Origin of the sequence: Kitasatospora sp. NPDC056273, from assembly GCF_042268845.1 — a bacterium.
Taxonomy (GTDB): Bacteria; Actinomycetota; Actinomycetes; order Streptomycetales; family Streptomycetaceae; genus Kitasatospora.
Genome location: NZ_JBHJSJ010000020.1, coordinates 57672 through 113684, shown reverse-complemented (window position 1 = coordinate 113684; position 56013 = coordinate 57672). Strand labels below are relative to the sequence as shown.

The 56013-nt window shown below is 74.3% G+C and carries 51 protein-coding genes and 2 pseudogenes (2 of these 53 running past the window's edge); 35 read left to right on the top strand and 18 right to left on the bottom strand.

The window, feature by feature from the left end; all coding sequences use genetic code 11:
• The 13 genes and pseudogenes from ACFCY1_RS19960 to ACFCY1_RS19900 all read left to right on the top strand — a co-directional run.
• Positions 1-758, top strand: partial view of a DUF6271 family protein gene (locus ACFCY1_RS19960; RefSeq protein WP_375875413.1) — the 3' portion only. It extends 562 nt beyond the left edge of the window; 758 of the gene's 1320 nt are visible here — the last part of the coding sequence; the start codon falls outside the window, past its left edge; its stop codon occupies positions 756-758.
• Positions 758-1255, top strand: coding sequence for a GNAT family N-acetyltransferase (locus tag ACFCY1_RS19955; RefSeq protein WP_049652045.1), 498 nt, complete (start codon positions 758-760; stop codon positions 1253-1255). The genes ACFCY1_RS19960 and ACFCY1_RS19955 overlap by 1 nt, the downstream gene beginning before the upstream one ends.
• Positions 1256-1398: 143 nt before the next feature.
• A complete protein-coding gene (adhP, locus tag ACFCY1_RS19950) occupies positions 1399-2412 on the top strand; it encodes an alcohol dehydrogenase AdhP (RefSeq protein WP_074004513.1) in 1014 nt (337 codons plus the stop codon).
• 172 nt (positions 2413-2584) lie between these two features.
• Positions 2585-3613 carry a hypothetical protein gene (locus tag ACFCY1_RS19945; RefSeq protein ID WP_375875412.1) on the top strand — a complete coding sequence of 343 codons (1029 nt, stop codon included), beginning with the start codon at positions 2585-2587 and terminating at the stop codon, positions 3611-3613.
• Between the two features lie 228 nt (positions 3614-3841).
• A pseudogene (locus tag ACFCY1_RS19940) lies at positions 3842-5449 on the top strand (AMP-binding protein); the annotation flags it as partial.
• 36 nt (positions 5450-5485) lie between these two features.
• Entirely contained in the window at positions 5486-5869 is a 384-nt protein-coding gene (locus ACFCY1_RS19935) for a thioesterase family protein (protein WP_234348306.1), read from the top strand.
• The gene (locus tag ACFCY1_RS19930; RefSeq protein ID WP_375875411.1) at positions 5866-8256 is read left to right on the top strand and encodes an FAD-dependent monooxygenase; all 2391 of its coding nucleotides are present in this window, start codon (positions 5866-5868) and stop codon (positions 8254-8256) included. The genes ACFCY1_RS19935 and ACFCY1_RS19930 overlap by 4 nt, the downstream gene beginning before the upstream one ends.
• Positions 8257-8324: 68 nt before the next feature.
• Positions 8325-9296, top strand: a complete 972-nt coding sequence (locus tag ACFCY1_RS19925) for a carbon-nitrogen hydrolase family protein (RefSeq protein WP_375875410.1) — start codon at positions 8325-8327, stop codon at positions 9294-9296.
• A complete protein-coding gene (locus ACFCY1_RS19920) occupies positions 9293-10492 on the top strand; it encodes a cupin domain-containing protein (RefSeq protein WP_375875409.1) in 1200 nt (399 codons plus the stop codon). Before ACFCY1_RS19925 ends, ACFCY1_RS19920 begins: the two co-directional genes overlap by 4 nt.
• A 17-nt stretch (positions 10493-10509) precedes the next feature.
• Entirely contained in the window at positions 10510-11424 is a 915-nt protein-coding gene (locus ACFCY1_RS19915) for a fumarylacetoacetate hydrolase family protein (RefSeq protein ID WP_375875408.1), read from the top strand.
• Positions 11425-11455: 31 nt separating this feature from the next.
• Positions 11456-12208, top strand: coding sequence for an Asp/Glu racemase (locus ACFCY1_RS19910; RefSeq protein ID WP_049650649.1), 753 nt, complete (start codon positions 11456-11458; stop codon positions 12206-12208).
• Positions 12209-12364: 156 nt separating this feature from the next.
• Positions 12365-13225: a PaaX family transcriptional regulator C-terminal domain-containing protein gene (locus ACFCY1_RS19905; protein WP_375875407.1), complete on the top strand. Its 861-nt coding sequence runs from the start codon at positions 12365-12367 to the stop codon at positions 13223-13225.
• Positions 13222-14841 carry an amidohydrolase gene (locus ACFCY1_RS19900; protein ID WP_375875406.1) on the top strand — a complete coding sequence of 540 codons (1620 nt, stop codon included), beginning with the start codon at positions 13222-13224 and terminating at the stop codon, positions 14839-14841. Before ACFCY1_RS19905 ends, ACFCY1_RS19900 begins: the two co-directional genes overlap by 4 nt.
• A gap of 7 nt (positions 14842-14848) precedes the next feature.
• Here the strand turns inward: ACFCY1_RS19900 and ACFCY1_RS19895 are convergent, their stop codons facing one another.
• Positions 14849-15367: a universal stress protein gene (locus ACFCY1_RS19895; RefSeq protein ID WP_074004506.1), complete on the bottom strand. Its 519-nt coding sequence runs from the start codon at positions 15365-15367 to the stop codon at positions 14849-14851.
• Between the two features lie 175 nt (positions 15368-15542).
• Between ACFCY1_RS19895 and ACFCY1_RS19890 the strand changes: the two genes are divergently transcribed.
• From ACFCY1_RS19890 to ACFCY1_RS19880, 3 genes are all read left to right on the top strand, one after another.
• The gene (locus tag ACFCY1_RS19890; RefSeq protein WP_049650653.1) at positions 15543-16184 is read left to right on the top strand and encodes an alpha-ketoglutarate-dependent dioxygenase AlkB; all 642 of its coding nucleotides are present in this window, start codon (positions 15543-15545) and stop codon (positions 16182-16184) included.
• Positions 16185-16305: 121 nt separating this feature from the next.
• A complete protein-coding gene (locus ACFCY1_RS19885) occupies positions 16306-17091 on the top strand; it encodes a VOC family protein (RefSeq protein WP_375875405.1) in 786 nt (261 codons plus the stop codon).
• Positions 17092-17253: 162 nt separating this feature from the next.
• A complete protein-coding gene (locus tag ACFCY1_RS19880; RefSeq protein ID WP_049650655.1) occupies positions 17254-17865 on the top strand; it encodes a hypothetical protein in 612 nt (203 codons plus the stop codon).
• A gap of 98 nt (positions 17866-17963) precedes the next feature.
• Here ACFCY1_RS19880 and ACFCY1_RS19875 read toward each other — a convergent pair whose 3' ends face one another.
• The 3 genes from ACFCY1_RS19875 to ACFCY1_RS19865 form a co-directional block, all read right to left on the bottom strand.
• On the bottom strand, positions 17964-18788 hold the full coding sequence (locus ACFCY1_RS19875) for a carbohydrate ABC transporter permease (protein WP_049650666.1): 825 nt from the start codon (positions 18786-18788) through the stop codon (positions 17964-17966).
• Positions 18789-18925: 137 nt separating this feature from the next.
• The gene (locus tag ACFCY1_RS19870; RefSeq protein WP_049650656.1) at positions 18926-19903 is read right to left on the bottom strand and encodes a carbohydrate ABC transporter permease; all 978 of its coding nucleotides are present in this window, start codon (positions 19901-19903) and stop codon (positions 18926-18928) included.
• Between the two features lie 212 nt (positions 19904-20115).
• A complete protein-coding gene (locus tag ACFCY1_RS19865) occupies positions 20116-21426 on the bottom strand; it encodes an extracellular solute-binding protein (protein WP_117492337.1) in 1311 nt (436 codons plus the stop codon).
• A 324-nt stretch (positions 21427-21750) separates the two neighbouring features.
• On the opposite strand from ACFCY1_RS19865, the gene ACFCY1_RS19860 reads away from it, so the two are divergent.
• A complete protein-coding gene (locus ACFCY1_RS19860) occupies positions 21751-22557 on the top strand; it encodes an IclR family transcriptional regulator (RefSeq protein ID WP_049650658.1) in 807 nt (268 codons plus the stop codon).
• Between the two features lie 252 nt (positions 22558-22809).
• Positions 22810-23556, top strand: a complete 747-nt coding sequence (locus ACFCY1_RS19855) for an alpha/beta hydrolase family protein (protein WP_375875404.1) — start codon at positions 22810-22812, stop codon at positions 23554-23556.
• Between the two features lie 18 nt (positions 23557-23574).
• Here ACFCY1_RS19855 and ACFCY1_RS19850 read toward each other — a convergent pair whose 3' ends face one another.
• Positions 23575-24099 carry a universal stress protein gene (locus tag ACFCY1_RS19850; RefSeq protein ID WP_049650660.1) on the bottom strand — a complete coding sequence of 175 codons (525 nt, stop codon included), beginning with the start codon at positions 24097-24099 and terminating at the stop codon, positions 23575-23577.
• Between the two features lie 223 nt (positions 24100-24322).
• Positions 24323-25000: a TetR/AcrR family transcriptional regulator gene (locus ACFCY1_RS19845; RefSeq protein ID WP_375875403.1), complete on the bottom strand. Its 678-nt coding sequence runs from the start codon at positions 24998-25000 to the stop codon at positions 24323-24325.
• Between the two features lie 143 nt (positions 25001-25143).
• Between ACFCY1_RS19845 and ACFCY1_RS19840 the strand changes: the two genes are divergently transcribed.
• On the top strand, positions 25144-25962 hold the full coding sequence (locus ACFCY1_RS19840; RefSeq protein ID WP_049650662.1) for an MOSC domain-containing protein: 819 nt from the start codon (positions 25144-25146) through the stop codon (positions 25960-25962).
• 122 nt (positions 25963-26084) lie between these two features.
• Here the strand turns inward: ACFCY1_RS19840 and ACFCY1_RS19835 are convergent, their stop codons facing one another.
• On the bottom strand, positions 26085-26477 hold the full coding sequence (locus tag ACFCY1_RS19835) for a ribonuclease (protein WP_375875402.1): 393 nt from the start codon (positions 26475-26477) through the stop codon (positions 26085-26087).
• Between the two features lie 327 nt (positions 26478-26804).
• On the opposite strand from ACFCY1_RS19835, the gene ACFCY1_RS19830 reads away from it, so the two are divergent.
• Positions 26805-28322: a carboxyl transferase domain-containing protein gene (locus tag ACFCY1_RS19830; protein ID WP_375875401.1), complete on the top strand. Its 1518-nt coding sequence runs from the start codon at positions 26805-26807 to the stop codon at positions 28320-28322.
• A 531-nt stretch (positions 28323-28853) separates the two neighbouring features.
• Positions 28854-29228, top strand: coding sequence for a transglycosylase SLT domain-containing protein (locus ACFCY1_RS19825; protein ID WP_241853055.1), 375 nt, complete (start codon positions 28854-28856; stop codon positions 29226-29228).
• 240 nt (positions 29229-29468) lie between these two features.
• Here the strand turns inward: ACFCY1_RS19825 and ACFCY1_RS19820 are convergent, their stop codons facing one another.
• Positions 29469-29927 carry an HD domain-containing protein gene (locus ACFCY1_RS19820; protein WP_049659345.1) on the bottom strand — a complete coding sequence of 153 codons (459 nt, stop codon included), beginning with the start codon at positions 29925-29927 and terminating at the stop codon, positions 29469-29471.
• Positions 29928-30198: 271 nt separating this feature from the next.
• Between ACFCY1_RS19820 and ACFCY1_RS19815 the strand changes: the two genes are divergently transcribed.
• The gene (locus tag ACFCY1_RS19815) at positions 30199-31125 is read left to right on the top strand and encodes an AEC family transporter (RefSeq protein ID WP_049659344.1); all 927 of its coding nucleotides are present in this window, start codon (positions 30199-30201) and stop codon (positions 31123-31125) included.
• Between the two features lie 20 nt (positions 31126-31145).
• Here ACFCY1_RS19815 and ACFCY1_RS19810 read toward each other — a convergent pair whose 3' ends face one another.
• The gene (locus ACFCY1_RS19810) at positions 31146-31580 is read right to left on the bottom strand and encodes a MarR family transcriptional regulator (RefSeq protein ID WP_375875429.1); all 435 of its coding nucleotides are present in this window, start codon (positions 31578-31580) and stop codon (positions 31146-31148) included.
• A gap of 186 nt (positions 31581-31766) precedes the next feature.
• Here ACFCY1_RS19810 and ACFCY1_RS19805 point away from each other — a divergent pair, with 186 nt between their 5' ends.
• Together ACFCY1_RS19805 and ACFCY1_RS19800 are read left to right on the top strand one after the other, a co-directional pair.
• Positions 31767-32636, top strand: a complete 870-nt coding sequence (locus tag ACFCY1_RS19805; RefSeq protein WP_375875400.1) for an alpha/beta fold hydrolase — start codon at positions 31767-31769, stop codon at positions 32634-32636.
• A gap of 494 nt (positions 32637-33130) precedes the next feature.
• Positions 33131-33522 (top strand): annotated as a pseudogene (locus ACFCY1_RS19800) (transposase); the annotation flags it as partial.
• Between the two features lie 524 nt (positions 33523-34046).
• Here the strand turns inward: ACFCY1_RS19800 and ACFCY1_RS19795 are convergent.
• Complete coding sequence (locus ACFCY1_RS19795; RefSeq protein ID WP_074004657.1) at positions 34047-34766, bottom strand: DinB family protein; 720 nt, start codon at positions 34764-34766, stop codon at positions 34047-34049.
• 222 nt (positions 34767-34988) lie between these two features.
• Between ACFCY1_RS19795 and ACFCY1_RS19790 the strand changes: the two genes are divergently transcribed.
• Entirely contained in the window at positions 34989-35969 is a 981-nt protein-coding gene (locus ACFCY1_RS19790) for a transposase (protein WP_375875399.1), read from the top strand.
• A 657-nt stretch (positions 35970-36626) separates the two neighbouring features.
• Positions 36627-37400: a hypothetical protein gene (locus tag ACFCY1_RS19785; protein WP_375875398.1), complete on the top strand. Its 774-nt coding sequence runs from the start codon at positions 36627-36629 to the stop codon at positions 37398-37400.
• A 167-nt stretch (positions 37401-37567) separates the two neighbouring features.
• Here the strand turns inward: ACFCY1_RS19785 and ACFCY1_RS19780 are convergent, their stop codons facing one another.
• Positions 37568-37831 (bottom strand): dsRBD fold-containing protein, encoded by a 264-nt coding sequence (locus ACFCY1_RS19780; RefSeq protein ID WP_049655929.1) that lies wholly within the window; start codon positions 37829-37831, stop codon positions 37568-37570.
• A 268-nt stretch (positions 37832-38099) separates the two neighbouring features.
• Between ACFCY1_RS19780 and ACFCY1_RS19775 the strand changes: the two genes are divergently transcribed.
• Positions 38100-39086 (top strand): DMT family transporter, encoded by a 987-nt coding sequence (locus tag ACFCY1_RS19775; RefSeq protein ID WP_375875397.1) that lies wholly within the window; start codon positions 38100-38102, stop codon positions 39084-39086.
• 6 nt (positions 39087-39092) lie between these two features.
• Positions 39093-39764, top strand: a complete 672-nt coding sequence (locus ACFCY1_RS19770; RefSeq protein ID WP_375875396.1) for a DUF6629 family protein — start codon at positions 39093-39095, stop codon at positions 39762-39764.
• Positions 39765-39782: 18 nt separating this feature from the next.
• Here the strand turns inward: ACFCY1_RS19770 and ACFCY1_RS19765 are convergent, their stop codons facing one another.
• Both ACFCY1_RS19765 and ACFCY1_RS19760 read right to left on the bottom strand, forming a co-directional pair.
• A complete protein-coding gene (locus ACFCY1_RS19765; RefSeq protein WP_375875395.1) occupies positions 39783-41240 on the bottom strand; it encodes an MFS transporter in 1458 nt (485 codons plus the stop codon).
• Entirely contained in the window at positions 41237-41860 is a 624-nt protein-coding gene (locus ACFCY1_RS19760; RefSeq protein WP_074004491.1) for a transcriptional regulator, read from the bottom strand. The genes ACFCY1_RS19765 and ACFCY1_RS19760 overlap by 4 nt, the downstream gene beginning before the upstream one ends.
• A gap of 292 nt (positions 41861-42152) precedes the next feature.
• Between ACFCY1_RS19760 and ACFCY1_RS19755 the strand changes: the two genes are divergently transcribed.
• On the top strand, positions 42153-42866 hold the full coding sequence (locus tag ACFCY1_RS19755; protein ID WP_117492352.1) for a sensor histidine kinase KdpD: 714 nt from the start codon (positions 42153-42155) through the stop codon (positions 42864-42866).
• Between the two features lie 58 nt (positions 42867-42924).
• A complete protein-coding gene (gene polX, locus ACFCY1_RS19750) occupies positions 42925-44655 on the top strand; it encodes a DNA polymerase/3'-5' exonuclease PolX (protein ID WP_375875394.1) in 1731 nt (576 codons plus the stop codon).
• Between the two features lie 52 nt (positions 44656-44707).
• Here polX and ACFCY1_RS19745 read toward each other — a convergent pair whose 3' ends face one another.
• Together ACFCY1_RS19745 and ACFCY1_RS19740 are read right to left on the bottom strand one after the other, a co-directional pair.
• Positions 44708-45586 (bottom strand): carbohydrate kinase family protein, encoded by an 879-nt coding sequence (locus ACFCY1_RS19745; protein ID WP_375875393.1) that lies wholly within the window; start codon positions 45584-45586, stop codon positions 44708-44710.
• 3 nt (positions 45587-45589) lie between these two features.
• Positions 45590-46591: a pseudouridine-5'-phosphate glycosidase gene (locus tag ACFCY1_RS19740; protein WP_063780274.1), complete on the bottom strand. Its 1002-nt coding sequence runs from the start codon at positions 46589-46591 to the stop codon at positions 45590-45592.
• Positions 46592-46729: 138 nt separating this feature from the next.
• Between ACFCY1_RS19740 and ACFCY1_RS19735 the strand changes: the two genes are divergently transcribed.
• Both ACFCY1_RS19735 and ACFCY1_RS19730 read left to right on the top strand, forming a co-directional pair.
• Complete coding sequence (locus tag ACFCY1_RS19735; protein WP_375875392.1) at positions 46730-47632, top strand: LysR family transcriptional regulator; 903 nt, start codon at positions 46730-46732, stop codon at positions 47630-47632.
• Between the two features lie 217 nt (positions 47633-47849).
• Positions 47850-49514 (top strand): peptide-N4-asparagine amidase, encoded by a 1665-nt coding sequence (locus tag ACFCY1_RS19730; RefSeq protein WP_375875391.1) that lies wholly within the window; start codon positions 47850-47852, stop codon positions 49512-49514.
• Between the two features lie 342 nt (positions 49515-49856).
• Here the strand turns inward: ACFCY1_RS19730 and ACFCY1_RS19725 are convergent, their stop codons facing one another.
• Positions 49857-50549 carry a response regulator transcription factor gene (locus ACFCY1_RS19725; RefSeq protein ID WP_304414272.1) on the bottom strand — a complete coding sequence of 231 codons (693 nt, stop codon included), beginning with the start codon at positions 50547-50549 and terminating at the stop codon, positions 49857-49859.
• Positions 50550-50637: 88 nt separating this feature from the next.
• Between ACFCY1_RS19725 and ACFCY1_RS19720 the strand changes: the two genes are divergently transcribed.
• Positions 50638-52221, top strand: coding sequence for a purple acid phosphatase family protein (locus tag ACFCY1_RS19720; protein WP_375875390.1), 1584 nt, complete (start codon positions 50638-50640; stop codon positions 52219-52221).
• A gap of 63 nt (positions 52222-52284) precedes the next feature.
• On the opposite strand, the gene ACFCY1_RS19715 is transcribed toward ACFCY1_RS19720, so the two are convergent.
• The gene (locus tag ACFCY1_RS19715; protein ID WP_375875389.1) at positions 52285-53586 is read right to left on the bottom strand and encodes a sensor histidine kinase; all 1302 of its coding nucleotides are present in this window, start codon (positions 53584-53586) and stop codon (positions 52285-52287) included.
• A 160-nt stretch (positions 53587-53746) separates the two neighbouring features.
• Between ACFCY1_RS19715 and ACFCY1_RS19710 the strand changes: the two genes are divergently transcribed.
• On the top strand, positions 53747-54361 hold the full coding sequence (locus ACFCY1_RS19710) for a hypothetical protein (RefSeq protein ID WP_375875388.1): 615 nt from the start codon (positions 53747-53749) through the stop codon (positions 54359-54361).
• A gap of 161 nt (positions 54362-54522) precedes the next feature.
• On the top strand, positions 54523-55281 hold the full coding sequence (locus ACFCY1_RS19705; RefSeq protein WP_375875387.1) for a (2Fe-2S)-binding protein: 759 nt from the start codon (positions 54523-54525) through the stop codon (positions 55279-55281).
• A gap of 52 nt (positions 55282-55333) precedes the next feature.
• Here the strand turns inward: ACFCY1_RS19705 and ACFCY1_RS19700 are convergent, their stop codons facing one another.
• On the bottom strand, positions 55334-56013 hold the 3' portion of the coding sequence (locus ACFCY1_RS19700; protein WP_375875385.1) for a cache domain-containing protein. It continues 82 nt past the right edge of the window; only the last 680 of its 762 coding nucleotides appear in the window; the start codon falls outside the window, past its right edge — the gene reads right to left on this strand; the stop codon is at positions 55334-55336.

The window sequence follows — 56013 nt, the reverse complement described above, 5'->3', positions numbered from 1 at the left end:
ACGTGGACATCAGCGAGATCCACGAGCTGGACCCGGCCGTCTACCGCGAGGTGGTGCGCCTGTGGACCCCGCCGGTGTGGTCGCAGGAGGAGCAGGACGCGATGGTGGACGTCTCCTTCAAGGGCGCCGGCTCCGAGCCGTTCACCACCGACGAGTCCGTCCTCGGCGTGCCCGACATCTGGGACGTCTACATGTGCAACATCGCCCTGGACCACCGGGCCTACGAGGTGCTGCCGCTGCTGCCCTCGATCGAGACGATCGGCAGCGACTACGCCCTGCTGCACGCCATGGTCCACTCCCGGCTGCCCGGCGTCGTCCACAACCGCCACATCGTCAACTACTACACGCCCGAGCGCCGCACCGGCTCCGGCTTCGTCAACTACCAGCTGCGGTTCGTCAAGTTCCTGCTCTCGATGCTGTACCTGTACCCGGTCTACGGCGGCATGATCGACCTCGGCCGCGGGCTGCTGGACGAGCGGCACGGGCTGAAGGTCGAGCCGCTCCTCGACCTGGTGCGCGGCAGCGTCGACTGGGACCGGGCCGGGAACGAGCACTGCCTGGACGTCCTGGACCGCTCCTACCGCAAGCTGGGCGGCAAGTACGCCGAGCTCGCGGACGTGGTGGCCGAGCGGCGGCAGCAGCTGCTGGACGAGGCCCGGGAGGACGCCGAGCGCTGGGCGGTGCTGGTGGAGGCCTGGGCGGCACTGGTGGCCGCCTCCCGCGCGGAGGGGCTCGGCGCCTCGGAGGTTCCGGCCTAGTGGGCGAGGACCTCCGGATCCGGCTCCTGGCCGACGGCGACTGGGACGCCGTGGTCGCGCTGGAGTACGACGCCTACGCGGCCGACGGCCTGTCGGAGGGCCGGGAAGCGCTGCAGTCCCGCGCCCTCGGCTCGCCGGAGACCTGCTTCGTGCTGGAGCAGGGCGGCACGGTCCGCGGCTACCTGCTGAGCCTGCCGTACCCGCCGCTGCGCTGCCCGGACCTCGCCCGGGCGGAGGACGCGGTGCACGAGTCGGGCAACCTGCACGTGCACGACCTGGTGATCGCCGAGGACCTGCGCGGCCGGGAGGTCGCGCTGGGGTTCATCCGGCACTTCCGGGAGCGGGCGGAGGAGCTGGGCTTCGAGCGGATCTCGATGGTCGCGGTGCGCGGGGCGGACATCCTGCTGCGGCTGCTCGGCTACCGCGCGCACCGGGAGGTGGCGGTCCCCGCGTCCTACGGGCGACGCGCCGTCTACATGTCGATGCCGGTGCGCTGACCTGCGGGGATACCTGGACCCATGCCCACTCTTCTGGCCTAGTCCGGACGGCGAAGATCACCCCATCGGGTGAAGCTGGTGGCGGCTGCGCCCGCGCGCGCGGCCGCCGGCAGCACCCGTCCGTACGCCCGAGGGAGAAGCGCATGAAGGCCGCCGTCGTCCACGACTTCACCGCACCGCTGGCCGTCGAGGACCGCCCCCTACCGAAGCCCGCCGCGCACCAGGTCCGGGTCCGGATCGAGGCCTCCGGCCTCTGCCACACCGACATCCACGCCGCCCACGGCGACTGGCCGGTCAAGCCCAGCCCGCCGTTCGTCCCCGGGCACGAGGGCGTCGGCATCGTCGAGGCGGCCGGCGACCAGGTCCGGCACGTCCGGGTGGGCGAACGGGTCGCCATCCCCTGGCTCGCGGACGCCTGCGGGCGCTGCGACCACTGCGTCTCCGGCTGGGAGACGCTCTGCCTCCAGCAGCACAACAGCGGCTACTCGGTGGACGGCGCCTACGCCGAGTACGCGCTCGCGCACGGCGACTACGTCGTCCCCGTCCCGGACGGCATCGACCCGCTGGACGCCGCCCCGCTGTCGTGCGCGGGCGTCACCACCTACAAGGCGCTCAAGGTCTCTGACGCCCGGCCCGGCACCCGGGTGCTGGTCTCCGGCATCGGCGGACTCGGCCACCTGGCCCTCCAGTACGCCCGGATCTTCGGCGCCGAGACCATCGCCGTCGACGTCACCGACGACAAGCTCGCCCTGGCCCGCGAGCTCGGCGCCGACCACGTCCTGGACGCCCGCACCCAGGACGTCGCGGCCGAGGTCCAGGCCCTGGGCGGCGCCCACGCCTCGATCGCCCTCGCCGTCAGCAACGCCTCCTTCCAGGCGGCCTACGGCGCCCTGCGCCGCGGCGGCACCCTCGTCCTGGTCGCCCTCCCGGCCGAGGGCAGGCTCGAACTCCCGGTCTTCGAGACGGTGCTGAACGGCACCAAGGTGATCGGCTCGATCGTCGGCACCCGCGAGGACCTCGCCGAGGTCTTCCGCCTGCACGCCCTCGGCCGCACCCGGGTGATCCGCGAGACCCGCCGGCTGGAGGACGTGAACGCCTGCTTCGACGAGGTCCTGAGCGGCAAGGTCTCCGCCCGCCTGGTCTTCGACCTGCGCTGACACCCCCGTCCACGGCGCGGGTCGGCCGACGGGCCGCGCCCGGCTACGTCCGGATCGCGTCTCAGTCGCGTCTCCGTTCGGTTCGGCATGGGTACGAACCGGGCCCCGGTCCGGGATCGTGGGGGCAACCACTCGTGCGGCAAGGGGAGTTGCCATGGGGGACGGCCGGGGCTTGGCACCGGATGCGGTGGCGGCACTGCTGGGCGACGGGCCGCACCGGGCGGTGGCGGAGGTCGTCCGGGCGCGGTTGCGGGCGGTGCCGGAGGGGGCCCGGGCGCTGACGGCGGCGGAGGCGAGCCCGGGGGACGCGCGGGCACGGGCGCTGCTGACCGCCGCCGTCGACCACCTGCTGGCCGCGGACCCGGCGTTCGCGCGGTACCTCGCCACCACCGGGCTCGGGAAACCGGCCGACCCGCCGACCGTCCAGCTGCGGAGCGAGCCCGGCACCGTACAACTGCGGGTCGGACCACCGTCCACGCCGCCGCCGGCGAACCCGGCCACCGTCCAGCTGCGGCTCGACCCGGGGGCCGCCCGCGCCCGGACGCTCGCCGCCCGGCGGAGCGGCACCGGCATCGTGGTGGCGCTCGCCCTGGTGCTGATCGCCGCACTGGTCGCGATCGGCATCCACCTGGGCTCGCGTCCGCTGCTGAAGCCGGGCGGGCCCGGACTGGCGCACGCCGCACCGCCGCTGGGCGACCCGGCGCTGGTCCGGGCGGTGCTGCCCGACGCGCGGGCGCTGCCGGGCGGCTGGCAGGTGCGACGGGAGCCGACGGCGGGGACCGCCCGGGGCGGCGGGCTGCCGTGCCTGCTCCCGGACTCCTGCGACCTTCAACTCGCCTCCGCCACCGTGACCTTCGGTTCGGCCTCGGCGCAGACCGTGGAGTTCGGCGTGGCCTCCTTCGCCTCCCCCGAGGCCGCCGCCCGCGCCTTCGACCACACGCTCGACCGGACCGCCGGCACCGACCCGGCGGCGGCCGTCCCGCGGATCGGCGACCAGAGCGCCGTCCGCGTCCAGGGCTCCTCGTCGGCGGTGGCACTGGCCAGGGTCGGCAGCGTGCTGCTCGTCGTGCGCGGGGAGGGGTCGGGCGACCAGCTCACCGGGCCCGCGTTCACCGGCCTCGCCGAGCTCGTCGCCGAGCGTGCCCGGCAGGTGCAGGAGGGCCGCACGCCCGGTGCCGCCGCGGACGGCGCGAGCAGCTGACGGTCCGGTCCCGTCGAGGCGGTCCGGGACGGCCGGTTGCCGCCCGTCCCGGACCGCGGACCCGAGCGGGGAGCCGGACGACAACGGGGACCAGGAGCCAGGGAGCACCGGAGGCGCCGGGGAGCGCCACCAGGGCCGTCGCCCGAATGCGTGTATCGCTCTCTTGACTGGCGTCACCGAAGCGCCATACTGGCCTCACTCCCCGCTCGCACAACGAGGTGCCCGCCCATGGAGCTCTCACCCTCGGCGCACGTGGACACGTTCTGTCGAGACCACCTCCCGCCCTTCGAGCAGTGGCCCGAACTCCTTTTCGAACTCCCGGAGTTGGCCTACCCCGACCGCCTGAACTGCGCCGCCGCCCTACTCGACGACACCATCGAACGCCTCGGCCCGGACCGCCGCTGCCTGCTCACCCCCACCGGGAGCTGGACCTACGGCGAACTGCGCGGCCACGCAGACCGGATCGCCCGCCTGCTGACCGAGGACCTCGGCCTCGTCCCCGGCAACCGGGTCCTGCTGCGCGGCCCCAACACCCCCTGGCTGGCAGCCTGTTGGCTCGGCGTCCTGAAGGCCGGCGGGGTGGCCGTCACCACCATGCCACTGCTGCGCGCCGCCGAGCTGACCGAGCTCACCGGCATCGCCCGGCCCGCCCTCGCCCTGTGCGACCACCGCTTCCTGGACGAGCTGGACCGGGCCCGGACCCCCGAGCTGCGGGTTCTCCCCTACGGCGGCCCCGGCCCCGAGGACCTCACCGCCCGCTGCGCCGCCAAGCCCGCCGGCTTCCCCGCCGTCCCGACCGCCGCCGACGACGTCGCGCTGATCGCCTTCACCTCCGGCACCACCGGCCGCCCCAAGGCCACCCTGCACTTCCACCGCGACGTGCTCGCCATCGCCGACACCTTCTCCCGCCACCTGCTCCACCCCACCCCCGAGGACCTCTTCACCGGCACCCCGCCACTCGGCTTCACCTTCGGCCTCGGCGGCCTGCTGGTCTTCCCGCTGCGCGCGGGCGCCGCCGGCCTGCTGCTGGAGCAGGCCACCCCCGAGCAGCTCGCCGAACACGTCCGCCGGCACCGGGTGAGCGTCCTGTTCACCGCGCCGACCGCCTACCGGGCGATCCTGGCCGCCGGGCTGGCCGACCGGCTGGCCGGGGTGCGGCACTGCGTCTCGGCGGGCGAGCCGCTGCCCGCCGCCGTCTGGCAGGCCTTCCACACGGCCACCGGACAGCGGCTGATCGACGGCATCGGCGCCACCGAGCTGCTGCACGTGTTCGTCTCGGCCACCGGCCGGGACATCCGCCCCGGCTCCACCGGCCGGCCCGTCCCCGGCTTCCGGGCCGCGGTCCTGGACGGGCAGGGCCGCCCGGTGCCGGACGGCGAGCCCGGGATGCTCGCCGTCAAGGGCCCGACCGGCTGCCGCTACCTGGACGACGAGCGCCAGCTGGACTACGTCCGCGGCGGCTGGAACCTCACCGGTGACACCTACGTCCGGGACGGCGACGGCTACTTCTGGTTCCGGGCCCGCAACGACGACATGATCGTCTCCTCCGGCTACAACATCGCCGGGCCCGAGGTGGAACAGGCGCTCGCCGCCCACCCCGACGTGGCCGACTGCGCGGTGGTCGGCGCGCCGGACGAGCGGCGCGGCGCGGTGGTCAAGGCGTACGTGGTGCTGCGCGCGGGCGTACCGGCCGGGCCGGAGACGGCCCGCGCGCTCCAGGAGCACGTCAAGCGCGCCATCGCGCCCTACAAGTACCCGCGGGCGGTCGAGTTCGTGCCCGAGCTGCCGCGCACCGCGACCGGCAAGCTGCACCGCGCCGAGCTGCGCCGACGGGCCGCGCTGACCCCGGCCAGCGTCACCGTCGAGCGCCGGGTGGAGTGGTCCGACACCGACGCCGCCGGGCACTACCACTTCTCCGCCGTGCAGCGCTGGGCCGAGGCGGCGGAGGCGGCCCTGCTGCGCCGGCTCGGGCTCGCCGAGCTGTTCGGGCGGATACCCCGGGTGCACTTCGAGGCCGACTACCGCGAACGGCTCTGGTTCGGCGACCTGGTCCGCACCGAACTGCGGGTCGTCCGGGTCGGCGGCTCCTCCCTGCACTACGCCTTCGAGGTGCACGGCCCGCACGGGCTGGCCGCGAGCGGGCGGATGTCAGTGGTGCACGCCGCGCCGCAGGACGGGGGCTCCCAGCCGTGGCCCGCGCAGGTCCGCCGCACGCTGGCCGAGGCGGGGCCGCAGCGGCCCGAGGTGCTCGCATGAGCACGGCACCGGACCGCGCGGGCCGACCGGACGCGGCTCCGCGGGCGGTGCGCCGGATCGCGGTGATCGGCGCCGGCCCCGGCGGGCTCTACTTCGCCGCCCTGGCCAAGCAGCTGGCACCCGACCGGGACATCACCGTCTTCGAACGGGACGGCCGGGACGACGAGTTCGGCTTCGGCGTGGTCTTCTCCGACGAGACCCTGGACGGCATCGCCCGGGCCGACCCGCTCGTCTTCGCCGCGATCAGCGCCGAGTTCGCCCGCTGGAGCGACATCGACATCCGCTACGCGGGCGAGGTCCGCACCAGCGGCGGCCACGGCTTCGCCGCCCTGGACCGCAACCGGCTGCGCGCCGTCCTCCGACAGCGCTGCGCCGAGCTGGCGGTGGACGTCCGCTACCGCACCCCGGCCCCGCCCGTCGACCGACTGTCCGCCGAGTACGACCTGGTGGTGGCCGCCGACGGAATCCGCTCCGGCACCCGGGCCGCCCACCCCGAGAGCTTCCGCCCTGACCTGGACGAACGCCACTGCCGCTACATGTGGCTCGCCACCGACAAGGTCTTCGAGGCCTTCACCTTCATCGTCGAGCGGTACGACTTCGGCGTCCTCCAGGTGCACGCCTACCCGTACAGCGCCACCCGCTCGACCTTCATCGTCGAGGCGGCCGCGGACGCCTGGCACCGCGCCGGCTTCGATGCCTTCGCCGCACGGGAGTCGGCGCGCGGCGAGAGCGACCTGGCGAGCGTGCGGCGCTGTGCCGAGCTGCTCGCCGGGCACCTGGACGGCCACCGGCTGATCCCCAACGCCTCCCGCTGGATCCGCTTCACCACGGTCCGGAACGCGAGCTGGCGCCACCGCAACGTGGTCCTGCTCGGCGACGCCGCGCACTCCGCGCACTTCTCGATCGGCTCCGGCACCAAGCTCGCCCTGGAGGACGCCCTCGCCCTGGCCGCCGCGCTGAGCGAACAGCCCACCCTGGACGCGGCGTTGGCCTGGTACGAGGCCGAGCGGCGCCCGGTGGTGGAGTCCACCCAGCGCGCCGCGCAGGCCAGCCTGGAATGGTTCGAGACCATCGGGCGGCGCACCGGGCAGGGGATCGACCGGTTCGCCTTCAACCTGCTCACCCGCAGCCGGCGGGTCACCTACGGCAACCTGCGGGCCCGCGACCCCGCCTTCGTGGACGCCGTGGACACCGCCTTCGGCGGCTCGCCCGGGGTGCCGCCGATGTTCCGGCCGCTGAAACTGGGCGCGCTGGAACTGCGCAACCGCGTCGTGGTGCCCCCGCTCGCCACCTTCACCTCCCCCGACGCGCTGCCCAGCGGCTTCGACCGCGCCCAACTGACCGGCCACGCGCTCGGCGGCGCGGGGCTGGTGATCGCCGGGATGACCGCGGTCAGCCCCGAGGGCCGGGCCACCGACCGCTGCCCGGGCCTGTGGGCCGACCACCAGGAGGCCGCCTGGCGCCGACTCGTCGACGCGGTACGGGCGGTGAGCGACACCCCGCTCGGCATCCAGCTGACCCACGCCGGCCGCCGGGGCGCGACCGCCGCCCCCGGACCGGACGGCGTCGGGCGCCCGCTCGCCGAGGGCTGGCCGCTGATCGCCCCCTCGGCCCTCCCCTGGGACACCGGCAGCCCGGTGCCGCACGAGGCGAACGACATCCAACTGACCGCCGTCACCGCGGACTTCGCGGCCGCCGCCGAGCGGGCCGCCCGGGCCGGCTTCGACGTGCTGGAGCTCCAGTTCGGCCACGGCCACCTGCTCTCCTCCTTCCTCTCCCCGCTCACCAACCGCCGCACCGACCGCTACGGCGGTCCGCTCGCCCACCGGCTGCGGCTGCCACTGGAGGTGCTGACGGCGGTGCGCGCCGTCTGGCCGGCCGGGCGGCCGCTGCTGGTGCGGATCTCGGCGAGCGACTGGGCGCCCGGCGGCACCACCGAGGAGGAGGCCGTGGCGATCGGCCGCGCGCTCGCCGGGGCCGGGGCGGACGCGCTGGACGTCTCCACCGGCGAGGTGGTGTCGCACCAGCGGCCGCCGTACGGGCGCGGCTACCAGACGCCGTTCGCCGAACTGGTCCGCGCCGCCACCGGCCTGCCGACCATCGCGGTCGGCGCCATCTCCGGGTTCGACGACGCGGACTCCGTCCTGCTGGCCGGGCGGGCCGACCTGGTCGCGGTCGGCCGCGCCCACCTGTACGACCCGCTCTGGACGCTGCACGCCGCCGCCGAGCGGAACCACGCCGGACCGGGCGCCCGCTGGCCCGAACCCTGGCGGGCCGGCAGCCGCAAGCCGCCCGGGCCGAACGCCGACCGGGTCGCCCCGCGCCTGCACCTGCTGCGCGAGCCTCCCCCGCCCGTCCACCGCCGCTGGTCACCGGACCCTCCGTGAGCGGCCCCCGAGCCCCTCGAGAAGCCGTCGCGTTCCCCACCGCAGCCCCCGAGGAGGGACGAGGAACCATGCCCGACCTGCCCCGCTTCACCGCCGCCGCCGTCCAGGCCGCCCCGGTCTACCTGGACCCGGCCGCCACCGTCGACAAGGCCGTCGCGCTGATCCACGAGGCGGCCGGGCACGGCGCCGAACTGGTGGTCTTCCCCGAGGTCTTCGTGCCCGGCTACCCGTACTGGAACTGGACGATGAACCCGGTGCAGGGCTCGCCCTGGTACGACCGGCTGTACCGGGCCGCCGTGGACGTCCCCGGCCCGTACGTCGACACCCTGCGGGCCGCGGCCCGGCAGGCTGGCGTGGTGCTGGTGATCGGGGTCAACGAACGCGGCCGGCCCGGCCTCGGACCGCTGTACAACACCCTGCTGATCATCGGCGCGGACGGCGAACTGCTCGGCGTGCACCGCAAACTGGTGCCGACCTGGGCCGAGAAACTGACCTGGGGGCAGGGCGACGGCAGCACCCTCACGGTGCACCCCACCGCCGTCGGCCCGCTCGGCGCGCTGGCCTGCGGCGAGAACACCAACCCGCTGGCCCGCTTCACGCTGCTGGCCCAGGGCGAACTCGTCCACGCCGCCTGCTACATCGCGCTGCCGGTGGGCCCCGAGGACTACGACATGGCGGACTCCATCGCCCTGCGCACCGCCGCGCACTGCTTCGAGGGCAAGGTGTTCTCGGTCGTCGCCTGCTCCACCGTCTCCCCCGAGATCGTGGACCTGATCGCCGGCGACGACCCGCGGCTCCGCAAGCAACTCGCCCGCCCGCACAGCGCCCTGTCCGGGATCTTCGGCCCGGACGGCCGCGCCGTCACCGAACCGCTGGTGGACGAGGAGGGCATCGTCTACGCCGAGATCGACCTCGGCCGCTGCGTCCAGCCCCGGCAGATGCACGACATCGTCGGCCACTACAACCGCTTCGACGTCTTCCGGCTGCACGTGGACAACCGCCCGCTGCGGCCGCTGGTGTTCCCCGAGGAGGAGGCATGACCAGCCCCGAACGCACCCCCGGTCACGACGGTCACGACGGTCGCGGAAGCCATGCCGGTCACGACGGTCACGACGGTCACGACGGTCACGACGGTCACGACGACGACCGGATCGGCCGGGCCAGGGTCACCGACAGCCCGGAACTGCTCGCCTACTACGAGGAGTTGGCCAAGTACCAGGCCGGCGCCCTGTGGACGGTCGCCAACGAGATCGAGCCCTGGTACCCGCAGCCGAGGTCCGTCCCCGTGCTCTGGCGCTACGCCGACCTCCGCCCACTGGTGCACAAGGCCCTGCCCCTGGTGAAGGCCGACGACGCCGGGCGCCGGGTGGTGATGCTGGTGAACCCCGGCCGCCGCGAACTGAGCGCCGCCGTAGGCCTGTTGTACACCGGGCTGCAGATCATGGGCCCCGGCGAGGCGATGACCGCGCACCGCCACCAGGCCTCCGCACTGCGCTTCGTCCACGAGGGCACCGGCGCCTGGACCGTCGTGGACGGGCAGAAGCTCAAGGTCGGCCCGCGCGACTTCGCGATCACCCCGAACAACACCTGGCACGAGCACGGCAACGAGGCCGACGACGCCCCGGTGATCTGGCAGGACGGCCTGGACATCCCGCTGGTCAACACCCTCGACGCCAACTTCTACGAGGTCCACCCGGAGCTGTACCAGCGGCCCGGGCCGGTCACCGACTCCTCGCTGCTCAGCTACGGCGGCAACCTGCTGCCGTACGGCGTCGAGAAGTGGACCCGCCCCTACTCGCCGCTGTTCGGCTGGCCCTGGGAGCCCAGCTACCACGCGCTCTGCCGACTCGCCCGCGCCACCGAGGGATCGCCCTTCGACGGCGTGGTCATGGAGTACACCAACCCCGTCACCGGCGGCCCGGTGATGCCGACCATGTCCGCCCACCTGCAACTGCTGCGACCGGGCCAGGCCACCCGCGCCCACCGGCACACCGGCTCGGTGGTGTACACCGCGGCCAAGGGGCGGGGCGCCTCGGTGATCGCCGGCCACCGCTTCGAGTGGCAGCGGGGGGACGTCTTCGTCGTCCCGTCCTGGGCCTGGCACGAGCACGCGAACCTCGACCAGGGCGAGGACGCCTGCCTGTTCTCCTTCAACGACTTCCCGGTGATGCACTCGCTCGGCCTCCACCGCGAAGAGGCCCACCCGGACGGGCAGCAGCCCACCACCACCGCCTGACCAGGAGCCCCACCGCCATGCACCTGTTGACCTTCCGAATCGCCGACCCCGCTGCCACCGCCGAAGCCGCAGCCGCCCCGCGCCTCGGCGCCCGGCTCGACGGCGACCGGGTCGCCGACCTGACCTCCCTGGCCTCCGCCGCCGGTGCTCAACTCCCGCCCGACCTCCTCGGGTTGATCCGCGCCGGGGAACCGGCCCTGGCCGTCGTCCGCGAGCTGCTCGCCGGCTCCCCGGCCACCAGGCCGCTCGCCGAGGTCTCGCTGTGCGCGCCGCTGCGCCCCGGCAAGATCGTCGGCGTCGGCCTCAACTACGTGGAGCACGTGGCCGAGTCGCACCGCACCCTGGACACCGACCGCGAACTCCCCGACCGCCCGGTGCTGTTCGGCAAGCCCTCGACCGCCGTCACCGGCCCGGGCGGGCCCATCCCGCACAACGCCGACCTCACCAAGCAGCTCGACTGGGAGTGCGAACTCGCCGTGGTGATCGGCGCGCCCGCCTTCCGGGTGGCCGAGGCGGACGCGCTGCGGCACGTGTTCGGCTACAGCATCGTCAACGACATCAGCGCCCGCGACCAGCGCCGCTCCGGCCAGTGGTTCTTCTCCAAGGGCCAGGACGGCTACGCCCCCTTCGGCCCGGTCGTGGTGACCGCCGACGAGATCCCCGACCCGCAGCGGCTCGACCTCTCGCTGAAGGTCAACGGCGAGCCGCGGCAGGACTCCAACACCCGCCACATGCTGTTCGGCGTCGCCCGGCTGATCGCCGACATCTCCTCCGGCGTCACCCTGGAACCGGGCGACGTGATCGCCACTGGCTCCCCCTCGGGCGTCGGCGCCGGGATGGTGCCCCCGCAGTTCCTCCAGCCCGGCGACCTCGTCGAGGCCACCATCGAGCGGATCGGCACGCTCGCCAACCCCGTGGTCGACGCCCGCTGACCAGCCCCGACCGGAAAGGACCGTCCGCCCGATGACCACCTACCGGATCGGCCAGATCGTCCCGAGTTCCAACGTCACCATGGAGACCGAGGTCCCCGCCCTGCTGCGGGCCCGCGAGGCGGTCGCCCCCGAGCGGTTCACCTTCCACTCCAGCCGGATGCGGATGACCAGGGTCACCCCCGAGCAACTGCGCGCCATGGACGCCGAGTCCGACCGCTGCGCCGCCGAGCTCTCGGACGCCCGGGTGGACGTGCTCGGCTACGCCTGCCTGGTCGCGGTGATGGCCACCGGCCACGGCTACCACCGCGAGGCCGAGCGGCGGCTGCACCTGCGCACCATCCAGAACGGCGCCCCCGCGCCCGTGGTCACCAGCGCCGGCGCCCTGGTCGCCGGGCTGCACGAACTCGGGGCCGCCAAGGTCGCGATGGTCACCCCGTACCTGCGGCCGCTGGCCCGGACGGTGGTCGAGTACCTCGCCGCGGAGGGCATCGAGGTGCTCGACCACGCCGCCCTGGAGATCGCCGACAACCTCGACGTGGCCGCCCACGACCCGGCCCGGCTGCCCGCGATCGCCCGCGGTCTCGCCCACGCCGGGGCGGACGCCGTGGTGCTCTCGGCCTGCGTGCAGCTGCCCTCCCTGTCCGCCGTCGAGGAGGCCGAGCAGCAGCTCGGCAAGCCCGTGGTCTCGGCCGCCGTCTGCACCACCCACCAGCTGCTGCGGGCCCTCGGCCTGCCCGCCTTCGCCCCCGGGGCCGGGACCCTGCTCTCCGGCGCCTACGCGTAGCGGGCGGTAGCGGTACGCGCAGTAGGCGTTACCCCTAGCAGGTGTTCCGTGCGCTTCCCGCCGGATCGGCGCATCCGGCAAAGATCGGCAAGACCCTTCCGATGTCCCGCACCCTCGTTATGATCGCCACCAGTCGCCGGGGAGGAGGGCCCGCGCATGTCCGAGAACGCACCCCGGCCGAGCTCCCTGATCAACACCGTCTACGGCGAGTTCGTCCGCCGCCTCGGCGGCTGGATATCCATCGCCGACCTGATCGCCCTGCTGGCCGAGCTGGACGTCGACGGCCCGGCCGTCCGCTCGGCGACGTCCCGGCTGAAGAAGGCCGGCACCCTGCTCCAGGAGCGCCGCGGCGGAACCGGCTACCGGCTCGCCCCGGCGGTGGAGCCGGTCTTCGAGGAGGGCGACCGGCGGATCTTCCACAGCCTGGAGCCCGCCGCGCTCGCCGACGGCTGGGTGGTGGCGGTCTTCTCGGTGCCCGAGTCCGCCCGCGCCCACCGCCACCAGCTGCGCTCCCGGCTGAGCTGGCTCGGCTTCGGCAACGCCGCCCCCGGGGTCTGGCTGGCGCCCGCCCGGCTGCTGCCGGACGCCCGCCGGCTGCTGGACCGGCTCGGGCTGAGCGCCTACGTCCATCTGTTCCTCTCCGCCGAGTACGCCGGCTTCGCCGATCTCCGGACGGCGGTGGCGAGTTGGTGGGACCTCCCGGCGATCGAGGCGCAGTACGCGGCCTTCGCCGACGCCTGGCACCCGGCCGCCGAGGAGCGGCGCGACCGGTCGCCGGTCGACCCGGCCGAGGCGTTCCGCGCCTACGTGCCGATGCTCACCCAGTGGCGCCGCCTGCCGTACCTGGACCCGGGGCTGCCCGCGCAGCTGCTGCCCGCCGACTGGAACGCGGTGCCGGCCCGCGCGGTGTTCACCGAGTTGCACGGACTGCTCGCCGAGCCCAGTCTTCGGTACGTCGAGAAGGTCACCGGGCTGTCCCGCCCCCGGGTGTGTCCGGCGATCCAGGAGCCGCAATGACCGACCCCGCCCCCGCCGACCTGCTGATCCGGGCCGCCGCCGTGCACACCCTGGTGCCCGGCGAGCCGCCCCGCCGGGCGGTCGCCGCCACCGGCGGCCGGATCACCGCCCTGTCCCCCGCGCCCGACGGCCTGGACGCCCTGGTCGGCCCGGCCACCGAGGTGGTGGACGCCCCGGGCTCGACGGTGCTGCCCGCCTTCGACGACACCCACACCCATCTGGTCATGGCCGGGCACAGCGTCCACGGCGTGCCCGTCCACCGGGCCCACGATCTGGCCGGGTTCCTCGCCCTGATCCGCGAGCGCGCCGCCCGCACCCCCGCCGGGGAGTGGATCCAGACCACGGTCAACTGGCAGGAGGTGCTGCTGGCCGAGCAACGGATGCCCACCACCGGGGAGTTGGACGCGGCCACCGCGGACCACCCGGTGCTGGTGCGCCGCGGCGCGTACAACATGGTGCTCAACTCGGCCGCGCTGCGGCTGGCCGGGATCACCGAGGCCACCGAGGCACCGCCCGGCGGTGTGATCGAGCGCGACCGGCACGGACGGCTCACCGGCCGGCTGGTCGACCGGGCGGTCGAGCTGGTCGAGCGGGTGCTGCCGCGCCCCACCCTCGCGGAGCGGATCGAGGGCCTGCGCGCCGCCTCCGCCGACTTCGCCGCCACCGGCATCGGCACCGTCCGCGACTGCCTGGTCCCGGTCGAGGACCTGGAGGTGCTGGACGCCGCGCGGGCCGGGGGCGCCCTGGCCGTCCGGGTCCGGGCGCTGGTCTCCGGCTTCGCCGCCCGCACGCCGGAGCAGGTGGACGCACTGCTGGAGCGGATGGACGCCTGGCGCTCCGCCGGCCGGGACGACGGCCGACTGAGCCTGTGGGGCGTCAAGTTCGGCATCGACGGCGGTTTCGAGGCGGGCGCCGTGGAGGAGCCCTACCGGGGGCAGCCGTGCTACCACGGCCGGCTGCTCTGGGAGCCGGCCGAGCTGCTCGCGGCGGTGGACCGGGTGGTCGGGCGGGGCTGGCGGGTCGGCGTGCACGCCTGGGGCGACCGCGGGCTGCGGGTGCTGCTGGACGTCTTCGAGCAGGTGGCCGCGCGCCGCCCCGGCCTGCCGCCCGGCACCCTGGTGGTCGAGCACGGCGGCCTGGCCCGCCCCAGCCAGCGGGCCCGGGCGATCGCCCTCGGCATCCCGGTGACGGTCCAGCACCCGCTGCTGCACGACGGCGCGCTCACCCAGCAGCGGGCCTGGGGCGAGGAGCGCACCGCCGCGCTCTTCCCGCTGCGCGAGTGGCTGGACGAGGGCGCGCTGATCACCGGGGGCTCGGACTTCCCGGTCGGCCCGTACGGCGCGATGGTGTCGGTCTGGGGCATGACCACCCGGGGCACCACGGCCGGGGTGGTCGGCCCGGAGCACGCGATCGGCCGGGCCGAGGCGGTCGCCCTGCACACCGTGAACGCGGCCCGGCTGACCGGCGAGAGCGCGGTGCGCGGCAGCCTGCGGCCGGGGGCGTTCGCCGACCTCACGGTGTGGCCGGTCGATCCGCTGGACTGCCCGGTGGACGCGCTGCGCGACCTTCGCCCCACCCGTACGGTGGTCGACGGCCGCACCACGCACCGGAGTTGACGGACCGTCAGGCCGCCGCGAGCTCCCGCAGGTCGATGCCGCGGTGCAGCGCGCGCAGGTCCTCGTGCAGCGTGGACGGCGGAACGGCGAGCACCCCGCACCGGGCCCGGGCCAGGCACTGCCGGGTGACCGAGCGGCGCGTCAGCCCGCGCAGCCTGACCCGCAGGCCGCCCTGCTCGCCGGTGCTGACCACCAGCAGGTCGCCCGGACGGTCGGCGAGCCCGGTCAGCACCGTGGCGGCATCGCCGCGCACGACCAGCGGCCGCACCGGCACGCCGATCGGCAGACCGCCGAAGGCCTGCTCCAGCGCGCTCGCCATCCGCGCCTCGGCGAGTTCCTGCCAGGCACGCAGCAGCGGCGGGCACGGCCGGGCCCGGTAGTTGCGCTCGCCGCCGACCGGCGTCCAGGCGAGCACCGGCACCAGCACCGCCTGCCGGACCCGGGCCTCCTCGGCCGCCCGGTGCAGGGCGGTCAGGCTGTGCAGGGAGCCGCTGACTCCGACGATGACGCGGGCGCCGTCCGACATGATCCTTCGCTTTCCGATGTCAAAACTCTTCAATGTCTGCGATTAGGTTGCCACACTCCCAATTTGGCCTGCAAATCGAAGGCATTAACTGAATATCACCGTGCATCGCTCGGTATACCCATGCCCTGGGCGCAATATTCGAGCACCTGTTCGAACAAGGGCGTACGCTGACCCCATGCACGGCACCGTCCACCTCCAGCCCTCGCTGTTCGACGACACCGACCGCGGCGGCGTCCGCCTCGGCCCGCTCGACGGCCTGCGACGGCAGCCGCTCGGCGACGGCGCCTGGCTCGACCTGCTCCCGGGCTGGCTGCACGGGGCCGACGAGCTGTTCGAACAGCTGGCCGCCACCGTGCCCTGGCGCGCCGAACGCCGCGAGATGTACGAGCGGACGGTCGACGTCCCGCGCCTGCTGGCCTCCTACCCGGCGCACGCCGAACCGCCGCACCCGGTGCTCGGCCTGGCCCGGGCCGCCCTGAGCGACCACTACGCCCGGGAGCTGGGCGAGCCGTTCCGCACCCTCGGACTCTGCTACTACCGGGACGGCCGGGACAGCGTGGCCTGGCACGGCGACCGGATCGGGCGCGGCGCCCGCGAGGACACCATGGTGGCGATCCTCTCCGTCGGCGAGCCGCGCACCCTGGCGCTGCGGCCCCGGTCCGGCGGCACGACCGTCGTCCGCCACCCGCTCGGCCACGGGGACCTGGTGGTGATGGGCGGCTCCTGCCAGCGCACCTGGGAACACGCGATCCCCAAGACGGCCCGCCCGGTGGGCCCGCGGATCAGCGTCCAGTTCCGGCCGCACGGGGTGTCCTAGGCATCGTCGTCGGGGACGCCCGCTTGCCACCCGTTCGCCGGGCGCGGAGGCTGGCGGGTGGGGCCGTTGCTCCGGGCACCGGACGCCGGGCGCCGGACACCGGGCCCGCCAGGAGGACCGCATGCCGAAGCCGGGCAACTACCGCGCCGGGGTCCCGTGCTGGGTCGTGCTCACCACGCCGGACACCGCACGGGCGCAGGCCTTCTACGGCGCGCTGTTCGACTGGGAGTTCGTCCCGACCAGCACCGCCGAGGCGGTGGCCACCCGGTACGGCGCCCAGGTCGCGGCCGTCGAACGGGCCCGGCCGACCGACCCGCCCGCCTGGACCACCTTCCTCGCCTGCCCCGACCCGCTGCGCACCGCCGCCGCCGTCCGGGCCGCCGGCGGCCGCCTCGCCCGCGAACCGTACGAGGTGCCCGAGCAGGGCCGCGCCGCGCTCGCCGTCGACCCGCTCGGCGCCCGCTTCGGGCTCTGGCGGGCCGGCACCATCGACGGCGCCGGCCTGGTCGACGAGCCCGGCGCGTTCGCCTGGAACGAGCACCTCTCCCCCGACCCCGACGCCGCGCGGGCCTTCTACCGCCGGGTCGTCGGCTACAGCTACGACCGGCCGCGGGCGGGCCACACCCTCGCCCGGGTGGCCGGTCGGCCCGCGTGCAGCATCGGCCCCTCCGACCCCTCCAGCCCCTCCGGCCCGGGCGCCGGTCCGGAGGGAGGCGCACGCTGGCTGGTCCACTTCGCGACCGAGGACACCGACCGCGCGGCCGACCGGCTGCGCGCCCTCGGCGGCACCGTCGTCTCCGGTCCGGTGCCGGGGCCGTTCGGCCGCACCGCGCTGGTCCGGGACGACGCCGGCGCGGAGTTCGTGCTGGTCGCCGTCCCCGCCCGCGACTCCGCGGCCGCGGCCTGAGCCCGGGCCGCCGACGCTCCCGCCCTTCACCCGGGGAGCCGGCGAGGCCGCTGCCGCCCCGTCAACTTGCCTGTACGGCAAGAAGATTCAGTACGACCCCACCGCCCGATGGCGGCCGGACCCGCCGACCCGGCTGTCCGTTGCGCCCGCTACCGTGCTGATATGAGTTCCTTCCTGCGCGCGTACCTGGTCGACCCCGCGGAGCTCCGTGCCCGCGTCGGCAGCGGCGACGACGGAGCGGTCGACGAGGCCCTCGCGTACTTCGGCCCGTCCCTGGACAGGTCCGACGAGCACTTCGCCGACGAGATCGCGCAGGGCGCTCCGACCGCCCTGGAGGCGCTGCGCGCCGTGGTGCACGGCGGGCCCTTCTCCGGGAACGAGGACCACGCCTTCCAGTACGGCTACGCGTACCGGCGGCTGTGCTGGCTGGTCGGACAGCCCCTGGAGGTCGACTCCTTCGGCCCGTTCCGGGGCAACTGGCTGGAGGTGGTCGACGACGGTCTGAAGGCGTACGGGATCACCGCCGTCTCGGTCGCGGACTTCCAGTACGGCGGCGGCCTTCCCACCGGACTGCCCTTCTGCGCGGTGCCGTCCTGCGGCACCTGGTCGGCCGGGGACTGCGGGCAGGCGCTGGACCGGTTCGACCGGGCCGGGCGCGAGGGCCGCGCCCCGGTGCCGGAGCGCGAGGTGGCCGAGGCCGTCGCGGAGGTCGTCGGCTGGCTGCGGATCGCACGGAGCCGGAAGGGCACCGACATCGTCGGCTTCGTCTCCTGAACCGGTGTCGGCGCCCACGCCCGGAGCGCCCACCCTCACGTACGACAGGGAGTCCCGCACGACGACGGGACTCCCGGCCGCTCCGCACGCGCGGGCGATCAGTCCTTCACCGCACCGGCCAACCCGGAGACCAGCTTGCGCTGCACCGCGATGAAGAAGATCAGCACCGGCACGGTCATCAGCGTGGACGCCGCCATGATGCCGCCCCAGTCGTTCTCGTCCGGCTTGAAGAAGACCAGCAGCGCCGAGGGCAGCGTCTGGTTCTGGGTGGCGCTGATGATGAAGGTCTTGGCGAAGACGAAGTCGTTCCACGCCGCGATGAAGGAGAACACGCTGGTCGCGGCGAGGCCCGGGGCCACCAGCGGCAGCAGGATCCGCCACAGGATGCGGGTCCGGCCCGCCCCGTCGATCTGCGCCGCCTCCTCGATCGAGACCGGGACGGCCGCGACGAAGCCGCGCATCATCCAGATCCCGAACGGCAGCGAGAACGCCAGCTGCACCAGGACCAGCGAGGCCAGGGTGTTCAGCCCGATGCCTGGGGCGAACCGTCCGGCGTCGCGGAACATGAAGAACAGCGGGATGGTCAGCGCCTCGACCGGGATCATCTGGGCGATCAGGAACATCACCATGATGGTGGTGCGGAACTTGAACCGGAACCTGGTCACGGCCACCGCCGCCAGGAAGACCACGATCGCCGACAGCACCACCACCGACAGCGCGACCACCAGGCTGTTCCCGAAGTAGCGGGCGAAGCCGTCCACGCTGAGCACCTGACGGAAGCTCTCCAGCGTGGGGTGGGCGGTCCACGGCCTGGGGTCGAGCGACTGGATCTCGCCCTTGGGCTTGAAGGCCGAGAGCACCATCCAGAAGATCGGGAAGGCGGTGACCACGGCCAGCACGATCGCGCCGCTGTTGGCGGCCAGCCGCCACCGGCCGCGGGTGTTCCGACCCCGGGTGTTCCGGGGGCCGCCGGTGTTCCGGGGGCCGCTCCCGTCCTGGGGGCCGCCGGTGTTCCGGGCCGGCTTCACGGCCGGGGAGTTCGCCGGGGAGTTCGCCGGGCTCACAGTTCGTTCCCCGTCCGTCGCAGGGTGCGGATGTACAGGACCGTCGGGATCACCAGGATCAGCAGCATGATCACGCCGATCGCCGCGCCCAGCCCGTACTGCGAGGAGGCGAACGCCTTCTGGTACGCGTACACGTTGAGCACGAGGTTCTGGCCGGCGATGCCGCCGCCCTCGGTCATCACATAGATCTGGGTGAAGACCTTGAAGTCCCAGATCACCGACTGGATCACCACGATGGTCAGGATCGGGCGCAGCATCGGTGCGGTGATCCGGCGGAAGGTGGTCCAGGTGTTGGCGCCGTCCAGGGCGGCCGCCTCCATGATCTCCTCCGGGATGGCCCGGATGCCCGCGTAGAGGGTGACCATCACGAACGGGTAGGAGTGCCACACCACCACGGCGCCGACGATCAGGAACGCCGTCCACTTGTCGTAGAACCAGTTGAACTCGTGGAAGCCGGAGAGTCCGAGCCCCTCCAGGGTGTGGTTGACCAGGCCGAGGTTGGTGTCGAACAGGAAGCTCCACACCGTCGAACCGGTCATCGCCGGCGCCGCCCAGGCGGCCATCGCCGCGGTGGTCAGCACCAGCCGGGGCCACCGGCCGACCTTGGTGAGCAGCACCGCGAGGGTGGCGCCGACGGCCAGGGTGGCGACCACGCAGAACGCCGCGAAGCCGATGGTCTGGAACAGCACCGTCCAGAACTGCTCGTCCTCGAGGATCTTCGAGTAGTTGCCGAAGCCGACGAAGGAGGTCGGGGCGCCGCCCGAGGCCTGGGCCTGCCCGAAGTCCAGTACGGACAGCAGGCCGAGCTGGTAGATCGGGTAGGCGACCAGCGGGATCAGGATGACCGCGGCCGGCAGGAGCAGCAGCAGCGGGGGCCGCCGGCGCCGGCCGCCCGGGGGTGCGGCCGGCGCCCTTCCCCCACGGCGCCTCTGCGGGGAAGGCGGCGCCGGGGCGGTCGAGGTGGATACGGACACGTGCGGGACCTGCTCTCTGAGACGAACCGGGAGGGGGGCCGTCCGTACGCGGCCGGGGGCCGGCGGTGCGGCGCCGGTGGCTCGGTGCCGGCGGCGGTGACTCGGTACCGGCAGCGGCGCCGGTGACTCGCCGCCGGCGGCGGTGACGGTGGCGGTGACTCACATGCCGGCGGCGGCGGTCGTGGCGCGCCCCCGCCGCCGGCGGTCGGCCGTCAGTGCGCGGCGAAGGCCGAGGAGACCTGCGCGGCCGCGTCGCCCGAGGCCTTGGCCACGTCCGCCTTGCCGGTGACGACCTGCTGGAGCATCGTCGGGATCACCGCCTGGGCGTCGATCTGCGCCCACGCCTGGTCGAGCGGGACGAACCTGGTGCCGGCCGCGATGGTGTCGGTGAAGGGCTTCAGGAACGCGTCCTTCGCCGCGACCTTGCCGCTGACGGACTTGAGCGTCGGCAGGTTGCCCATCGCGTCGTACATCTGCTCCTGGTACGCGGGGCTCGCCAGCAGTTCGGCGAACTCGACGGCCAGCGTGCGGTGCTTGGCCGCCTTCATCACGCCAAGGTTGTTGCCGCCAGCGAAGGCCGGGGCGATCGAGCCGGGCTTCTCGCCGGGCAGCGGCACCACGCCGTACTTGCCCTTGACCGCGCCCGCGTCCACCTTGCCGCGGTTGGAGTTGAGCAGCACCGCCATCGCCGACTTGCCGGCCGCGAACAGGTCGACGGTCTTGCCGCCGGTCAGGTCCGCGCACTGCTGGGCGGGGCAGCCGTCCGCGCCGAAGAGGTCGGTGTAGCGCTTGATCCCGGCCTGCGAGGCGGGCGAGTTGATCGCCGCCTTGAACGCGGCGCCGTCCTTGGTGGCGATGTCGCCGCCCGCGTCCCAGACGAAGGGCAGCGCGGCGAAGGTGTACTTGCCGCCGACGGCGATGCCGAAGGTGTCCGGGTGGGCGGCGTGGATCTTCTGGTTGGCGGCGACCAGTTCGGCGTACGAGGTCGGCGGGGTGAGGCCGGCCTCGGTGAACAGGTCGGTGCGGTAGTACAGCGCGCGCACGCCGACCCACCAGGGCAGGCCGTAGGTCTTGCCGTCCACCACGGCGGTCTTGGCGATCGCCGGGTCGAGGTCGCCCTTGTCCTGCCACGTGTCCAGCTCGGTGGTGATGTCGGCGAGGCCGCCGGCGGCGACGTAGCCGGGCAGGTCGGTGTTGCCGAACTCGACCAGGTCGGGGGCGCTGTTCGGGTCGTTGAACGCGCCCTTCATCTTGGCCGCGCGGGCCGAGGCGTCGGTGTCGATGTAGCTGACGTTGACGGTGACGCCCTGGTGGGAGGCCTGGAAGTCGGTCACGGCCTTGGCGATCACGGCCTCCTTGGCCGCGTTGCCCGCCTCGTTGTACAGCCAGACCTGCAGCGTGCCGGTCCGGTCGTCGGCGGCCTTGTCGCTCGCCGGCGAGGCGGTGCCGGGGGCACAGGCGGTGGCGGCCAGGCAGCCGGCGGCGAGCACGACGGCTGCGGCGGTCCGTCCGATGAGTCGCATGGTGGAGACCTCCCCTCCCGACAGCTGCCGCCGAGACGTCCGCCGCGGGGACGGGCACGTCGAAGCAGGCCCTGACCGGGGCCGATGGTGGGTGAAGTGGTGGGGGTACGGCAGGGCGCAGCGCTCGGGTGGGGCGACGTCGCCTGCTCGATGGCAGGGACGTTAGGCGGGGGCGATCGGCGCCAACAAGGGGGAGTTGGGGAAAGTTTTGCACTGCACAACGTTGTATCGAAGATGAGGCGATCCCGTCACGACCGGGTACGTTCTGACAACCGCCGCCGACCTGCGGGGGAACACCGGCAGAACGACACAGGGAACGGACCCATGACGGAGACGGCGCCCAAGAAACCCGCGACCGAACGCAACCAGTCCTCCTCGCTGCGCCGCGCGCTCGCCGTCCTCGGCTACGTCCGCGACCACGGCGACGGGCGCGGCGTGCCGCTCGCCCAGCTCGCCGACGGGCTCGGCCTGAACAAGAGCACCGTGCTGCGGCTGGCCGGCCCTCTGCTGGACGAGCACCTCCTCGACCGGGACCGCGAGACCGGCTGGTTCCGGCTCGGCCACGGCTCCCTGCGGCTCGGCCAGGCCTACCTGACCACCCTCGACCTGCGCAGCGTCGCCGCCGAACACCTGCGCCGGCTCCAGCGCGAGGCGGGCGAGACCGTCCACCTGACCGTCTGGCAGGCCCCCGGGATCGTCTACCTGGACAAGGTCGAGGACGAGACCAACGTCCGGATGGCCTCCCGGGTCGGCAGCCGGGCCCCCGCCTACTGCACCGCCACCGGAAAGGCGATCCTCGCCTGGCTGCCCGAGGAGGCCGTCGCCGAGGTGGTCGCGGCCGGACTGCGCCCGGTGACCGCGTGGACCATCGCCGACGAGCCCCGGCTCCGCGCCGACCTCGCCCGCATCCGCGCCCGCGGCTACTCGATCGACGACCGCGAGAACGAGCCCGAGGTCCGCTGCGTCGCCGCCCCGATCTTCGACCACACCGGCGAGGTGACCGCCGCCCTGTCCGTCTCCGGCCTCACCTCACGGATGACCGCCGCCCGGGTCCGCGCCCTCGGCCCGGTGGTCGCCCAGGTCGGCCTGCGGATCTCCCGCGAGCTGGGCTCCGACCGCCAGCCGTCCTGAGAACGCCCCGTCCCGAACGGTCGTCCGGCGGTCGCCCTGTTCCCGGAAACGCGGACAGGGCCCGGAGCCGAACGAACGGCACCGGACCCTGTCCGACTCTGGAGCGCCAGGCCCGGGTCGCACGGACTCTTCCTACTGAAAGTAGGACGTGCTCTGGTAGCACCACTGACGCCTGACGAGGAATCCCTCCCTCGCGACGAGAAGTACAGTACCAGCTCCGTGATCATCCACCGAACCGGAGGGGAACCCCGCATGACGAGCGCTCGACCCGAGGCCAGTCCGCCTGCCGCCCCGACTGCCGCTCCGTACGCGGAAGGGCGGCTGATGGACGTCCACCTCCCCGCCGCCGACACCGCCGGACCGGCTCCCATCGTGCTGCTCTGGCACGGCAACGGCCCGAACGAGCGCGACGTGCTGCGGCCGCTGGCCCGGGAGGCCGCCGGGCTGGGGCTGCTGGTGCTCGTCCCGGACTGGAGCTCCGAGCAGCCGGACCGCGGCGGCGCCGAACTGCTCGCCTCGCTGGCCCAGGCCCGCCGGATCGCCGCCGAGCACGGCGGGGACCCGGCCCGCTTCGTGCTGGCCGGCTGGTCGATGGGCGGCCGCGAGGCGATAGCCGTGGCCACCCACCCGGACACCCCCGCCGAGCTACGGCCCGTCGCCGCCGTCGGCATCGCCTCGCACTACTCGACCACGGCCGTCACCACCGGCGAGGCCCCGCTCGACCACCTGGCCGCCGGCCCGTCCCCCGTCCCGCTCTGGCTGGTCCACGGCACGGCGGACGGGATCGTGGACATCGAGCACACCCGGCAGTTGAGCGCTGCTCTGACAAAGCAGCGCTCGGCGGTACGGACCCTCGAACTGCCCACCGACCACGCCGGCGTGGTGATGACCGCCTACCGCCCCGAGGCCGGCCGCTGCCTTCCGGCCACCGACGCCGACACCCTGGCCGCCGGCCGGCGGACCGCCGCCGTCCTCGCCGAGGCGGCCGGGCCGGCCTGACGTCAGGCCGGCCTGACCTCAGGTCCCCGCCGCCGGCTCCCGCAGCCCGCCACCGCGCTCCAGAGCCTCCAGCTCGCGCTGCAGCGGCGGACGCGGGACGGCCAGGACCGGGCAGGCGGCGTGCCGGACGCAGTAGGCGGTGACCGAGGGGTGCACCAGTCGGGCGAGGCGGCCGCGCTCCCGTCCGGCGCCGAGGACGAGCAGGTCACCGGGCCGGTCCGCGCACCGCACCAGCGTGTGGCCGGTGTCGCCGCGGACGGCCTGGCAGCGCAGCCGGACACCCGCGTGGCGTCCGGCGAAGGCCTCGTCGAGGGCCTGCCGCAGCCGGGCCACGGCGGCGTCGCGGCCGGCCTCGATCACCGGCGGGCACGGGGTGCGGCGGTAGCCGAGTTCGTCGCCGGGCGGGGTCCAGCAGAGCACCGCGAGCACCTCGACGTCCGAGCGACGGGCCTCGGCCACCGCGCGGTGCAGCGCGGCGAGGCTGCCCAACGAGCCACTGATGCCGACCACGATCCGGCCCCCGTCCGCACCACTGTCCGTCATGGCCCGCCCTGCCTCTCCGTCCGCCCGCGCGCCCGGGTGCCCTCGCACCGGGTCGGACCGGACCGCGCCGATTCCACCCCAGCAAAGCGGCCCGCGCCCGTACGGCCACGGGCCGTTGACGCGGCTCTGACGCGGGGCCCGTCCTTCCGTACGCGTCCCTGATGCGGCACGGGCGGAAGCAGGCTCGGGCTTGCGGCGGGCTCGGGCTCAGGAGGGCCCGGGCTCAGGACGGCTCCGGCTGCTCCGCCTCCCAGAGGTCCGCGAACATCCGGTCCAGGTGCTCCTCCCCGATCGGCGGGACCGGCAGCGGGTGGGTGGCCTGGGCGCGGAAGCCGTCGAGCAGCAGGGCAAGGTAGCGGCGCCAGAGGTCGGGGCGCAGCTCGGTGGCGGCAGGCAGGGCGCGGCAGAGCGGGCCGAGCAGGAAGAGCAGGTCCATGGTGACGACGTCGCGGCGCATGGTGCCCTGCTCCTGGGCGCGGGCGATCAGGGCGCCGACGGTGGTGGCGTGCCCGCGGCTGATCTCGATCATCCCGGGGATGGTCGGGATGGCCTGGGTGACCAGGTCGTTGATGCCCCGGTCGGCGGCGACCAGTTCGAAGATCCGCCCGAAGTACCGTTCGAGGCCGGTCCAGGCGTCCGCGTCGGCGAGCGCCTCCTCGCCCGCGGCGGCCAGGCCGCCCCCGGCGTCCGCGAACACCTCGCCGATCAGTGCCTCGCGGGTCGGGAAGTGCCGGTAGAGGGTGGCGTTGCCGACGCCCGCCTCCTTGGCGATCTGGTCCAGCGGCACGTCCAGGCCGTGCCGGGAGAACATGTCGCGGGCGGCGGCGAGCAGGAAGTCGCGGTTGCGCTGCGCGTCACGCCGGAGCCGCCCCGGGGGGTTCGCGCTGCTCGGTGGTGCCATGCCCCCGACCCTAGCAAGCGGCGGGCGGATCCACCCCGTCCCGCCTCCACCCCCGTCGACCCGCTCAACTACCCTGTGGGGTTCGCGAGATGGACGGTACGCGGGCGTAGCACGGCACGCCGGCGCGAAGGGGGAGCAGGACGATGGCCACGGTGACGGAACTGCGGTACTACCCGGTGAAGGGCTGCGCGGGGGTGGCGGCCGCGCAGGCGGAGCTCACCCGGGCCGGGCTGGCCCACGACCGGGCGTTCATGGTGGTGGACGAGGAGGGCGTGTTCCGCTCCCAGCGCCGGGACCCGGTGCTGGCCACCGTCCGCCCGACGGTGGCGGAGGACGGCCGTTCGCTGACCCTGGCCGCCCCGGGGACGGAGCCGGTGTCGGTTCCGGTGGACACCGGGGGCCCGCGCCGCGAGGTGCGGCTGTTCGGTGCGCCGTTCTTCGGCATCGACCAGGGCGAGGAGGCCGCCGACTGGCTCTCCGGGGTGCTGGGCGCGCGCAGCCGACTGGTCCGGGTGCCGCCGGAGCACGACCGGGTGACCGACGGGCTGGTCCCGGGCACCTCGGGCTACGCGGACAGCTGCGCCGTGCACCTGGTGTCGCACTCCTCGCTGGAGTACTTCAACGAGCTCTCCGGCACTCCGCCACTGCCGATGGACCGGTTCCGCCCGAACGTGGTGGTGGACGGCTGGTCCGAACCGCACACCGAGGACCTGGCCCGCCGGATCGAGGTGGGCGGGGCCGAACTGGGCTACGCCAAGCTCGCGATCCGCTGCGCGGTGACGATGGTGGACCAGTCCCACGGCACCAAGGCGGGCCCGGAGCCGCTGCGCACGCTGGCCCGGTACCGCCGGGCGGCGGCGGGCGGGGTGGCGTTCGGCAGCAAGTTCGCGGTGCTGCGGCCCGGCACGCTGCGGGTGGGGGACGAGCTGGCGGTGGGCGCCTGGGGGCCGTCCGAGCTCTGAGCTGGGGGCAGCGGCTACCGCTGCGGATACGGCCGCACGGCGGTGACCTCGGCGGGGAAGCCAGCCGAGGCCACCGTCGTGTCGGAGCGTCCGGGGACGGCCCCGGGGTGATCAGCGGACGGTCAGCAGGTCTGGTCGATCAGCGAGAACGTGGCATAGTGGTCGCCGGTGTAGTAGTCCTCCTGGTTGGCCTGCCCGGTCACGATCCGGCGGGCGCCGCGGGTCGGGGAGCCCGGGGTGATGACGGTGTACTCGTGGTAGTAGCCGTAGGACTCGCTGGGCAGGACGCCCTCCCGGTTCTGGAAGACCACCCCGTCCTGGGAGTAGGGGAACGGTCCGCCGGAGGCGATCAGGTTGAGGGTGTCGGTGGCCTGCGACGGGAGGGCGGAGAGGCAGACCGAGCCGCTCACGTCGGCGTGCGCCTCGGTGGCGACGGCGACCGGGGCGAGGGTCATCAGGGCGACGGCGGTGACGGCGGCGGCGCGGGTCTTCCACGCGCGTAGAGTGCGAGTCATGTCCACCAGTCTGACGAGACACCGTCAGCTCCGGAAGCCCTCAGAAAAACTATTAACCAGCGAGTAACTACCCTTTACCTACGAGGACTTGAGCCGTACGCCGAGCCCCGCGCCCCTCCCCCGGAGCCGTCCGCGAAACGCCCACGAACCGCCCGTCCGGCGCAAGGGTCGACCGCCATCGAACTCATGTCGGAGCTGTCCCGACCGGACCGTGCCGCATAGAGTGCCGCCTAGCCGGACGGATCACGGCGGGGCCGGGACGACCGCCGGAACGACCGCCGGAGCAATCACCGGAACGATCGCCGGAACGACTCTGACGGGGTGGGCATGGGTACGGGCTCGGGCACGGCACTGACGGCCCACCAGCTGATCGGCCTGCTGGTCGATCCGGGCGGCTTCCGCGGCTGGGACGAGCCACCGGTCGTCGACCGGCCCGACCCCGACTACCGCGCCTCCCTCGACCGCGCCCGCGAGCGCACCGGCCTGGACGAGGCCGTCCTCACCGGCGTCGGCTCGATCGACGGCCGGCCGGTCGCCCTCATCGCCTCCGAGTTCGGCTTCCTCGGCGGCTCGATCGGCGTCGCCACCGCCGAGCGGATCACCCGCGCCGTCGAGCGCGCCACCGCCGAGCGGCTGCCGCTGCTCGCCCTGCCCGTCTCCGGCGGGACGCGGATGCAGGAGGGCTCGGCGGCCTTCCTCTGCATGCTGCGGATCACCGCCGCCGTCCAGGCGCACCGCGCCGCCGGCCTCCCCTACCTCACCTATCTGCGCAACCCCACCATGGGCGGGGTCTTCGCCTCCTGGGGAACGCTCGGACAGCTGGTCCTCGCCGAGCCCGGCGCCCGGCTCGGCTTCCTCGGCCCGCGCGTGTACGAGGAGCTGCGCGGCGTGGAACTGCCGCCGGACGTCCAGCGGGCCGAGACCCTCGCCGGCCAGGGACTGGTGGACGCCGTCGTACCGCCGCAGGAGCTGCGCGAGCTGCTCCGCCGCACCCTCGCCGTCCTCGCCGCCGCACCGCCGTCCCCTCCTACAGACCCCACCGCCTCTCCGACCCCCGTGCCCGTCCCCACTCATGGGCGCCCCGACGCCTGGGACTCCGTCCTCCGCACCCGGCGCCCCGACCGCCCGGGCACCCGCGAGCTGCTGCGGCACACCGCCGAGGAGCTGGTGCTGCTGGACGCCCCCGGCGGGCGCGGCGGCGCACTGGTCCGGGCGCTGGCCCTGCTCGGCGGCCGGCCCGTCCTGGTCGTCGGCCAGCAGCGGCAGACCCCCGAGCACGAACGCCCCTTCACCGCCGCCGACCTGCGGGCCGTACGGCGCACCGCGCGCCTGGCCGAGCAGCTCGGACTTCCGCTCGTCACCGTGGTGGACACGGCCGGCGCCGAGCTGTCCGCCCAGGCCGAGCTGGACGGCATCGCGGTGGAGATCGCCCACTGCCTGACCACCCTGCTCGCGCTGCGCACCCCCGTCCTGGCCGTGCTGCTCGGCCAGGGCTCGGGCGGCGGGGCGCTCGCGCTGCTCCCGGCGGACCGGGTGATCGCCGCCGAGCACGCCTGGCTGGCGCCGCTGCCGCCGGAGGGCGCCTCGGCGATCGTCCACCGGGACGGCGCGCACGCCGCCGAGCTGGCCCGCGCCCAGGGGATCGGGGCGCACCGGCTGGCCGAGGTCGGGCTGGTCGACGAGGTGGTCCCGGAGCTGCCCGACGCCGCCGAGGAGCCGGCGGCCTTCTGCGCCCGGCTCGGGCACGCGGTCGGCGCGGCGCTCGGCGCTCTGTCGGCGACCACCGAAGCGGACCGGCTCGCGGCCCGGGCCGTCCGGCACCGACGGCTGGGCGACCTCCGCTAGGACCCGCCTCCCACCTCCCGCCGCTTGGCGCGGCGATGTCGCGCCGATCCCGCCGCTCGGGTGTGGCGCCGGTCTCAACGCGGGGTTGATCGTCTGTACCCACCGTGCTTCGACCGGGCCGGCGAGTGACGCCCGCCGAGCCCCGCACGGTGAGTGCGCTCACACGTGATCAACACCCACGACGGGCGGTAGTAGACACCCCCGGAACGCCCGCGCCACCCCGGCACCCCCCGCGTTCGCGCAGCTCACCCCCGCTCCGCACGCTCCGCGCGACCGCCCCTTCGAATCCACGGCGGCCCCTTCCGTACGACCGTGGGTCGTACCGAGGGGGTCTTGGCGGGGGCCGATGCCGTCTGCCAACAATGGCTCAGTCGTCAGCCGCACCGGCACCTGTCCCGCCGGTGAACGGCTTGCTGCCGGGTCACGACCCCGCGACCGTTACGGCCCCTGTCCGGCCGAGGTCCGCGGCGGGGAGTGACCCGGCCCAACCCGATTGAGGTCCTGCTCTTTATGCCCGCTTTCAAGCTCCGTATGCGCACTTCCGCCGCGATCCTCGCCGGCGCCGCCGGTCTGACCGCCCTGGGCGCGGGTGTCCTGCCCGCCACCGCGAACGCCGCCACCGCCTCCCCGCAGGCCATCGCCGCCCAGATCGTCCCGGCCAACCAGCTGGCTTCCTTCAGCCAGATCATCGCCCACGAGTCGAGCTGGAACGTGTCCGCGACCAACGCGAGCTCCGGCGCGTACGGCCTGGCCCAGGCGCTGCCGGGCTCCAAGATGGCCTCGGCGGGCTCGGACTGGAAGACCAACCCGGCCACCCAGATCAAGTGGGCGCTGGACTACATGAACACCCGCTACGGCAGCCCGAACGCCGCCTGGAACTTCTGGCAGGCCAACCACTGGTACTAAGCCGACCCCATCGGCCCACCAGCCTCCGACCGTCACCTGACCACTCCCCCTCACCCCGGGGGTCGGACAGGGACCACCGGGGTGCCCGAGAGGGCCCGGACCCGCGCGATCCGCGTGGTCCGGGCCCTCTTGTGGTTCTCCGACGCCCGTGGGCGGCGGGCTCTCGGGCCCCGGCTCCTTGGGCCCCGGTTCCTTGGCCCCCGGCTCGGGGACTACAGCTCGTGGACTACAGCTCGCGGACTACAGCTCGCCGGTGAGTCCGAGCAGCTCGCGCATCCGCGCGTACTTGGCGGCCAGTCGCTCGGCGGTCGCCGGGTCCAGCACGGCGAGGCGGGCCGGATCGGAGTTGTGCGCCAGGTCCGCGCGCTTGACCAGCAGCGCGCCCGGCGTGGCCAGGATGCGAGCCGTGTACTCCTCGACCGGCTCGTCCCGGCGCCGGGTGAGCGCGTCCACGATCGCCTTGGTCTCCTCCGGCAGCGCGGCCCCGGCCAGCCACTCCCGGCTCAGCCGGTCGTCCTCGACGGTGTCGTGCAGCCAGCCCGCCGCGACCTGCGCCGCGCTGCCGCCGCGCGCCGCCGTCCCGTGGGCGACCGCCGCGATGTGCTCGCCGTACGGGTGGCCGTTCTTGTCCACCTGCCCCCGGTGGGCCCGGCGCGCGATCGCCTCCACCTCGGACAGGCTCAGGTACTGGTCCTCCATCGGCTCATCGTAGGCCCGGGCGGTCGGCGTCGCTCCTGGCGGTCGGCCGCGTTCCTTGGCAGTCGACCTCGTGCCTGGCCCGCCGATCCCGCCGACGGCCCGCCCCGGCTGGCGTGCCCGCGACAGACCCGTTGATCACCTCGCCGACGGCCACTGGTTTACTGCCCCGGGGGTTCATGGGCTTCGGGGGGGTCACCGCGCTCGGGAGTCGGCGCCCCCGACGGGAGACCCCCGTCGCACCGGCAGATCCGCCCGAGCGATCCGAGGAACCATGCCAGCCCTGCACCCCCTGCTGTCCGCCTTCGCGCCGATCTGGGCGCTCACCGGCGTCGGCTACGTCGTCGGCCGCACTGGGCTGCTCGGGCCGCAGGCCGAGACGGTGCTCAACCGGTTCGTCTTCCACGTGGCGATGCCGGCCGCGCTGTTCCTGATGATCGCCCGCACCCCGCTGGACCGCTTCGCCAACGCCTCGATGCTCGCCTTCACGGCGGGCACGGTGGTCACGATCGGCCTCGGTCTGCTCGTCGGGCGGCTGCTGTTCCACCGCAAGCCCGGCGAACTGGCCGTCGGCGCGATGGCCTCCGGCTACGTCAACTCGGCCAACCTCGGCATCCCGGTGACCATGCAGGTCCTCGGCGACGCCTCCTTCGTGGCGCCCGTGGTGCTGTTCCAAATCCTGGTGGTCACCCCCGCCGTCCTGGCCGTCCTGGACGGCGGCGCGGCCGGGCGGCGGGCGCTGCTCACCCTGCCCGTCCGCAATCCGATCCTGCTGGCCACCGCCCTGGGCGCCCTCGCCTCGGCGACCGGCGTGCACCTGCCCGCCGAGCTGAATCGTTCCTGCGAACTGCTCGGCGGCGCCGGCGTCCCGACCGCGCTGATCACCCTCGGCATATCGCTGCACAACCGCCCGCCGGCGGAGGGCCGTCCGCGCCGCACCGAGGTCGGGCTGACCGTCGCGCTCAAGACCCTGGTCCAGCCGCTGGTGGCCCTCGCCGTGGCCGGCCCGCTGCTCCACCTGCCCGCGCACCAACTGCTCACCGTGGTGCTGTTCTCCGCGCTGCCCACCGCCCAGAACGTGTACACCTACGCCCGCGAGTACCGGCAGGGCATTGCCCTCGCGCGGGACGCGGTGCTCTGGTCGACGCTGGTGTCGATGGCGACGCTGTCGGTGATCAGCTGGACTCTCGGCCCCGCGTAGCCCCGGCCCTCCCTGGACGCTCAGTTCTCCCGGGCGGCCGCCACCACCCCGGTCATCGCCGTCAGGAAGCGTCGGGCCGTGTCCAGCTCCGCTGGCTCGAACTGCCGCATCGCCGCGACCAGATCGCCGATCAACCCGCCGAAGAAGCCCTCCCCCAGCTCCATCGCCCGCTCCTCCACCAGCAGCCGCACCCGGCGCCGGTCCCGCGGGTCCCGCTCGCGCCGGATCAGCCCGAGCCGCTCCAGCCGGTCCACCAGGCCGGTGGTGCCCGCCGAGTTCAGCCCCAGCGCCTCGCCGAGCCGGCCCGGGGTGACCACCTCCCCGACCCTGGCCGCGTCCAGCAGGTGGATCAGCGCCCGCAGATCGGTCGGATGCAGACCGTTGCGGGCCGCGAACTCGGCGCCGAACAGGTCGAGTTCGACCGTCAGGCCACGCAGCAGGTGCACCAGCCGCATCGGGTCGGCAACCTCGGACACCCTGTCGTCCTTCCTCGGGGAGGGCATGTGCGACTATTCTCTCGCTCAGCGAGATACTTGTTCAGCACGATACGTGTTCAGCGTAATACTCGTTCACCACGACACTTGCCCGGCGAGTGGTCCAGCCGACTCGGCCGCCATCACACCACACCCGCGGAGGCCCTCATGTCCGCCCGCACCGCCCCTTTCCTCGCCGCCTACGACGCCCTGCTCGCCCGCTGGCCCGTCCCGGTCGAAGCGCTCACCGTCCGCACCGCCCACGGCACCACCCGGATCAACGCCTGCGGCCCCGCCGACGGCCGCCCGCTCGTCCTGCTCCACGGCGGCGGCGCCACCTCCACCCTGTGGTTCGCCAACGCCGGCGCCCTGGCCGAAGCAGGACACCGCGTCCTCGCCGTCGACCTCATCGGCGACCCGGGCCGCAGCGTCCACGACGGCGCCGCCCTCGACGGCGTCCCCGGCCTGCTCGGCTGGCTGGACGCCGTCCTCGACGGACTCGGCGTCCAACAGGCCGACCTCTGCGGCCACTCCTACGGCGGCTGGATCGCCCTGGAGTACGCCCTGCACGCCCCCACCCGGGTCGGCCGGCTCGCCCTGCTCGACCCCACCCAGTGCTTCGCCGGCTTCCGCCCCGGCTACCTGCTGCGCGCCCTCCCTCTCTTCCTCCCCCACCGCACCCCGGCCCGCGCCCGCGCCTACCTCGACTGGGAAACCGGCACCACCCCCGGCCCCGACCCCGCCTGGCGCGAGCTCTACGCCCTCGGCTACGCCGACTTCCCCGCCTCCCCCGTCGTCACCGGCCCCCGCCCCACCCCCGAACGCCTCCGCACCCTCACCACCCCCGTCCTCACCCTCCTCGCCGCCCACAGCCGCACCCACGACCCCCACGCCGTCGCCCGAACCGCCCGCCACACCCTCCCCCGAGCCGAAGTCGCCATCATCCCGGCCACCTCCCACCACAACCTCCCCATGGCCGCCCCCCACGACCTCAACCCCCGCCTCACCACCTTCCTCACCCCCACCCACCACCCCTGACCACGTACCCCCGCAGCATGAGAAGTCGGCCCATCCGACTTCTCACGTCCCCCCACTCAGTCACACCAGGAGGCACGGCCCGGATCCGCCACCGCATGCCGCCTATCAGTCTCCGCCGCGTCCACGCCTGCGGTCGGCCCGGCTTGATGCCCTGTGGCAGCAACGGTTCAAACCACGTCAACTGACTGTTCGTCAGATCTCCATGTCCCACGGAGCGTGATCGTTTCACCGCCGAGATCCACTTTCGCGACAAGCCCTCGCGCACCCGCCAGCCAGGCAGCAGGCGCTTCACAGGCGGCCGGTCGGGACAGGGAGGCGATCAGTCCGGGCGGAGCTCTTGCAGGCCTTGCGCTTGCCCCGGCCGTCGTCCCACCGGGACTGTTCGCCGGGTTTGCAGCAGATCAGGGTGACGATCGAGACCCGTCGACGGGAGCGGACATCACTCCATCTCCCGCTCCACTTAAGCAAACTGCCACTCACTCAGCCCGGGAAGCGAGCGACTGCGGCCGGGCAGTAAGCACCACCTGATCACCGACGCCAACGGTATCCCGCTCTCCGCCCCCTGACCGGCGGGAACCGCAATGACGTCACCCAGCTCATTCCACTGCTTCAGGCACTGCCGTCCGTTCGCGGCAAGCGCGGCCGGCTCCGGCGCCGGCCCGACGCCGTGCTCGGCGACCGCGACTACGACCACGACAAGTACCGCCGCCTGGCCTGGAACCTCGGCGTGAAGCCGCTCATCGCCCGCCGAGGCACCGAGCACGGCTCCGGACTCGGCACTCAACACTGGGTTGTGGAAAGCGCCTTCGCCCACCTGCACTGGTTCCGACACCTGCGCATCCGCTGGGAGATCCGCGATGACATCCACGAGGCCTTCCTGAGCCTGGGTTCCATCGGGCGCCGCATTCGCCTGCACCCATGCCGGGTTCAACCGCTGGTTGAGGCCGAGCTCGCATGCCTGCTCCTCCAGCCTGACCAGCGAGGTCGTATCGAGGACCTTCAACTCCCGAGGCACCGGCTCATCCGAGTTCATCGCCCCCATGCTGCCCGATGGCACCCCAGCGACTGGAACCGACCATCGAAGATCATTTCGTTAGGAGTTCTTACTCCTGGATGGTGGACCGACGCCGCGCACGTATCGCACGACGAGGGCGTACCCGCGGATCGACGGCTCTCAGCCTCTGCAGCGAGGCGGGTTCAACCTGAGCTTGTTCCTTATGGTGCGGCTCGGTTTCGCTAGCGGGGCGGGTGTGAGCGGACCGGTCCGGTCCGGTCGCGTTCGATCAGCGTGGCGGGGCGTTTGACGGTCTTGCCCACGTCGCAGCGGGGGGCTTGGTCCGGTTCGGGACGCCGGGCGGCCGGCCTGGGCCCGGGCGGGTCGGCTTGGGTGCACGTTGTCTGTAGTCGGCCCTACTCGGCGTCCTGTGCCTCGATCAGGTCGAGGTCGCGAACGCAGAAGGTGTGGTGCTCGAAGGTCTCCTTGAGCACCGTGCCGAGGCACTGCCGCACCAAGCGGCCCCGGGCGTACGGCGGCCAGACATCGTCGTCGGGAACCGGCGCTCGCGCTGCGAGCTGCACGGCGGTGACCTCATCGAGCCAGGCCTCAAGCTCGGCGGCCTGCGCGTCACGCACGCTCACGATCTCGTCGAGGGCCGGATCGAGCGAGAGGTCAAGCCCGTGCGCTCCACGGTAGGGCTCGACGGTCGGCCCAATGCCCATCGGCGTGAACAGCTCCGTCGAGCCCAGGCAGCAGCGGCGGAACCACGAGTCGTGGACGAAGACCAGGTGGCGCATCGTCTGCACCGCCGACCACTCGTCGTTCACGCTGCGGCGCTCGATGCCGGGCGTACGGCGGATTCGCTCGATCGTGGCGGCCCAGCCGGCATGGAGCTGACGCGATGCCTCGCGCAGATCGTCAGGGTCCTCGGAGCGGATCAGCACCCGCACCGGATGACGCCGGTCGAGCTCTGCCTCGACGTACTCGGTGACCTCGACACCGTTCACTACGAGGTTGGTGACGTGCCCGTCGATCACGGCATCCTGCATGACGACGCCGATCAGGCGCGCCCCGGTCAGATCGCACTCGCGGAACTCCGCACTGTGCAGATCCTCGTCGATATATCGCGTCATGCTCCGCATAGTAGGTCCGAGCACCGACAAGCCGGCCTCCCCGGTTTGATTTAGCTTGTTCCTTGGCATCGGGCCCTGATTGCGCTCGTCGATGGCTCACTCGTTCGGGTGATCGGCGGACATGGGGACGGCCCGGTCGTGATCCTGACTCTGCGAGGAGATCGAGGAATCGACGACGGGGCCGTGCCGATGAGTGTGCTCCGACTTGCCACCCGGCGAGACATGTTCGTGGAACTGTCACTCTTCCGGGAGGACTACTACGCCAGCCTGTCCGCGCGGGCGGACGCGTTCTTTGAGCCGACCGACACGCTGCTGTGCTCGGATGCGCCCACCCGTACGCCGGTGGAGCTGTCACTGACCGCCGAGCACCACCGCGGCTACGGCTCCCTGTACGGCGCGCTCGACCACGGCCGTCTGGACACCGAGCTGCTGCGGGACCTGCTGGCCGAGCTGCCACTGCCCCGCTTCGCGGGCCGGATCGTGCTCACCGTGGACGTCTCGCCGTGGCTGCGCTCCGACGCCGCCTGCTCGCCCGAGCGGCTGTTCTGCCTGGTCCACGGCCGCGCTGGCCAGGCGTCCAACCACGTGGTGCCGGGCTGGCCCTACTCGTTCGTCACCGCGCTCACCCCGGACCGGACCTCGTGGACGCAGGTCCTGGACGTGGTCCGCCTCGGCCCGAGCGACGATGCTGCGCTGGTGACCGCCGCCCAGCTGCGGCAGGTGGTCCGGCGCCTGGTCGCCGCGGGTCAGTGGCGCGACGGCGACCCGGACATCGTGATCGTGATGGACACGGGCTACGACCCGATGCGCCTCGCGTACGTGCTGCGGGACCTGCCCGTCGAGGTCGTCGGCCGCCTGCGCTCGGACCGCGTCCTGCGACTGGCGAAGCCCGCCTACGTCTACGACCCGAAGGGCGGGGCCCCCGAAGCGCGGGCCCCGCTTCCCACTCGCCGACCCCGCCGCCTGGCCCGAACCCACGCTGACCACCAGGAACGACACCCCGCGCTACGGCAAGGCCGAGACGACGGCGTGGGACCGGGTCCACCCCTACCTCACCCACCGCTCCGCCTGGATCGGCGACGACGGCGAACTCCCGCTGGTCGAGGGCACCCTGATCCGGCTGAAGGTCGACCACTTGCCCGGCGACCGCGACGCGCCACCGGTCTGGCTGTGGTCCTCCAAGACGGGCGCCACCGCCGATGACGTCGACTTCATCTGGTCGAGCTACCTGCGCAGATTCGACCCGGAGCACACCTGCCGCCTGTTCAAGCAGACCCTCGGCTGGGCCCGACCCAGGCTCCGCTCCCCGGAGGCCGCGGACCGCTGGACCTGGCTCGTGATCGTCGCCCACACCCAGCTCCGCCTCGCCGCCCCACTCGCCGCCGACCAGCGCCGCCCTTGGGAGAAGACCAGCCGCCCCGGCGTCGCGCTGACGCCGACCCGCGTCCGCCGGGGGTTCCGGAACATCCGACCCCCACCTGCCCAGTCCGGCCCGTGCGCCCAAACCCAGCACGCCCGGCCCCGGCCGGCCACCCGGCATCCCGAACCGGACGAAGGCCACCCCCTGCGACGTAGGCAGAACCGTCAAGCTCCCCGCCACGCTGATCGAACGCGACCGAACCGGACCACAGCGATCAGCGCCCCGGTGAGCACGCCCCCACCCCGTTGGTCAAGGATCAACCTGAGTAACGGCGCAGGAAGTCGGCCAGGCGGCAGGATGTGGGACCCCGTTCCGGAAGGGGGCCGGGAGTAGGGACCGGATACAGCTGGCCGGCGTCGTTGGTGGGGGGGTTAGGCCACGAGGTGCAGGGGTGGGTGTCGGAGGTGTGGGGGTGCGGGGGGCGTGCGTAGCGTTGCCGGATGACCGAAGGGACGCGGGGCGGCGGCGCGGCGCAGGTGAGTGCGGCTCATGTGATGGCGCCGGCGGTGGTGTTCGCCATTCCGGTGCTGAAGCTGGCGTGGACGCTCGGGGGTGGGGACGCGGCCCGGGACGCGCTGCTGGCGATGGGGCCGGCGAACTGGGTGGACGTCGTCATCGGGATGTTCTTCGCCGAGCCGGTGCTGGCGGTCGTGCTGGCGGCGGTGCTCTCCTACATCGGCTACGCCTACCGGGCCGCTCACGGCGGGGCCGCCCGGCGCCAGGGGCGGGCCCTGGCGGAGACGGCGGCGCGGGCGGCGATCCTGCCGGGGGCGCTCGGGGTGGTGGTCGGGGCGTTCAACGGGCTGTGGTGGGGTGTGGCCGCGGGCGTCCTGGGCTACCTGTTGCGGCTCGGCGTGGTGGCCGAGTACCGGACGGGCGCGCGCTCGGCCGACACCGGCCGGCGCACCGGCCGGACCGCCGTGGCCTTCGGGCCCCGGGCCGTCGAGGCGGTACGGGTCGCGGCGCTGCTGCTCTCCCTGGTGGTGCTTCCGGTGCTCTCGGTCGTCGCCGCCCTCGACGGCCGGTCCTGGACGAGCGTGTTGATGTGCGACGTCGACACCGGCGCCGGCCCGCAGCGCGCCCGGCTGGTCGAGCTGGACCGTCAGGCTCCGGGTGTCGTCGGCTGGGACGTTCCCGCCCACGAGGTGGTCAGCGGCACCAACTGCGCCACCGACCCGGACGACGTCCTCCGAGACCCGTGGTGGCGCCGGTAGGGCCGACGACCGGACAGGCCGGTCCGGTGATGGCCCTCCTCCCTCCGAGGCCATGGCGTACCTTCGCTGGAACGCGCCTCCGTGGACGCCGTCCACGTCGAGCGCACGCCTACAGGACTGCCCGAGGCCGCTGCGGTCCGGGACGGGAGGGTGGCGCCGGTGGGGGCTCAGTAGATCAGGTAGCCCGGGCGGTGCCCTTCGTCGTCGATCTCCCCGGTCGCCTGGGCCCGCAGCTTGCGGGACAGTTCCTCCAGGGCGCGGGAGGCCGCGACCTCCTCGCCGATCCTGGCGAGCGGACGGTCGTCCGCGCTCTTCACGGACTCGCCGTGCGCGCTCAGGCCGGGCGCCCTGGCGCCGGTCAGCCTGGCGTCACACGCCGTGTGCACGCCGTCTTCCTCGAACCTCAGCTCCACGTCCCACTGGTTGTGCATGCCACACCTCCTGGCGGCGGCCCCCGTCGCGCCTGTCCGGACCGGCACGGACGGTGGCCCGTGGCGGCCGCTCACACCAGCGTGCGCCTGCCCTGCCGATGGCGGCAAGCGCTGCCGGAGGGCCTGGTGGCCCGCCCCGCCGCGGGCGTGTCGTGCGATCGGCCCGGGCACCGGCCCGGCGGTAGGCTGACGGGAGCGGCCGCGACGCCCGACCCACCTCTCGGACTCGTCGGCGCGGCGCGGGCAGCGACAACCTGGTGGTCCCTCCGTGGCGGTCTTCCTCCTCGCTCTCAGCGCGGCCTGCTGTCTGGGGCTCGGCTTCGTCCTCCAGCAGCACGCGGCTCAGCAAGCCCCGCGCTCCGATCTGCTGCGCTGGCGGCTGCTGCTGGACCTGATGCGGATGCCGCAGTGGCTGCTCGGCACCGGGTTCATGGTCAGCGGGCTGATCCTCTCGGCGTTCGCGCTCAACCAGGGCGAGGTGTCGCTGGTCGAGCCGCTGCTGGCCACCAATCTGATCTTCGCGATGGCGCTGGCCCGGGTGCTGACCCGTCAGACCCTGGGCCGTTCCGGCTGGGCCGGGGTGGCGCTGCTGGCCCTCGGGGTGACGGCCTTCATCGTGGCCGGGCGGCCGACCGGCGGGGGGCCGCCCGCCGGGGAGCTGCGGCACTGGCTGGTGGTGGGCACCGTGGTCGGGCTGGTGGTGCTGCTGGTCTCGCTGGCCCGTCGGCTGCCGCTGTTCGAGGAGGCGACCCTGCTGGCGCTCGCCGCCGGGCTGCTCTACGGCCTCCAGGACGCGCTGACCCGGACCACCACCCAGCGCCTCGACCACGAGGGCCTGGCCGCGGTGCTGCGCAGCTGGCAGCCGTACGCGGTGGTGGTGGCGGGGGTGGTCGGGCTGCTGCTGGTGCAGAGCGCCTTCGAGGCCGCGCCGCTGCGGATGTCCCTGCCGGCGCTGACCGCCGCCCAGCCGCTGGCCGGGATCGCCTGCGCGGTGGGTTTCCTCGGTGACCGGTTGCGGGTGACCCCGGGGGCGTTGGCGTGGCAGTCGGTCGGGCTGTTGGCGATCGTGATCGGGGTGATCGTGATCGGCCGCCATCCGGCGATGCCCGGGACCGCACGCGACACCCTGGAGAGCATCGGGGCGCCACCGGAGGACGAACCCGGGGACGAAGCCGGGGACGAACCGGAGGACAAGGCCGGGGACGGAGCGGAGCAGGGGCCCGAGGGGGACGACCGCCCCGGGAGCACCGGCTAGGCCGCGATGTGCTGGAGCGCGCAGGCGGACGCCGTGGCCGGTGGGCTGGTCGCGGTCACGGGCGTGGCGTGTGTGGTCCGTGCCCGTCGGGCCGGCCGTCCCGAGCGTTTGCCGCTCGCCGCGCTCCCCCTGGTGCTGGGTGTGCACCAGCTGATCGAGGCGCTGGTCTGGCTCGGTACGGACGGCGGGCTGCCGGACGGCCTCGCCGGAGCGGCCCGCACCGCCTGGGCGGTGGTCGCCCTGCCGCTGCTGCCCGTCCTGGTCCCGGCCGCCGTGTGGTGCGCCGCCGTCGGACCGCGCCGACGGGTGCTCGCCGCGCTCACCCTGCTCGGTGCGGCGGTCGCCGTCCCGCTGGCCGTGGCCGTCGGCTCCCATCCGGTGACGGCCGCCGTGCACGGCCACACCCTGGGCTACGCGGTCGGCATCCCGTACCCGGCCCTCCTGCTGGCCGGTTACCTCCTCGCCACCGTCGGCTCCCTCCTGGTGAGCGGCGACCGCCTGCTCCGCCGTCTCGGTCTCGTCACCGGTGCGGGCGCCGTCGTCTGCGCCCTGCTCTGGCACCTCGCCTTCGTCTCCACCTGGTGCGCCCTCGCCGCCCTGGCCAGCCTGTTGCTGCTCCACTGGGCGGGGCACCGCCCGGCGGATGAGCCCGGCCCGGTCACCGGTCGGGCCCGCTAGCCACGCCCGGGGGGCGGCTTACGCGCTGCGCGCCGGTTCCGGCTCGACGGCCGCGTCGGCCGCGTCGGCCGCGTCGCCCGCGTCGCCCGCGTCGCCCACACCGCTCGCGCCGGCCACGCTGTCCGCTCGGCCCGAGCGGCCACGGAGGCGGTCCATCTCCCGCCACTCGGGGCGCAGCCCGGCCAGTGTGGTGGTCGCGAAGTACAGGGCGCCGGCCGCGATCAGGCTGGGTATGAGGCCGACCGTGGCGACCGCCGCACCGGCGACCAGGCCGCCGAGCGGGATGCCGGCCCAGGCGAGGGAGTCGCCGAGGGCGTGGACGCGGCCCAGCAGGTGGCGGGGCACCCGCTCGAAGAGCACCGCGCCGAGGATCGGGTTGAGGAAGCCGGAGCCGAAGCCGCCGATCGCGAAGACCGTGATCACCAGCCACATCGGCGCGCCGAGGGCGAGCACCAGGAAGCGCGGTGCGCCGCACAGCAGGAAGCCGGTGAAGAAGACCGTCCGGCGGGGCAGCCGGGAGGCGACGGCCGCCGCTATCAGGCTGCCGACGACCGCGGTGGCACCCATGGAGGCGGCCAGCAGGCCGATGGCGGCCGGTCCGTTGCCGGACTCCCGCGCCCAGACCGGGACGAGGACGGTGATGAACCCGGCATCGATCAGGTTGGTGATGCCGATCATCACGATCACGGTGAGCAGCAGCGGCTCCGAGCGCAGGAACGTGAAGCCCTCGCGGAACATCCGCCAGTAGCCCGCGGGCTGCTCCTCCCCGGACGCGTCAACGGCCGGATCGGCGGACGGATCGGCGGACGCGGCAACGGCCGGATCCGCGGCCGTGGCGGGCACCGCCGGGCGCCCCATGCCGCGCGGGAGCGCGACCGCGATGATCAGCGAGCCGAGCGCGAAGGTGACCGCGTTGATCGCCAGCCCGGCCAGCGGGCCCATCAGGGCGACCAGCCCGCCGCCGACCGCCGGCCCGATGGTGGAGGCCAGCCGCTCGGTGACACCCGACAGCCCGGTGGCGCGCTCCATCGGCACCCGGGCGTGGTCGGCCGCCTCCGGGACCATGACGGACTTGGCCAAGTCCCCCGGGCCGCGCATCGCCCCGATCACCGCGACCATCACCAGCAGCACCCAGAACGGGAGCAGCCCCTGCGCGTGCAGCAGCGGGACCAGCCCGGCCGCGACGGCGCTGACCGCGTCCGTCGTCCAGGACACCACGCGCGGCCCGAGCCGGTCGACTAACGGGCCCGTCAGCGCCTTGACCGCCACGTACGGCGCCATCTCGGCGAACGCGACGAGGCCCGTCATGGTGGCGCTGCCCGTGGTGGCCAGGACGAACCAGGGCAGGGCGATGGCCGAGACGCGCGTGCCCGTCACGGAGACGGCCATGGCCGTCAGCACCCCGGCCAGCGGGCGGAAGCTGCGCCCCGGCGCGTCGGTGGCGGTAGCAGCGGTGGCGGCGGTGCCGGTGGTCATGCGGTCTCCCCCTCGCTTGCGGTGGCGGTGGCGGTCGCGTCCGGCAGGAGGTGGACGACGACGGCCACCTGCTCGGTGCCCTCCGGCGCGGGCCCGCCGTGGTCGATCTGCCGGTAGCGCCGGACCACCTCGAACAGCTCGCCGGACAACCGCTCGGCCTCGGCGGGCGTGAGCTGCAGGACCCGGTCACTGAGGTCCGTCACCCGGCGCCACTCGCGCGGCATGGTCTCGAAGGCGTCCAGCGTGCGCTGGGCGGTCTGGGTGTGCGCGGCCAGGACGGACCGCAGGAAGCCGGCGGCCGTGTCGAGCTCGTCGTCCGCCATGTCGTCCACCGTCCAGACGGTGAGCGGGTGGGCCGAACGCCACCACCGCTCGCGGGCGTTGCCGCGCTCCTCGTCCTCCTCGACGAAGCCCGCGGCGGCGAGCTGGCGCAGGTGGTAGCTGGTGGCTCCGGAGTTGAGCCCCAGCTGCTCGGCGAGCCTCGTCGCCGTGGACGGGCCGTGCTTGCGCAGGAGCCCGACCAACTGCATCCGCACGGGATGCGCCATCGCCCGCATGTTCTTGGCGGTGATGGCGATGTGCGGGTCGTCGCTGTGCTTCCAGCCGCGTTCTTCGGTCATGGCAGGAGACTAGAACCCCAAAGAGTTCTTTGCAAAGGGTTTTTTGCGAAAGACCTTTTGCGAAGAAGTCCTTGCGGTTACTCGATCCGCAGTAGGCCACGCCTCCGGGCCCCGCCGGTCGGCGGGTGCCCGGCCGGCCGCTCGGCGGGGGCCCCGGAGCGGACCGCGACCCGGAGCGGGATTGTCACCCGGGCGGCCGAGGCGCACGCTGGCAGGAAGGGCCCGGAAGCCGGCCCACCCCGGTCGGCCGCGGATTCGATGACGGCCGCCGGGGAGCACGAGGGGCAGGGCGATGGCACGCGGGAGGCTCTGGGGCTACGTCGCGACGGGAGCCAAGGCGCTCGGCGCGCTCGGCGGCACCGTCGGCGCGGTCGGCACCGGGCGCCGGGGCGGGTCCGGGCGCGTGGGCGCGGCGGCGCCGGCCGGGGCCGAGGAGGGCCCCGGCCCGTACTCGCCCGGCGCGATGGCCGCGCCCAGGGCGCTCGACCGCACCGAGCTGGAGCGGCTGCGGTGGACCGGCCGGCAGGCCGGCTGCGAACCGATGGCCCGGCACGTCCAGGTGGCCGACGTGGTCCGCCGGGTGGTGCGCGGCGGCGGGCGGGCGGCGGCCGTCACGGTCCGGGTGGCCCCCGGGCTCCCGGTGGTGGCCGGGGACGCCCGCCGGCTGGAGGCCGTCCTCGCCGGGCTGGTCGACCACGCGATCCGGCGCAGCCCGCTGGGCGGCCGGGTTCTGGTCCGGGCCGACGTGGCGGGCGGCGCGTCCGCGCTGCGGGCGCCCGGACGGACGGCGGCGACCCGCGCCCGGGTGGAGGTCCGGGTCTCCGACCGGGGCGCCTACGAGCCGCCCGAGGCACGCGAGCGGCTGATCGCGGGCGTGCGGGCGGACGGCCCGGTCGGGCCCGCCCTGCACCGCCTGGTGGTGGCCGCGGGCGGCCGGCTCGCGGTGGAGCCCACCCCCGGCGGCGGGCTGACCATGGTCCTGCTGCTGACCGTCGCGTACGACTGACGGAGTACACGAGGAAGTACACCCGGCGCCCCCGCCCCACCGACCCTAGACTTGCCCCATGCCCCGGCTCAACGACCAGGTCAGGGAGCTGCTCCAGGAGTACGCCGACCTGATCAACATCACCGGCGGGGACGCCTTCCGGGCCCGCGCCTACGAGAAGGCCGCCCGCGCGGTCGGCGGCCACCCCGAGGACCTGGCCGGCCTGGACGTCAAGGGCCTGCAGCAGATCCCCGGCGTCGGCAGGTCCACCGCCGAGAAGATCGCCGGGTACCTCGCCACCGGGACCATCCCCGCCCTGGAGGCGCTGCGCGCCGAGGTCCCGTCCGGCGTACGGGAGATGACGGCCGTCCCCGGGGTCGGGCCCAAGCGCGCCCTGGCCCTCTACCGCGACCTCGGGATCGCCTCGGTGGACGAACTCGCCGCGGCCGCCCGGGCCGAGCGGCTCGCCGACCTGCCCGGCTTCGGCGAGCGCAGCGGCGAGCGGATCCTGCACGGCATCGAGCTGATGCGGCAGTCCGGCGGCCGCACCCTGCTGGACACCGCCACCGAGCTGGCCGAGCAGCTGGTCGGCGCGCTCTCCGCCGTCCCCGGCTGCACCCGCTGCGCGTACGCGGGCTCGCTGCGCCGGATGCGCGAGACGGTGGGCGACATCGACGTGCTCGCGGCCGCGGCGGACTCCGCCCCGCTGATGGCCGCGCTCACCGAACTCCCCTACGTCGCCGAGGTGATCGGCAGCGGCGGCACCAAGACCTCGGTCCGTACCACCCAGGGCGTACAGGTGGACCTGCGGGTCCTCCCGGAGGAGGACTGGGGAGCGGCGCTGGTCTACTTCACCGGCTCGAAGGCGCACAACATCCGGCTGCGCACGATGGCCGTCCGGGCCGGGCTGAAGCTCTCCGAGTACGGGCTGTTCGAGGTGGACGGCGGCGCCAAGGTGGTCTCGGAGACCGAGGAGGAGGTCTACGCGGCGCTCGGCCTGCCGTGGATCCCGCCGCCGCTGCGCGAGGACCGGGGCGAGATCGAGGCCGCGCTGGAAGGTGGACTCCCGGACCTGGTCCAGGAGTCCGACCTGCGCGGCGACCTGCACACCCACACCGACCTGACCGACGGGCTCGCCACCCTGGAGGAGATGGTCGACACCGCCGCCGCCCGCGGCTACTCCTACTTCGCCGTCACCGACCACGCCCCGGACCTGGTGATGCAGCGGATGACGGACGAGAAGATGCTCGCCCAGCGCGAGCAGCTGCGGCAACTCGCCGACCGGCACAAGAAGTTGCGCCTGCTGCACGGCACCGAGCTGAACATCGGCCCGGACGGCGGGGTGGACTGGCCACCGGAGTTCCTGGCCGGCTTCGACGTCTGCGTGGCCTCCGTGCACTCGCACTTCGCCCTGGACCGGGCCGCCCAGACCCGTCGGCTGATCCGCGCCTGCGAGAACCCGTACGTGCACGTCATCGGACACCTCACCACCCGCCGGATCGGCCGGCGCGGACCGATCGACGTCGACCTGGACGCGGTGTTCGAGGCCGCCGCGCGCACCGGCACCGCGATCGAGATCAACAGCTCCCCGCAGCGGCTCGACCTGCGCGACGAGGACGTCCTGCGGGCGAGGCGGCACGGCGTGCGGTTCGCGATCGACAGCGACGCGCACGCCACCGGCCAGCTCGGCTACCCGCGCTACGGCATCGGCACGGCGCAGCGCGGCTGGCTCACCGCCGAGGACGTGGTCAACACCTGGACCTGGCAGAAGCTGAAGCACTTCCTCCGCAAGGACGCGGTGCCCAGGTAACCCCGGGCAGGCCCGCCGCCGACGGGCCCGCCGAAGGGCACCCGCCGAACCGTCACTCCCCGCCGAAGGAGGCCCCGGGCGAGGCCAGCACCCGGGCCGCGCTGCGGTGCCCGAGGCCGGCCGCGCGCCCGAGGTCCCCGGTGTCCAGGAAGCCGGCCAGGAACCCCGCCGCGAAGGCGTCCCCGGCCCCGGTGAGGTCGCGCACCTCCGCCACCGGCGGCACCGGCACCATGACCAGCGGCTCGCCCGGGACGTCGACGGCGGTCGCCTCGGCGCCCGCCTTGGTGACCACCGTGGTGGCCGCCAGCCGGGCCCGCTCCGGCCCCGGCAGGCCGCCGACCAGCAGTCCGAGGAACGCCGACTCGGAGCGGTTGGCGAACACGAAGGTCGGCGCCAGCCCGGCCAGCAGGACCAGGAAGCGCTCCCGGCCGAAGCGCTCCAGCATGCCGGTCGAGGAGGCGTCCACCGAGGTGGTGCCGCCCGCCCGCCGGACCCGGGCGAGCGCGTCCACCGCCGTACCGCCGACCGGCTCGCCGTCGAAGGAGTAGGCCGGCACGTGCAGGTGGGTCAGTCCGGCCAGCCAGGCGTCCGGGACCCGCTCCAGCAGCGTGGCGGCGCCCCGGTCGGGCAGCATGGTCCGCTCGCCGCCCTGGTCGATCAGCACCACGACGCTGCCGGTCCGGCCGCGCCGGGAGACCCGTACGTCGACGCCGTGGCCGGTCAGTTCGGCGACGACGCCGTCCCCGACCGCGTCCTCGCCGACGCAGCCGAGGAAGCGGGCCGGGTACTGCCCGGCGGCGAAGCAGGCGACGTTGGCCGCGCTGCCGCCGCGCCGCCGAAAGACCCGGGCGCCGGAGTCGGTGCCGTGCCGCAGCGGGCCGTCGGCCCAGACCACGATGTCCTCGACGAGGTCCCCGAGCACCCCCAGCACGGCTCAGGCCCCGGTCTCGACGGCGCCCGCCGAGGCCGCAGCACCCGCCGCAGCAGCACCGGAGGCACCGGAGGCACCACCGGCCAGCGCCGTCGCGATCTCCCCGCCGAGCCGGACGTTGCCCCGGTACACCTCGACGTTGACGTCCAGGCTGCGCCCGCCGGTGTCCCGCTGGATGAAGTCGAGCAGGAACGGCGTGGCGGCGTTCCCGGTGACGCCCTGCCGCTCGGCCTCGGCCCAGGCGCGGGCCAGGATGCCGTCCAGTTCCTCCGGCGGCAGCTGCTTGGCCGGGTCGACCGGGTTGGCGATCAGGACGGCCTGCGGCAGGCCGAGCCGGTCGCGGGCCTCGATCACCCCGGCGGCCTGCTCGGGCGACTCCACGCTGAAGTTGATCTCGTGGCCGGAGTCGGTGACGTAGAAGCCGGGGTACCTGCGGGTGCGGTAGCCGATGACCGGGATGTTGTACGTCTCGAAGCGTTCCAGGGTGGCCCGGATGTCGAGGATGGACTTCACGCCCGCGCTGACCACGGTGACCGGGGTGGCGGCCAGGGCGGTCAGGTCGGCCGACTCGTCGAAGCTCTCCGAGGCGCCGAAGTGCACGCCGCCGAGGCCGCCGGTGGAGAAGACCCGGATGCCGGCGCGGTGGGCGAGGAAGGCGGTGGCGGCGACGGTGGTGCCGCCGTGCCGGCCGAGCGCGGCGACCACCGGGAGGTCGCGCAGGCTCACCTTGTCCAGGCCGTCGGCGGCGGACAGTTCGGTGATCTGTCCGGTGCTCAGCCCGACCGTGGGCACCCCGGCGTGCACCCCGATCGTGGCGGGCACGACGCCCGCCGCCCGCAGCTGCCGCTCCGCCTCCAGCGCGACGGCCAGGTTGCGCGGCCGCGGCAGGCCGTGGGTGAAGATGGTCGACTCCAGGGCGACCACCGGCCGGCCGTCGGCGAGCGCCCGGGCGACCTCCTCGGAGACCTGGACGGCGGGAGCGGCGGGGGGAAGAAGTCCGGTCATGATGCGAACTCTCTGTGAGGCTGCCGCTGCGGTGGGGCAACGTGCTGCTCAGCGTATGGACGGTTCACATCGGAATCCAGAATGAGTACTGAGGTTTCTGATAGGCCATCACCTATTGGTTCGTCTACCCTGCCACCCATGGGTTTCACCTTGCGCCAGCTCCAGGTCTTCCTGACCGTCGCCGAGACGCTGCACTTCGGGCGGGCCGCCGAGCGGCTGCACATCTCGCAGCCGACGGTCAGTCAGGAAGTCGCCCGGCTGGAGCGGACCGTCGGCGTCGAGCTGTTCGACCGCAGCCGCCGCTCGGTCGCGCTGACCGAGGCCGGCGAGGTGATGGCCGCCGAGAGCACTCTGCTGCTCTGGCAGGCCGAGACGCTGCTGACCCGGGTGCGGCTGCACGAGGAGTCCCGGCTGGGCACCGCCCGGATCGTCGCCTCGCCGAGCGTGGTGAACCGCCTGCTGCCCGCCGTGGTCAGCCGGGCCGAGCAGGAGCTGCCCGCGCTCGACACCGCCGAACTGGCCGTGGACACCGGGCAGGTCTCCGCCACCCTGGCCGCCGAGCTGGCCGACATCGGGCTCGGCCGCTTCCTGGACGAGGTGGACGGCTACCGGCTGGAGCGGATCGCCGACGAACCAGTGCTGGTCGCGCTCGGCCGGGACCACCCACTGGCCCGCCGGAGCAGCCTGCGCCTGGCCGAACTGCGCGACCTGCCCCTGCTGTTGTGGCCGCGCGAGCAGCACCCCCGCTACTACGACCACGTGCTCGGCCTCTGCGCGGAGCACGGCGTGGACCCGCCGGTGCTGGTCAGCCCGCCCCGGATCGTCGGCTCCCGGCTCTACCTGCTCGCCCGCAACCGCGCCTTCTCGCTGGTGCCCGGCTCGATGACCGGCCACCTCACCGAGGACGTGGCCACCGTACGACTGGAGGGGCGGGCCGCGCTGCCGCTGGAGATGCAGTGGCGGACGGACGACCGGCGGCCCCGGCTGGCCTCGCTGCGGGACCTGATCCGCCAGGAGGCCGCGGAGTTGGAGGACCGTTGACCCGACGCACTCCGTGACCGACCCGACCCGACCCACTCCATGACCGGCGCGACCCGACCCACTCCCCGACCGACCCGACCCGACCCGACCCACCCGCCGGCCCGGATCCGGTCGGCGCGAATCCTTGACGCTGGCATGCCACCCCCGAAAGGATTCCCGGATCATCCGACCGGCCCGCGGCACCCGCCCGCGGGCCGCCCGACCCAGGGAACCCGCCTTGGCCCTGCGCCCGTTGCTCCGCCGCACCGCCGGTCTGATCGGCGCCGCCGTCCTCACCCTGGCCGGCACCCTCACCGCCGCCGCCCCGGCCCACGCCGACTTCGGCACCGACTACCACGACCCGGTCACCGCCACCAAGCCGCTCACCCGCCCCGACACCCGCTCCTGCACCGTCGAGGTGATGCACGAGCGCGAGTTCCGCAACGGGTACGGCAACCCGCCGGACACCCCGTACAACGCCACCCTCGCCCCGCCCGCCGACTGCGCCGGCCCCTGGTCCGCGGTGGTCATGGACCTCCACGGGCAGGTCGCCGGGCGGCAGTTCGACCGGATCTTCAGCGTCCGCGTCGGCGGCGTCCAGGTGCTGCTCTCCTCCACCCCGGAGCCGTCCAAGGACGGCATCGCCTGGAACGTCGAGCGCGACGTCACCCGCTACGCCCCGCTCTTCGCGGGCGGCCCGCAGGAGTTCTCCTTCGACCTCGCCAACGTCACCGACGCCACCTACACCGGCGTCTTCACGATCAGCGCGAAGCTGACCTTCTACACCGCGGACACGCACTGGCCGGCCGCCCGCTCCGCCGACCGGCTGCTCACCACCGGCCCGTTCGGGCTCACCCAGGCCGCCCCCGCCGCCGGGCGCGACCTCGTCTTCCCGCAGAACCTCGAACGCCTCACCGCCGAGGTCTACGCCCGGGGCGGCGGCGCCTGCGAGGAGTTCGCCTACGCCTCCGCACCGGACGCCTTCGCCGCCGCCAACCCCGGCAGCGGCATCTGCGGCAAGGGCCCGTTCCGCGAACTGCGGCTCACCGTGGACGGCCGGGTGGCCGGCGCGGTCTGGCCGTACCCGGTGATCTACACCGGCGGCTGGGACCCGCTGCTCTGGCGGCCCGTGCCCGGCGTCTTCGCCTTCGACCTGCCCGCCTACCGGCTCGACCTCACCCCGTACGTCGGACTGCTGCTGGACGGCCGGCCGCACAGCGTGGGCGTCACCGTGAACACCGCCGAGGCGCAGAGCAACGACGTCTGGACCGGCCAGGTCAACCTCTTCGCCGAGACCGACCACGGCGCCGCTCGCACCACCGGACAGCTCACCGACCACCGGGTCGCCCCGGAGGCCACCGTCGCCACCGACCTCGCCGACCACGGCGGCGGCAGCGGCGACTGGACGGTCACCGCCGCCCGCGACGACCTCGCCCGGGGCTGGGTGCAGACCTCGCACGGCCGGATCACCACCGAGGTCCGCGACGAGCTCGCGTTCCGCTCCGCCCAGCGGCTGCGCGACGGCGGCAACGACGTGACGCTGCACAACGGCACCGACCTCACCCGCACCACCGCGACCTGGGGTGGCGGCCCGCACCGCACCACCACCGTGCACGAGGGCGAACCGCTGGACGTCAGCTACCGGGTGAGCCGCGACGCGGCCGGGAACACCGACCAGACCACCGCCATGGAGCTCGGCTACCACCGCGAGGCCACCGCGGCGACCGGCGGCCACGTCACCGAGCGCTCCACCGTCGACCACACCCTGCGCCCCACCGCCCGGCGGCACGACGGGGACCGCACCGTCCGGACCGGCGGCAGCACGGAGGAGTACCGCAGCACCGGGCCCGACGGGCCGTACCAGCGGACGCTGACCTTCGTGGACGGCTGGCCGCGCCCCTGACGGAGGTCTCGTCGCCCGCCAGCCCCGTCAGCCGATCCACCCCGGATTGCCCGAGTTGCGAAAATTGGTTGGATTCATACCGTTCACCCCTGGTGCACAGCCCGCAGGAGGCGCATGATGGGAGATGGACCTGCGAGGTAGCTGAAGGAGTTCGACCGCAGGAGGCAGTGGCGACGGATCGAGACGGATCAGGGTCCGACGCTGGATGACTACCTCGGTCGACGATCGAACTACCGGCCGGAGGACTCACGTCCGGAGGCCACCCCCACCTCGTAGGTTCCGCGCGTCCACGGAGCATCCCCTCGGCCCCGTGGGCGCGCACCCGTCTCCGCGGCACCGCCGCTACCGCTCCTGCGCCGCCCAGCCCATCTCCCAGGCGTGCACCGCGATCCCGACCCGGTTCGCCACCCCGAGCTTGCGCTGGATGCTGGCGACGTGGGTCTTCACCGTCCCCGGCGAGATGAACAGCTCCGCGGCGATGTCCGCGTTGGTGCGGCCCGCCGCGACGTGCCCGGCGATCTCCACCTCCCGCTCGGTCAGCGGCACCACAAGCGCGGGCCGCCGCCGCTCCGGGCGGCGCGGCGCCGTCACGTGCCGCAGCAGCCGGACGGTGACCGACGGGCTGATCAGGCTCTCCCCGTCCGCCGCCGCCCGCACCGCCTCGGCCAGCAGGGACGGGCCGGAACGCTTCAGCAGGAAGCCGGACGCCCCGTGCCGCAGGGCCGGGTACACGTACTCGTCCAGGTCGAAGGTGGTCAGCACCACGACCCGCACCGGCTCCGCCACCCCCGGCCCGGCCAGCCGCCGGGTCAGCTCCAGTCCGTCCATCCGCGGCATCCGGATGTCCACCAGCGCGACGTCCGGCCGCAGTTCGGCCGCCAGCTCCAGTGCGGCGAGCCCGTCCGCCGCCTCGCCCACCACCTCGATGTCCGGCTGGGCCGTCAGGATCCGCCGCACACCGCGCCGTACGGCCTCCTGGTCGTCCGCGATCAGGGTGCGGATCACCCGCGGGCCGTCGCCGTTCGTCCTCGTCACGCCCAGCAGTGTGACGCACGGGTGACGGACGGGAAAGTTCACGCGGCGGACCCGGCGCGGTTCACCTTCGTCCGGTGGGCTGGCCGCCATGAACGATTCCAGTGGACGTCTCCCCGTCAGCAGGCGCGGGCTCCTGGCCGGGGCGACCGGCGTCGGCCTCGGCGGTGCCGTGTCCCTCTCCGGCGTCTCGGCCGCCCCCGCCGCCGCCTCCCCGGTGCTCTGGCAGCGGCCGGACCGCTCCGGCGCGCCGCGGGTGGCCGGCCTCCACCTCCAGTTCGGCTCGGACGCCTCCCGCGAGGTGGTGGTCTCCTGGCACACCACCCGGTCCGTCGGCAACCCCCGGGTGGTGTACGGGACTTCGAACGGCGGCTTCGGCCGGACGGTCCAGGCCGCGACCCGCACCTACCGGGACGCCGCGTCCGGCACCGAGGTCCAGACGCACCACGCCCGGCTGACCGGCCTGCGCGCCGACACGGACTACGTCTACGCCGCCGTCCACGACGGCACCACCCCCGAACTCGGCACCGTCCGCACCGCCCCGCGCGGCCGGTCCGCCTTCACCTTCACCAGCTTCGGCGACCAGGGCACCCCGACCCTCGGCAAGAAGACCGCCAACGGCTACGTGAACGACAACCTCGGCAGCCCCGCCGCCGGCGACACCACCGCCGGGGTCGAGCGGATCGCCCCGCTGTTCCACCTGCTCAACGGCGACCTCTGCTACGCGAACATCGCCACCGACCGGGTCCGCACCTGGTCCGACTGGTTCGAGAACAACACCCGCTCGGCCCGCCACCGCCCCTGGATGCCCGCGGCCGGCAACCACGAGAACGAGAAGGGCAACGGCCCGATCGGCTACGGCGCCTACCAGGCGTACTTCGAGCTGCCGGACGCCCGCTCCGACGCGGAGACGCGCGGCCTGTGGTACTCGTTCACGGCCGGCTCGGTGCGGGTGATCAGCCTCAACAACGACGACGTGGCCTACCAGGACGGCGGCAGCAGCTACGTCCACGGCTACTCCGGCGGCGCCCAGCAGCGCTGGCTGGAACGGGAGTTGATCGCGGCCAACGCGGACCCGGGGATCGACTGGATCGTGGTCTGCATGCACCAGGTGGTGATCTCCACCGCTGACAAGTTCAACGGCGCCGACCTCGGCGTCCGCGAGGCCTGGGTACCGCTGTTCGACAAGTACGGCGTGGACCTGGTGGTCTGCGGCCACGAGCACCACTACGAGCGCTCGCACCCGATCCGCGGCCAGCAGCCGACCGACACCCGCACCCCGATCCCGGTCTCCACCGGCACCGAGACCATCGACACCACCAAGGGCACCGTCCACATGGTCATCGGCGGCGGCGGCACCTCGGCCCCGTCCAACCAGCTCTTCTTCAGCCCCGCCAAGGCCCGGGTGATCACCGGCGTCGGCGCCGTCGACCCGGCCACCGGCAAGCGCCCGCCGGTGTACGTGATCGAGGACGCCCCCTGGTCCGCCTTCCGGGACGCCGACAACCCGTACGGCTTCGCCTCCTTCGACGTCGACCCGGGCGGGCGCAACAGGCAGACCACGATCGGCGTCACCTACTACTCCGTCAGCGGGCCGTACGGGGACCTCGTCCCGGTCGACCGCTTCACCCTGACCCGCCCGCGCGGCACCCGGGGCGGCGGCCTGGGCCACTGAGCGCGACGCACCCGGAAGCGGGGGCAGCCTTGCGGCGCCGGCCGACGCCGCAGGGCGCGTGCCTCAGCGACCCGGCAGGGAGCAGCTGACCCGCCAGCCCGCGGGTATGCCCGGGCCGGCGGTCAGCGAGCCCCCGTGGGCGGCGGCCCGGGCGGTGAGCCCGGCCAGGCCGGTGCCGCCGGCGCCGGGGCGGCGGCGCAGCAGCGGCCTGCGGGACGGGCCGCCGTCGTCGGTGACGGTCAGCTCGACCGCGCCGTCCGTGCCGGGGGCCACCCGGACGGTGACCTCGGTGGCCTGCGGCGCGTGCCGACGGATGTTGGTGAGGGCCTCCAGGACGACGGCGTACGCGGTCGCCTCGGCCTCGGCGGAGAGCCGGCCGGCGGTCTCGGGCGCCAGCTCGGCGGTGGCATGCGGGGCACCGGTGGTGCCGCTGGCACCGGCCCGGCCGCTGGCGCCGAAGCGGGTGACCAGTTCGGGGAGGTCGGCCAGGCCCAGCCGGCGCGTGGTCGCCCCGTCGGCCCGGTCCTCCCGGTCCGGCGGATCGGACCGGCCGTCCCGAAAGCCCTCACCGCCCGGCTCGCGCAGGGCGCCGACCATCTCGTCCATCGAGTCCAGCGCCCGCAGCCCGGCCTCCTCCAGGCGCCGCAGCAGTACGGCGGTCTCCTCCGGCTCCTGGTCCGGGAGTTGACCGGCCTGGGCCTCCAGCACGATGCCGGTGATCTCGTGGGCGACGAAGTCGTGCAGCCCCCGGGCCACCTCCAGCCGCTGTTCGCGCCGGGCCCGGGCGACCGCCCGCTCCCGTCGGGCGTCCAGGACCCGCAGGTAGAGGGCCGCCCCCGCGACACCGAGCAGCGGCAGCAGCGAGAGCAGCACCCCGACCACCGACCAGGCCGCACCGCCCTGCGGCGTCCGCAGGGAGAACCGCAGCGGCAGCAGCACCGCCGCGAGCCCGAGCAGTCCGCCGACCGGGCCGACCCGGCGGTCGGACAGCCCGCGGACGGCCCGGAAGAGCAGCCCGAGCAGGGCGAGCCACTCGAACGGCAGCCAGAACGCGGGCAGCCGGTACGGCCCCGGGTAGACCAGGTCGACCAGCAGCGAGGCCCCGGCCACCGCCCCGACCGCCGCACCGAGCGTGATCCGCCCGGCGGGCCAGGGCAGCAGCGCCACCACCGCGGCGAACGCCGCCGTCAGGGCGAGCAGCGCGGCCGCCGCCCGGGCGTCCGGTTGCGCCAGCAGGACGGGCGCCAGCAGGGCGAGCGCGGAGACGGCGGCGAGCGGCCGGCGGATCCGGGCGGAGCGGGGTCGGGCGGATCTGGGTCGGGCAGAGCGGGGTCGGGCGGAGCTGGTTCGGGCTTCGGTGCGCACCCACCGAGCCTAGGGGGCAGCTCTCCCGGGGGAGGCCGGTTCCTTCCCGGGGAGGAGCGGCCCACCGTCAACTCCCCTCCGCAGCGGGAGGTCCGCGCGGCCGGGCGGAAGCATGCTGAGTGGCACCGGAACGACCGAGCCCGAAGGAGAACCCACCCCCATGAACCGCCGCCTCGCCACCGCCGCCGTCTCGCTCCTCCTGCTGACCGCGACGGCCGCCACCGCCGCACCGGCCGCCGTCGCCGCACCGACCACCACCGTCGCACCGGTCCCCGCCGCACAGGCGTCCGCAGCACAGGCGTCCGCCGCGGAACCGGCCGACCCCGCGGGCGGCTTCGGACCGGTGAGCGTGCGCGGCACCGGCAACACCGTCCTCACCACGGCCTTCCAGGGCTTCGAGGGCGACCCGGTGCAGATCTCGGTGGACGCCCGCACTTCCACCAACACCGATCCGCGCGGCACCGCGGGCCATTTCCACGTCCGTCACGTGCACACCGACGGCCGGCTGGTCGCCGACTTCGAGGGCGACATCACCTGCCTGGCCGTCGGCGGCCGGGAGGCGATCGCCACCGGGGTGATCACCAAGAGCGAGGCGCCGTGGTTCCCGGGCCTGGAGCTGACCGGCCAGAAGGTCGCGCTCTCGGTGGAGGACAACGGGCGGCGCGGGGACCGGATGGGCTGGGTCTGGGGCGTCTTCGGCCAGCCGGTCTCGGACTGCCAGGGCACGGTACCGTTCATCCGCACGACCAGTGGTGACTTCTCCGTGCGCGGCTGACACCCGGCCGACCAGGCCTTCCCGGGCCGCTCGGGTCCGACCGGGGCGACGCGCATGGTCGCCCGAGCACCCGCAGACCTGGAGGCCCCGATGCCCCTCGACCATCCGACCACCCCGCCGCGGGCGGGTGCGGGGTTCAACGACCGCACAGGGGACGGCCGTTGAACCCCGCACCCGGCCTTCGGCCGCCGGACTACGCCCGACTCGCCGCCGTCGGGCCGTACTTCGCGCTGGACACCGCACCGGCCGACCGTCCGCCCGAGGGCTTCCGGCCGCTGGCCGAGCTGTACGGCACCGGGCCGGACGCGCCGTTGGCGGCGCGGCTGCGGGTGGTGGCGCGGCGGCTCGGCACCGACGAGCCCCGGGTCGCCGCCTCGATCCTGCACCTGGGACTGGCCGCCCGCTTCTGGTCGGTGGGCCTGGGCTCGGCCGTCCTGCTGGGGACGGTCCCGACCCTGGAGCACGCCTGGGTGCGGATCCCGGACCAGGGCCCGCTCGACCTGTGGACCCCGCCGGAGCCCGTCCGGCCGCCCGCCGTTCCGACCGCCGGGAAGGCCGCCGGGACGCTCGCCGACCAGCTGCACGAGGCCGTCCTGCTGGGCCAGTTGGAGCCGCTGGCGACGGCCGTACGGGCGGCCGCCCCGCTCTCCCGCCGCCTGCTGCTCGGCAACGCCGCCTCCGCGCTGGCCGGGACGCTGCGGATCCTGGACGCCCATGCGCCGGTCGCCGCACGGGCGTTGGTGGCGGAGCTGCTGGACCGTCCGCCGCTGACCGGGTCGGGTACCCTGCGCACCGGGCCGCGCGGTACGGCGTTCCGCCGGAACAGCTGCTGCCTCTACTACCGGCTGGGTCCGGGCGCCGGTCTCTGCGGCGACTGCTGCTTCAGCACACCGCCCGGCCGCGGGAAGCGGAACGACTAATACCTTCACAAATGAAGGTCATATCGGCTTGCCGGCACCGTCCGGTCACCCGTCAGCCGCGCGCCACCGTCCAGTCCACCACCGCCGACGGCACCCCGACCCGCTCTGCCGCCGGGTCCGCGAGCAGCCCGCGCGCCAGCGAACCCACCGGCAGGGCCGGGGTGGTGGCGGCCAGCACCCGCCCCTCGCCGTCGAGCAGCGCGGCCTCGCCGGCCAGCTCCCGCAGCGGCGGCACCAGCAGCCGTTCCAGCGCGGCCAGCGGGACGTCCCCGGCCGCCACCCCGACGAAGCCCGCGCCCGGGACGACCACCGGCCGGGCGCAGCACAGCACGTACCGGTCGGCACAGAGCAGGTCGACCTGCGGCCCGGCCACCACGGCCCGCCCCTCGTCCCGGGGCCGGGCGAACCAGGGCAGCACCCGGTAGTCGTAGAACTCGGCGTCCGCCGGGTCGAGCACGAGCCGCAGCCGCCGCTCCCCGGCCCCGCGCGCGCCGCGGTACCACCACTCCGCGTGCAGGTCCGCGTCAGCGAGCGCGCCGGGTGCCACGACCGCTCCGCAGCCGAACCAGCGCGAGCCGGGCCGCGCCAGCAGTTCGCCCACCGCCCCGCGCACCGCGGCGAGTTCGGCGGCCCCGGGCCGGCGCCCCTCGGCGGCCGCCCGGGTCCAGCAGTCGGCCGCGGCCGCCCGCAGGCCGTCCAGTTCGGCGAGCACCGCGTCGACGGCGGCGGCGA

What these genes read in the sequence shown, in the direction of transcription:
- adhP (WP_074004513.1), top strand. Translation starts at nt 1,399, where the DNA reads ATGAAGGCCGCCGTCGTCCACGACTTCACCGCACCGCTGGCCGTCGAG.
- ACFCY1_RS19930 (WP_375875411.1), top strand. Translation starts at nt 5,866, where the DNA reads ATGAGCACGGCACCGGACCGCGCGGGCCGACCGGACGCGGCTCCGCGG.
- ACFCY1_RS19925 (WP_375875410.1), top strand. Translation starts at nt 8,325, where the DNA reads ATGCCCGACCTGCCCCGCTTCACCGCCGCCGCCGTCCAGGCCGCCCCG.
- ACFCY1_RS19920 (WP_375875409.1), top strand. Translation starts at nt 9,293, where the DNA reads ATGACCAGCCCCGAACGCACCCCCGGTCACGACGGTCACGACGGTCGC.
- ACFCY1_RS19915 (WP_375875408.1), top strand. Translation starts at nt 10,510, where the DNA reads ATGCACCTGTTGACCTTCCGAATCGCCGACCCCGCTGCCACCGCCGAA.
- ACFCY1_RS19910 (WP_049650649.1), top strand. Translation starts at nt 11,456, where the DNA reads ATGACCACCTACCGGATCGGCCAGATCGTCCCGAGTTCCAACGTCACC.
- ACFCY1_RS19905 (WP_375875407.1), top strand. Translation starts at nt 12,365, where the DNA reads ATGTCCGAGAACGCACCCCGGCCGAGCTCCCTGATCAACACCGTCTAC.
- ACFCY1_RS19900 (WP_375875406.1), top strand. Translation starts at nt 13,222, where the DNA reads ATGACCGACCCCGCCCCCGCCGACCTGCTGATCCGGGCCGCCGCCGTG.
- ACFCY1_RS19895 (WP_074004506.1), bottom strand. Translation starts at nt 15,367, where the DNA reads ATGTCGGACGGCGCCCGCGTCATCGTCGGAGTCAGCGGCTCCCTGCAC.
- ACFCY1_RS19890 (WP_049650653.1), top strand. Translation starts at nt 15,543, where the DNA reads ATGCACGGCACCGTCCACCTCCAGCCCTCGCTGTTCGACGACACCGAC.
- ACFCY1_RS19885 (WP_375875405.1), top strand. Translation starts at nt 16,306, where the DNA reads ATGCCGAAGCCGGGCAACTACCGCGCCGGGGTCCCGTGCTGGGTCGTG.
- ACFCY1_RS19880 (WP_049650655.1), top strand. Translation starts at nt 17,254, where the DNA reads ATGAGTTCCTTCCTGCGCGCGTACCTGGTCGACCCCGCGGAGCTCCGT.
- ACFCY1_RS19865 (WP_117492337.1), bottom strand. Translation starts at nt 21,426, where the DNA reads ATGCGACTCATCGGACGGACCGCCGCAGCCGTCGTGCTCGCCGCCGGC.
- ACFCY1_RS19860 (WP_049650658.1), top strand. Translation starts at nt 21,751, where the DNA reads ATGACGGAGACGGCGCCCAAGAAACCCGCGACCGAACGCAACCAGTCC.
- ACFCY1_RS19855 (WP_375875404.1), top strand. Translation starts at nt 22,810, where the DNA reads ATGACGAGCGCTCGACCCGAGGCCAGTCCGCCTGCCGCCCCGACTGCC.
- ACFCY1_RS19850 (WP_049650660.1), bottom strand. Translation starts at nt 24,099, where the DNA reads ATGACGGACAGTGGTGCGGACGGGGGCCGGATCGTGGTCGGCATCAGT.
- ACFCY1_RS19845 (WP_375875403.1), bottom strand. Translation starts at nt 25,000, where the DNA reads ATGGCACCACCGAGCAGCGCGAACCCCCCGGGGCGGCTCCGGCGTGAC.
- ACFCY1_RS19840 (WP_049650662.1), top strand. Translation starts at nt 25,144, where the DNA reads ATGGCCACGGTGACGGAACTGCGGTACTACCCGGTGAAGGGCTGCGCG.
- ACFCY1_RS19835 (WP_375875402.1), bottom strand. Translation starts at nt 26,477, where the DNA reads ATGACTCGCACTCTACGCGCGTGGAAGACCCGCGCCGCCGCCGTCACC.
- ACFCY1_RS19830 (WP_375875401.1), top strand. Translation starts at nt 26,805, where the DNA reads ATGGGTACGGGCTCGGGCACGGCACTGACGGCCCACCAGCTGATCGGC.
- ACFCY1_RS19825 (WP_241853055.1), top strand. Translation starts at nt 28,854, where the DNA reads ATGCGCACTTCCGCCGCGATCCTCGCCGGCGCCGCCGGTCTGACCGCC.
- ACFCY1_RS19820 (WP_049659345.1), bottom strand. Translation starts at nt 29,927, where the DNA reads ATGGAGGACCAGTACCTGAGCCTGTCCGAGGTGGAGGCGATCGCGCGC.
- ACFCY1_RS19815 (WP_049659344.1), top strand. Translation starts at nt 30,199, where the DNA reads ATGCCAGCCCTGCACCCCCTGCTGTCCGCCTTCGCGCCGATCTGGGCG.
- ACFCY1_RS19810 (WP_375875429.1), bottom strand. Translation starts at nt 31,580, where the DNA reads ATGCGGCTGGTGCACCTGCTGCGTGGCCTGACGGTCGAACTCGACCTG.
- ACFCY1_RS19805 (WP_375875400.1), top strand. Translation starts at nt 31,767, where the DNA reads ATGTCCGCCCGCACCGCCCCTTTCCTCGCCGCCTACGACGCCCTGCTC.
- ACFCY1_RS19795 (WP_074004657.1), bottom strand. Translation starts at nt 34,766, where the DNA reads ATGACGCGATATATCGACGAGGATCTGCACAGTGCGGAGTTCCGCGAG.
- ACFCY1_RS19790 (WP_375875399.1), top strand. Translation starts at nt 34,989, where the DNA reads ATGTTCGTGGAACTGTCACTCTTCCGGGAGGACTACTACGCCAGCCTG.
- ACFCY1_RS19785 (WP_375875398.1), top strand. Translation starts at nt 36,627, where the DNA reads ATGACCGAAGGGACGCGGGGCGGCGGCGCGGCGCAGGTGAGTGCGGCT.
- ACFCY1_RS19780 (WP_049655929.1), bottom strand. Translation starts at nt 37,831, where the DNA reads ATGCACAACCAGTGGGACGTGGAGCTGAGGTTCGAGGAAGACGGCGTG.
- ACFCY1_RS19770 (WP_375875396.1), top strand. Translation starts at nt 39,093, where the DNA reads ATGTGCTGGAGCGCGCAGGCGGACGCCGTGGCCGGTGGGCTGGTCGCG.
- ACFCY1_RS19765 (WP_375875395.1), bottom strand. Translation starts at nt 41,240, where the DNA reads ATGACCACCGGCACCGCCGCCACCGCTGCTACCGCCACCGACGCGCCG.
- ACFCY1_RS19760 (WP_074004491.1), bottom strand. Translation starts at nt 41,860, where the DNA reads ATGACCGAAGAACGCGGCTGGAAGCACAGCGACGACCCGCACATCGCC.
- ACFCY1_RS19755 (WP_117492352.1), top strand. Translation starts at nt 42,153, where the DNA reads ATGGCACGCGGGAGGCTCTGGGGCTACGTCGCGACGGGAGCCAAGGCG.
- polX (WP_375875394.1), top strand. Translation starts at nt 42,925, where the DNA reads ATGCCCCGGCTCAACGACCAGGTCAGGGAGCTGCTCCAGGAGTACGCC.
- ACFCY1_RS19740 (WP_063780274.1), bottom strand. Translation starts at nt 46,591, where the DNA reads ATGACCGGACTTCTTCCCCCCGCCGCTCCCGCCGTCCAGGTCTCCGAG.
- ACFCY1_RS19735 (WP_375875392.1), top strand. Translation starts at nt 46,730, where the DNA reads ATGGGTTTCACCTTGCGCCAGCTCCAGGTCTTCCTGACCGTCGCCGAG.
- ACFCY1_RS19720 (WP_375875390.1), top strand. Translation starts at nt 50,638, where the DNA reads ATGAACGATTCCAGTGGACGTCTCCCCGTCAGCAGGCGCGGGCTCCTG.
- ACFCY1_RS19710 (WP_375875388.1), top strand. Translation starts at nt 53,747, where the DNA reads ATGAACCGCCGCCTCGCCACCGCCGCCGTCTCGCTCCTCCTGCTGACC.